The following is a 57,671-nucleotide window of genomic DNA, read 5'->3' as shown; positions in this document are numbered from 1 at the left end:
ATGGGGAAAACAATCCTTTGTGAGAAGGTAATTGGTTTTGAAAATATAGTAGAAATTTCGGGAGCGGATTTTGGAGAAGATACGGACTTCTGGAAGCTGGTTGCGGCTAAGGCCGGACTTGCTTATGAGGGGCAGTTTGCGTCAGAAAAGAAAATTGAGGAAACCAGTGACAGATATACGAAAAGAGAGACGTTTTCTTTGACAAAGGATAAAATTATTGAGTATTATAAAAAAGAAAATCTTGTACTGGTAATAGACGATTTCCACTATGCTCCGGAGGAAAAGCGGATGCAGATCGCGCAGCAGTTAAAGGATGCAATACGTAGAGGTTTTAAAGCGATTGTTGTATCGCTTCCGCACCGGGCAGATGAAGCGATCCGGCAGAATGCAGACTTATCCGGAAGGTTAAGTTTGATCAACATGGAACCATGGGAAGTGGCAGATTTAAAGGAAATTGCAATGCTGGGATTCTCCAGATTAGAGATAAAAATTGAAGATGAAATTGCAGAACAGATTGCAGTGGAAAGTTTGTCTTCTCCTCAGTTAATGCAGTATATTTGCCTTAACATTTGTACAATACTGGAAATGTCGGGGAATCAGCATGCTCAGATCGGCCAGGAAATTTTAGAAACAGCATATCGTTATACAACGGCAAATTTTGAATATGGCGACGTTGTATCATTGATGAAGAAAGGTCCGAATACACGAGGGAAAAGTAGGAACACTTTTCTGGTAAAAGGTGGACATCCTTGTGATCTTTATGAACTGATCGTAAAATCAATTGCGGAAAATCCTCCGATAATGAAATTAGAGTTTGAGGATGTAAAAAAACGAATATATGGTATGATCTCAGATGATTGTAAAAAACCAACCCCACAGGCGATTAAAGAAAGTCTTGCTAAGTTGCAGGAATTATTACATGGAAGAGAAGATATTTTCAAGGTACTTGACTGGAAGGAAGGCGTTTTATATATTTTAGATCCGCTGTTTTTATTCTATTTGCGGTGGGGAGGCGGTAGTAAATAGTATGTTTTACAGTACTAATAGTATAAGAAGTATAGGGCAAGCTATAGAATATATTCAAAATGCCAAAGATTATCAGCAGTTTCAAAGCGCGGTAGCATCTTTGCGGGGATATATGAAAGGAATTGGAATAGGGGCGCAGGAGATTCTTGCGCTGGAAAGAATCGCGTATTATCCTCAAAATATATATTCTGATAGAGAGACAAAAGAAAATATGGAAGCCGCAAAGCATAGGGTGATTTCGTACATTGAAGATATGTTATGCGATAATGAAAAAGACGGACAGATTCTTGAGATTCTAAACAATTTTTATCTGTTTCTGGAAAATTTAATAGAACGAAAGCCACATAAGCGTGGAGGAATTCAGCAGGAGCAACTGGATACTTTGAAAATAAAAAATGAATATGATGTACAGCATTTATTATATGCTTGTATCAAGCTGCTGTATCCTATGGCAAGAGCTGAGGTTAGTGAGGATACTGGATATGGTACGGTCAGGACAGATATTTTTCTTGATGCTGAACATGTGATAGAAATAAAGTGTACCAGAGAAAATATGAAATTAAAGAAACTGACTGAAGAAATAGAAGCAGATATAATACATTATAGTGCTAAAAATATTTATTTCTTTTTATATGATAAAGAGAAGATTATAGAAAATCCTATGGTTTTTAAGAAATGTTATGAGGAAAAAATAAAGGAAAAGAATGTACATATTATTATTCATCAGCCTAAAATTATGTAATTTGAATGGATAACGCTTCAAAAATTTAAAAGGAGGGACTCGCAAGCCCTTCTTTGCCTGTAGGCTTGACAAGTTTCTACAAAATTAGTTAATGCGGAGCTATATCAGACTTCATCACAAAATATTACACTTCATATTAAAAATATTTATAAAGACGGAGAATTGCAAGAGGAGTCAACTTGTAAGAATTACTTACAAGTTCAAAAAGAAGGAAAAAGAGAAGTACAACGCGAGGTAAAAATATATAATTTGCAAATGATACTGGCGATTGGCTATCGTGTCAAAAATAATATCGGTATGCATTTTCGGACCTCGTCTTTTGCCGTCAGCATAATGATGGGATAGGTGTATTTTTCCCGTATTTTCTGGCAAAGAGAAAAGCCATTAATATCTGGCAGCATTATATCGAGAATAGCCAGGTCTGTTTCTTTGTTTTCGATACAATCTAATGCTTCTCTGGCGGAATAAAATTTATAAACCGTATAATTTTCGTTCTGCAGATAAACCTCCAGCAAATCCGCTATGTCGCGTTCATCATCAACGACTAAAACCTTTTCAGCCATCTAATCCCTCCATCTTCTGTTGTGAACTTTTTTATAGTATATCAAATTTTCTTTTTAAATTTCCCAATGAATTACATTAGATTTTATTAAGATTTTCCTAAGCCCTTAAACGTAGCTGCCTGCGCTGTCGCTGACCCTGTGCTGATGGTTGAATAAACAGAATATTTTATGCAATTAATACAATTATAAATTAATTAAAAATAAATATAAAAATAGTGTTGACAAATACAGATTTAGGTGTTAATATATAATCAATCTAAAGGAAAGAAAAAAATCAAAAGAAATCCTGACGAGAAAGGGATTTCGAAAAAAAGATTTTATATGAGGAAAGATTAAAAAGGAAGGAGGCTTACACCGTTGGACAATACAGAATTTACAAATCAATATATGAGTGGTATGGCAGATGAAGGTTCTCACAGGATAAGCCTTAATCATAAAGAAGAAAGAGAAAACCGGTAAAATATAATGAAAGCGTACTCGGAGCAGAGAAGCCGGATAAAGAAGATTCACATCTGCAGAATATATTGAAAAGAAAGATACCACAATTATTCAAATATATAAGAAGATGCGTAAAGAAGCATTAGAAAGGCTATAGAACAGAATCAAAAAATATCCTCCGAGATTAAATATAAAGATGATAAAATTAAATAAAAAGCAGCCATTATAGTTAAAGGATAATTATAATGGCTGTTTTGTTATTATGACAGAAGAAAAAGACCTTTGGCATGTATAAAAATTGTAATCTTTGTAACACAGATTTAATATTTTATCGCATATATTTTGACATTGATTAGCCCATATGATAAACTTATAAGAGCTGGATTATGTTTAGAACAAAGTAATTTTGCGAAATATGTTATTCGAGGTGAGAATATTGGATAAGTATGAATATCGGGTAAAAACTGAGCAGATGCTTGAGCATATGGAAAAAAAGCAATACAGCAAAGCAATGGAGATCGCAGATACAATTGACTGGCGCCGTGTAAAGAGTATTTCTATGTTAAATAGTGTAAGTGAGATTTATGAAGCCTGTGGGGAGAATAAGAAGAGCAGGGATATTCTTTTTCTTGCTTTTGACAGGTCACCGTCGAGCAGAAAGATTGTATTTCGGTTGGGAACGCTGGCGCTTAAAATACAGGATGTAGAGGAAGCGTCTTCATGTTATGAGGAGTTTGTTAAACTTGCGCCAAAGGATCCAAATCAATACATTTTGAAATACAAGATACTTAAGGCACGCAATGCTCCGTTGGAAGAGCAAATTAAGGCGCTTGAAGATTTTAAAAAGGAAGAATATGAAGAGAAATGGGCATATGAGCTGGCGAAGCTTTATGACGAGGCCGGGAAGTCGGCGGAGTGTCTGGAGGAATGCGATGACCTGATTCTCTGGTTTAGCGAGGGAAAATATGTATATCAGGCAATGGAGCTTAAGATGAAGTATAAACCGCTTACTCCGCTTCAAAAAGAAAAATATGAGAACCGTATATTAGAGGAAGAAGAACCGGAGCCTGTGACAGACGAGACGCCGGAAGATACGGAAGAAAATACAGAGGAAAGTGCAAAAGAAAGCGCAGAAGAAGTAAAGGAAGAGCCGGAAGATTTGGGAAAAACAAGAGTATTTTCTGTGAAGCAGAGTGATAAAACCGGAGCTGAGACAGACGAGACACTACGTATCTCCGGTCAGATGAAGATAGAAGAGATTCTTCAGGAATGGGAAGAGAAGCAGAAGGCGAATGCAGAGGCTATTGCAGATCAGAAGAAGAAGGATGAAGAAGTTCTGCTGGAAAGGCGAAGGGCAGAGGAGAAGCGCAAAGAAGAAGAAGCAAGACGATTGGAAGAACAGCAGCGGGCTGCGGAAGAAGCGCGGAAAATCGCAGAGCAGAAAGCGGCAGAAGAAGCACGCAGGCTGGAGGAACAGAAGGCTGCGGAGGAAGCGCGGAAAATTGCGGAGCAGAAAGCCGCTGATGAAGCATACCGGCTTGCAGAGCAGGAAGCAAGAAGGCTTGTGGAGAAGAGGACAGAGAAAGAGATGACCCCGGATTTACAGGAATTGATGCGGGATTTGGAAGAAGGAGAGCTGGCGCAGAAGAAAGCGGAACCCGATGCGGAGGAAGTGAAGGAAGAAGTCACAGAGGCTTTGGATGAAGAAGGTTCTGTTCTCAAGGAATTTGATTATGCCGAGAAAAAGAAGGAAAAAGAAGAGGAAAGCATTTTTGGCAATAATCAGTACGATGAGCCGGAATATGTTGATGATTATGACGACGATGATATAGAGACAGATTATGATGAGCCGGAGTCTGATGAAGAAGAGGAATTTGAGAATCTTGATGTCTTTGATACGGGCGAGTTTGAAGATATTGAAGATGAAGATGAATTTGAAGATTTCGAGGAGGAAGAAGACGTGTCAATAGAACTTGACGAAGAAGAACTTAGGGCTAAGATCAAAGAAGTTGATATTGAGATTGAAGAACCCACGGAAGAAGAGATTCAGCGGAGAATTAAAAAAGGAAAGACAGGAGTTCCGTTTGATACAGGATTTGTAGTAACAGGACGTTACGATTTGAGCGCTACCAGTGAAATCGGTTTGAAGGCAGGGCTTACGGAAGAACAGAAGAAGCTGTTTAGTTATTTCGTTCCGGTAAGAGGAATGAGTGAACAGATTGTAGAAGTTCTTGATAATGACCGGCGCGAGCAGCGGGAAGGAACATCCAGAGTAGGAAATATTCTGGTAATCGGACAGAAGGGTTCGGGAAAGACGGTTCTTGCAGTTGACATTGTGAAGGCGATTCAGAAACAGAGAAATCTGAAACAAGGTAAAGTAGCAATTGTTACGGGAGAATCCTTGAATAAAAAAGATCTGTCTGACATTATTCAGAAATTGCGCGGTGGTGCGATTATCGTTGAAAAAGCCGGAAAGATGAATACTAAGACAGTGGAAGAACTGAATTATCTGATGGAGAAAAAGACAGGCGAGTTATTGTTTGTTCTGGAAGATCAGAGAAAACCATTGGAGAGATTGTTTACAGCAAATCCTGCTTTTAAGAGAAAATTCACGTCTACACTGGAACTTCCGGTATTTGTAAATGATGAGCTGGTAACATTTGGACAGACCTATGCGAAAGAGAATGGATATAAGCTGGATGAGATGGGAATTCTTGCATTATATAGCCGTATTGATGTGATGCAGAGAGAAGATCACAATGTAACAGTTGCAGAAGTAAAAGAAATTATGGATGCAGCAATTGAACATTCTCAGAAGGCAAATGTCAAACATCTGGCGAGACGTATGTTTGGAAAGGGAACAGATAAATCTGACCGTATTATTCTGAAAGAAGAAGATTTTAGAATTTAAAAAAAGGTTACCATTCACAGCCGATTTGAAATCTAATATGGATTCGTCGTGCTTGCACGTAAGAAGATATATTGGATTTCAAATCTGGCCTGTGGAGCAGTCACCCACCCGTATAAGCAGTCTTAGCTCCGTCAGGAGCGGGACTGGAGCATCGAAGATGCGACGAGTGCGCATGCTGGTGGGGTGCTGTGAATGGTAAAAAATAAAGAGTTTTGGCAAAGCAATTTTCTGTCAAAACTCTTTATTTTTATGTGTCCATAAAGTATAATTAGAGTATATATTTGGACACGAGAGGGTGGAATTATGGCTGAAGCGAAGAAAATTAAAGCATATGAAATCGGAGAACTGGATCATTATCTCTTCGGGCAGGGAAATCACTATGAGATATATAAAAAATTAGGTTCTCACAAGGTAAAAGACGGGGATACAGAAGGGGTGTATTTTGCAGTATGGGCGCCGAATGCAAAGGCTGTTTCTGTAATAGGAGAATTTAATAACTGGGATGAGACGGCGAACGAAATGGAGCGTGGGGAGCCGCTTGGAATTTATACCTGTTTTATTCCGGATGTGCCGGAAAATGCAATGTATAAGTATTCTATTGAAACGTATAGCGGAGCCCGGATTTCTAAAGCAGATCCATTTGCAAATTATGCGGAGATGCGTCCGGGAACGGCATCAAGGGTGACGGATCTTTCCAGAATTACATGGTCTGACAGTGCCTGGATGGCGCAGAGAAAGAATTGGGATCACAAAGAGCAGCCGATGTCTGTTTATGAAGCGCATATCGGTTCCTGGAAGAAGCATGATGACGGTACGCCGGATGGATTTTATAATTACAGAGAATTTGCCAGGGAAGCTGTAAAATATATAAAAGATATGGGTTATACGCATATTGAGCTAATGGGAATCGCGGAGCATCCCTTTGATGGTTCCTGGGGATACCAGGTTACAGGGTATTTCGCACCCACTTCCCGGTATGGGACGCCGGAAGATTTTGCCTGGATGATTAACTATTTTCATAAGAATAAGATTGGCGTTATTCTGGATTGGGTACCGGCACATTTCCCGAAAGATGCGCACGGACTGGCTGATTTTGACGGGACGCCTGTTTTTGAGTATGCGGACCCGAGAAAGGGAGAGCATCCGGACTGGGGAACAAAGGTCTTTGATTTTGGAAAAAATGAAGTACGAAACTTTCTGATTTCCAATGCATTGTTCTGGATTGAAGAATTCCATGTAGACGGTTTGCGTGTAGATGCGGTGGCATCTATTCTGTATCTGGACTATGGAAGAAAAGACGGGGAATGGGTTGCCAATGAATATGGCGGCAATAAGAACCTGGAGGCGATAGGATTCTTCAAGCATCTGAATTCTGTTGTACTTGGGCGGAATCCGGGGGCGCTTATGATTGCAGAGGAATCCACGGCGTGGCCGAAGGTGACCGGCGCTGTGGAAGATGACGGATTGGGATTCAGCCTGAAATGGAATATGGGATGGATGCACGATTTTACAGAATATATGAAGCTGGATCCATATTTCAGGAAAGGCGCTCATTATAATATGACCTTTGCCATGAGTTATGCGTACAGCGAACACTACATCCTTGTGCTTTCTCATGACGAGGTGGTGCATCTGAAGTGTTCTATGCTGAATAAGATGCCGGGACTTGGTTTTGATAAATATGCAAACCTGAAAGTCGGATATGCTTTTATGATGGGACATTCCGGTAAGAAGCTTCTTTTTATGGGACAGGAATTTGCACAGCTTCGGGAATGGAGCGAAGCGCGTGAGCTTGACTGGTTCCTTTTGGCAGAGGATGAGCATGTACAGATACAGAATTGGGTGAGAGATCTTCTGCATCTTTATAAACGCAACAAGGCGATGTATGAACAGGATAATTCTTGGGATGGCTTTGAATGGGTGAATGCAGACGATAAAGACAGAAGCATTTACAGCTTTATCCGGCATTCCAAGAATGGAAAGAAGAATCTGTTGTTTGTATGTAATTTTACGCCGATGGCGAGGGATGATTACCGTGTAGGCGTGCCGAGGAGAAAGCAATATAAGCTGGTTTTAAATAGTGATGACGTGAAATATGGCGGAAAAGGAGAAGAACGGCCGTTAGTATATAAGGCGGAGAAAAAGGAGTGTGACGGAAGACCCTATTCTTTTGCATATAAACTGCCGCCATACGGAGTTGCTATATTTGAATTTTAGGAGGAAGGTATGAAGAGTGGATATAAGAAATTCACAGCAGTACTGCTGTGTGTATTGTTAGCCGGTTTGCTTCCGGGTAACATCGGAGGGGGAATATCAGAAGTTAAGGCAGAAGACAGCATAAAAACAAGCGGGCAAATGTCCTGGACGGTAGAAGAAGCAGCCCGGATTGTGAAGGCACACTATAAAAATCAGCTGGAAAAGCCGTATTATGGAGATTATACGATAGCGCCCAGCGAGACGAAGATAACAAATAAAGAATACCGGTTTGTTCTGCGATTTGCCATATCCGACCAGAGAATGCAGGAGCTTTTGGCACAGGGAGTGCCGCCGACCTCCAGTATGTTTGCTGCAAATACATTGGCAGGCATGGTTACTGTTAATAGGAATACCGGAGAGGTTTCAGCAGAGGGAGGCGGATTTTCAACTATTGATTTGCAAACATGGAATATTGGAGACAAATTGTTTGCGGATGTATATACGAGAGACTGGTATTATTATTATGTAATGGATGTATACGATGAGGGAATCATGAAGGGACTCAATGATTATGAGTTCGGACCGACCCAGCCATTAGCCCGTGCTCAGTTTGCGGTCATCCTGCATCGGATGAGTGGTATGCCGGAAATCACATATGCAGAGAAATTCCCGGATGTTCCGGATGCAATGTGGTATACACAGGCAATTCTCTGGGCAAACAGCATTGATGTGGTAAAAGGTTATTCTAACAGCGGCTTGTTTGGTGTATCGGATAATATAAACCGGGAACAGATGGCAGTTATGCTGTACCGTTATGCAGAGTACATGGGATATGATACCAGTATGAAAGTGGATTTTAGCAGCTTCAGTGATGCAGCCAGTGTGAATGAATTTGCTTATGAAGCAATGCAGTGGGCAGTGGGCAATGGAATTATTACGGGAAAAGATAATGGAACAAGACTGGATCCGCAAGGAGGAGCAAGCCGTGCAGAATGTGCTGCCGTCATCATGCGTTTTACGGAGACATACAGGTAAATATTAATAGAAAAATCACGGCAGAAGAACGTCTTCGCTGCCGTGATTTTTTGTTATTATCCTTTTTTGGTTTTCATTCGTTTTATTACTTTTAGTCTGGTAAATTCTTCCCGCTCTTTTTCTTCCAGTTCATTCGTAATATTATAGACAAGAGCGCTGTAGGTTGGAATTGTGATATTTTTCAGTGCGTTAGCACGTTTTTGTGTTTTCTTGATGTTGGCTGCCAGACGGTAGGCAGCATTTTCTACCATGGACAATTTAATTGTCAGGTCTTTTACCTCGCGGAATGCGTCCCGGGCAATATCAATGGACTCATGAGTAGTTCCGAGGGCATAGGTAAGTTTGTTCTGAGCCGCATCGTATTTGACGTGGGGAATTTCTGTTCCCATGATGCTTCTTGTCTGAATGCGGATGGAGTCCTCAATCGGAACGGTATAGGCAAGTTCTTCTACTTTACTGATTCCGTGCTCGATATTTGCACGCTGCAGGCAGGCGTAAGCCTTGGTAAATGTGGTGTCTATCTGTTCCTGGATGCCTTTTGCCTCATCAATCAGATCCATAAGCTCGCGGATAAGAATGTTCCGTTTCTTATCCATAAGGTCATAGCCTTGTTTTGCAAGAGCGAGGGAGTTTTTCGCAAGTATTAAGTTTCCTTTTGTTGGAAATTCACGTGGATCCATAGTGTTCCCCCTTTACATTTTGAAACGGCCTTTCGGTTACGTTGCACCTGTGACCCGTGATGTTAATCCACGTGAAACGGCCGTGAACTTCAAGACCAGAGGTCTTGAAGTCACGTTACGCCTAGACATGAAAGTTATCCCTGATTGATGCGAGCATCATCTGGGATAACTTTCGCGTCTAGTCCGTTTCACGTGGATAGTATTTTTCTATTATCTTTGTGTCGATTCGGTCGAGTTCTTCTTTTGGCAGCAGGGCGAGTAGTTCCCAGCCTAGATCCAGGGTTTCTATCATGGATCGGTTTTCGGTGCGCCCCTGGCCGATGTAGCGTTCTTCAAATTCTTTGCCGAATTTTAAATATTGTTTGTCAACGGGGGACAGTTCGTCTTCTCCGATGACTGAGGCGAGGTTCCTTGCCTCTCCTACTTTAGCGTAGGCGGAAAAGAGCTGGTTGGCGAGATCCTGGTGATCTTCGCGTGTATAGCCTTTTCCGATTCCGTCTTTCATCAGACGGGACAGGGAAGGCAGAATGCTGATCGGCGGGTAGATAGCCTGGCCGTGCAGGTTCCTGTCCAGTACGACCTGGCCTTCGGTGATGTATCCGGTAAGGTCAGGAATCGGGTGAGTAATATCATCATTTGGCATGGTGAGGATCGGCAGTTGTGTTACGGAGCCATTCGATCCGGATACGATGCCGGCGCGCTCATAGATGGTTGCAAGTTCGCTGTATAAGTATCCGGGGTATCCTTTTCTGGATGGAATCTCGCCCTTGGAGGATGAGACTTCACGCATCGCCTCTGCAAAGGAGGTCATGTCGGTCAGGATAACCAGAATGTGCATATTCTGTTCAAAGGCCAGATATTCGGCAACGGTCAGGGCAACCTTTGGTGTAATCAGACGTTCCACTACCGGGTCATTTGCCAGATTGAGGAACATACACACATGGTCGGCAACACCGCTTTCATCAAAGGTTTTGCGGAAGAAGTCGGCAACGTCGTGCTTGACACCCATAGCGCCGAATACGACGGCGAATTTCTCATTGGAGCCGTCGCCTAAGGATGCCTGCTTGACGATCTGTGCGGCAAGCTGGTCGTGAGGCAGACCGTTTCCGGAAAAAATCGGAAGCTTCTGTCCGCGGATTAAGGTGGTAAGTCCGTCAATAGCAGAAATACCGGTGCGGATATAGTTACGTGGGTATTCCCGGCGGACTGGATTCAGTGGGAGACCGTTAATATCTCTGTGGTCAGTGGAAGAGATAGGTCCCAGATCGTCGATTGGTTCGCCGATACCGTTAAAGGTACGTCCCAGCATATCGGGAGCAACGGCGATTTCCATCGGATGTCCACTTAATTTGGTATGGGTATTGTTGAGAGACATATTTTCTGTCCCTTCAAATACCTGAATGATTGCTTTGTCTTCGTATAGCTCGATAATACGTCCCAGCTTCTTGGTATTGCCTTCTACGGTAAATTCTACGATTTCATCGTAAAAGGCATCCTGAATGCCCTCAAGGACAACGAGAGGGCCATTGATATTACTGAGTCCAAGATATTCAATTGCCATAAATGGTCTCTCCTTTATGCGTTTTTATCCATGACCCGCTGTGCGAAATCATCAATATATTTTTTATACATATCTAACATCTGCAGGTTATCGTTAGGTACATCGTATTTGATGGCAATAACCTTTTCAAAAATATTCTCTTCTTTTAGAACGGACATAGGCATTCCCATGGCCACCAGCTTCCGGCAGGTTTTATAAAGATAGAGAATGACGTCCATCATTTTAAACTGTTTCTCCATGGATACGCAGGTATCATCCTTGTGAAATGCATTCTGCTGCAGAAAGCCGAGACGGATGACTCTGGCAATTTCCAGTACCAGCTTCTGATCGTCGGGAAGCACGTCGCCGCCGATTAGTTTCACGATTTCCATCAGGCTGCTTTCCTGGTTCAGAAGCGCCATCAGGCGGTTCCGGTAATCTACGAATTTAGGAGATACATGATCGTTGTACCAGGCGCCTAAGTCATTCAGGTATTCACTGTAGCTGGTGAGCCAGTGAATAGCTGGGAAATGCCTGGAGTATGCCAGTGATTTATCCAGACCCCAGAAGCAGCGTACGAAACGCTTGGTGTTCTGGGTTACCGGTTCGGAGAAATCGCCGCCCTGTGGAGAGACTGCTCCGATGATGGATACGGAACCGTCGGTTCCGTTTAAGTTGTGCATCATTCCGGCGCGCTCATAGAAAGCAGAAAGCCTTGACGCCAGATAAGCAGGAAAGCCTTCTTCAGCAGGCATTTCTTCCAGACGGCCGGAGAGCTCACGCAGAGCTTCTGCCCAGCGGGAGGTGGAATCGGCCATGATTGCCACATCGTATCCCATGTCACGGTAATATTCCGCCAAAGTTAGTCCGGTGTAAATAGAAGCCTCACGGGCGGCTACCGGCATGTTAGAGGTGTTGGCAATCAGCGTTGTTCTGTCCATCAGGGGATTGCCGGAACGTGGGTCTATAAGCTGGGAAAATTCTTCCAGAACCTGTGTCATCTCATTTCCACGTTCACCACAGCCAATGTAAATAATGATATCAGCATCAGACCATTTTGCAATCTGGTGCTGTGTCATGGTTTTACCGGTTCCGAAACCGCCGGGGATGGCGGCGGTGCCACCCTTGGCGATTGGGAACATGGTGTCAAGGATACGCTGTCCGGTAATCAGTGGTACGCTTGCCGGGAAGCGGTGATGTGTGGGTCTTGCCACACGGATCGGCCAGCGCTGCGTCATGGTAAGTTCTTTTGTACTTCCGTCGGAAAGCTGCAGGGTAAGCAGAGGTTCATCGATGGTGTAGTCCCCGTCCGGAACGGCGGAAGTTACTGTGCCTTCCAAATCCGGCGGAACCATACATTTGTGCATAATAGCAGGAGTTTCAGGGACTTCTGCGAAAATATCGCCGCCGTGGAGCAGATCGCCTGCGTTGACAGTGAGATGGGTCTTCCATTTTTTCTCCCGGTTTAGGGAATCTACGCTGACACCCCGGGTAATAAATGCACCGCCGCTGTCTGCAATGCGTTCCAGCGGGCGCTCAATTCCGTCAAAAATGTTATTTAAAATTCCGGGAGCCAGGGTGACGGAGACGGCGGAGCCGGTTGCTTCCACAGTTTCGCCCGGGCGGAGTCCGGATGTCTCTTCATATACCTGAATGGTCGTTCTGTCTTTATCCAAAGAAATAACTTCGCCTACCAGCTTCTGTTCTCCGACATATACCATCTCGGACATTTTAAAACCGGGATTTCCTTTCAAATAGATTACAGGCCCGTTGATGCCGTAAATAATACCTGTTCTAGTATTTTCCATTGCCCGTACCTCCTTCAAATAAGAATTTTCTCCTTGCAGTTTCCAGTGAACCCTTGAAGGAATAATCAATCAGGATATTACGTCCACGGATGACGGCGCGGATACCGCCGGTAAAATCCTCTTTGCTTATGGTAAGAAGCAGACCGGTGTGTTCTTCGAGGTAGGCTTTTATACTCTCGTCCGTCGGGTTGATATAGATGGTGATAGGCTCGCTGCCGGCAAAGGCGGCGGCCTTTTCAATATAAGATACCAGGAGATTTTTGTAATCTTCGGTATGCATGTATTCATTTAACAATTGTTCGACTTCCTGAAACAGGCGCTGCTTTAAGTCGGTCTGTGTCTTACTAAGCTCACGTTTTAGTTCAATCTGTGCCTTGGATGCTGCCATGTTGATTTGCTGTTCTGCGTTAGTAGTTTCTGCTTTAATCCTCGTTTCAGACTGGCGGATGGCTTCTTCCCGGTGCTCCCGGAACAGTTCCTCCAGGGCATTTTGATGCTGCCGGATAATGGCGCTGCCTTCGGCTCTTGCTTCCTCCATGGCGGCGGTCTGCAGATGTGCAAGTTTTTCTTCTATCGTCAAGTCGGTCACCTTCTTTTCTTCAAATTGGGGCTGTGAATGGTAACAAATCATAAGGTCTTTGGCTTAGAGCTTCAGACCGATTGCCTCATTTACATAAGAAGTGATAAAGTCTTTCTTGCGTCCGGTTCCGTGTCTGTCAGGAATCTCAATTAAGAGGGGCATTTTGCGGGCAAGCTTGATTTCGTCAATCAAATCCGGAAATTCGCGTCCGAATTTTTCTGTCAGAAGTACAATTCCGATGGAGCTGTCATTCATGGCAGTTTCCAGTGCTTCCCGAAGCTCCGGACGTTCGTGGACGACAACGCCGTCCACGCCGGCAAGCCGCATTCCTGTCAGAGTATCGACATTATCACTGATTAAATACATTTTCATCTTATAATCTACCTATGATCATGAAGGAGATAATCAGACCATAAAGGCAGACACCTTCTGCAAGACCTACGAAAATAAGGGATTTACCGAGTGCACTGGAGTCTTCGCTGATCGCTCCGAGAGCAGCGCTTGCGGCACTCGCTACGGCAATACCGCCGCCTACACAAGATAAACCGGTTGAAAGTGCAGCGGCAAGATAACCGAACCCTGTTGCATTGGAAGCAGCGGAAGCAGCGGCGTCAGCAGCTTCTACATGTCCGCCGAACATCATGATGCCTGCGATAATGAAGCAGCCAAAATAGAAGAAAATGTTGACGCCAAGCGCTCTTTTGTAACGCTTAGTGTTCTTCTGCCCAATCAGATAGTAACCGAATGGAAGAATGATTCCAAGTACGATAGCTGCAATGAGTAATAATTTGATTGTTAATGTCATAGTAATTTACCTCCTTAAAAATGGGTGATTTATTTGTGACCTGCACTATGGTTGGTGAATGGTTTAAATTCCCGCCCTGTTCCTTTGTAGAACCGGCTGAACATTTCATAATATTCCAGACGGAGAACCTGAATACCTACAATCAGTCCTTCCAGACCACAGACAATCAGGTTGCCAAGCACGATTCCAAACCAGTTAATGGAACCACCGTCTGTTGCGCCTGAGAGCATCAGCACCACCTCCATGATGGCGGCGTGGCTGACTGCAAAAGCGCCGATACGCACATAGGAAAGGGTATTTGAAAAATAACTCAGCATGGTTTCAAATAATTCAAAAAATCCTTGTACCAGGAACATTACTTTTCCTGTTTCCAATTTCTTGTGGTTTTTCTCTACAAGGTTCGTAAGAGGTTCCTTGAAGAGGAAAGCAAGAATCGGAAGTCCCAGGAAGATAACCATGAAAATATTCCCCGGAACGGTGTGGCCGCTCATGTAGAGCACGATGGTCAGCACAAGGAAGCCGTAAAATACAAGTCCTGCAATTCCGTTATTGGAGAATAGAAGCTCGCCTGTGTTGTGGCTGCGTACGGCATTGATAATCTGGAAAATCATAACCAGAATATTTAATCCCATACCAAAGGCAATTGCGATGACAAATACGGTGTTGAGCTGTCCTACGAAAGGAAGTTTCGTCATTGCTTCCACGGGTCTTAGCCAGTGAGCTTCGATAACATTTTCAAATCCAAATACGCTGCCGAACATGAATCCGAAGAACATGGAGAAAATCCCCGCTACGGATATAATCCCTGCCAGGTTTATTTTTTTCAGCAGGTAGAGAATCCCACCTCCGGCAAACAGGCAGAATCCCTGGCCTACGTCGCCGAACATTGCGCCGAAGATAAAGGTATAGGTCAGCGCTACGAATATGGTCGGATCGATTTCGCTGTGGTCGGGCAGGCCGTACATCTGGATGAACATCTCAAAAGGTTTGAAAATCTTTGGGTTCTTAAGTTTGGTCGGAGGGTCTCCGAAAAATTTCTCCCGATCTTCCTCCACGACGACGAATACTTTGTCATCATTCTTGGTTTCTTCAATGAATGCATTCACATCATCTTCGCCCATCCAGCCGCAGAGAATATAGTAATCTTCCAGTTTGTCATTTTTGTCGTCAATCCTTGCGGCCATCTTGCGGACGTCAAAGTTATTTGTCAGCTCTTCCAGCCTTTTTCTGGCGCCCAGAAGATTGGAAGCATTGTCGGCAAGCATTTCTGTCGTTTCCTTTTCTAATTGTTCAATCTCTTTGGATTTTTCCGTAATAGCCTGCGACAGCTCCTGGTAGGCGGTTGCCGGTGTCCCACTGAATCCTTCGGGAAGCGATATCCTCTCAAAGTGCAGGGAATTAAACACAGAATCAACTTTGCCGGAGTCCGTGTTGGCGGTAAAATAACAACCATATACGTAATTAGCGTCTCGGGCGCCTTCCAGGAAAATTGCATTCAGGTCCTCGAACAGATATTTTTCAAGCTTGTGGAAATAATCTACGTCAATCCGCCCGAATTTGACACGCATGTATTTGTAATGGGTAACATCCTGGAGTTCAAAATCCAGTGGCTGGAAAGGTTCCAGCACGTTTAATTTTTCGTGAAGGGAAGTCTTTTCCTTTTCCAGCGCTTCAATCTGTTCCTGATAATTCAGGTAATTGTGATTGACTTCGCGGATCAGATCCATCATTTCCTCCGGAGTGTGCGATAGATCAGGTTTGGCATTTCCTTCGGGAAGCATGGAAACGAATTGCTCCGCTTTGGTAAGCGACTCCTTGTAAGGATTAAGCTCAACGAAAGGCAGCAGGTTTTCTGTGGTCTTAAGTTCAGAAATCGCGTGTTCCAGCTGCATCTCATATTTTGAGAGGTAGACATCACTGACTCGGTCTATATCATGGATGGGGCCGGTGATGCTTAAAAATTTCATTTTAACAATCAATTTGTTACACCTCCTAAGTATCCCAGCGTCTCTTGCCGCGTAAGACCATAGCGGACGCATTCAAGAGCTGTGGTTAATTTATAAATTTCTTCTTCTTTTAAGAAGAGGTAAGTTGTAATTGATGCGATGGACCAGGGATTGTTCCTGCGGTCGGCGATATAAAGCCGGTAGAGACATTCCTTGTACATCTGTTCAATGGTCTTCTTCTGTTCGAAATCATACTTTCTGGCATAGGCAGTGCTTTCCATCAGTTTTCGGAATTCATCAGCAGAAGGAGCCTCAACCAGAGCTTTAAATTCATCTACATGGATCCGGTAATGGATCGGAATCGTCAGAGTGTAGATATCCGGCGGAAGCATATGATAGTATTTTTTTGCCCGGTAAATCCACTGAAGGTTCAGAAGGTCGATTCTGGAACCGCAGTCTCTGGTAAACAGCTCAAGCTCTTTTTTCTTAAGGATCCGGCGTTTGGATTTCCACAGTGTTGTAAAATAGTAAAGATCCAGCGCCAGGTCGTAATCAAAAAGCGTTGCGGCGCCGGAATCACGGAGCCTTTTCAAGGGAGTATAGTATTCCGTATCTTTCAGATTATCTACCAGTTCGTCGATATTCTGGGAAGTAATCAGACGGTCTATGGAAATCTGAGAATAACGGTCAAAAAACTCTTTTTTATAATTCAAATCAAATGGTTTGTCATAGTGGTTGAAGACAATACGCAGGCAGTAGTTGATTACATCTACTTCGTAGCGCTTCAGATAGAGCTTTAAAAATTTTTTCTGCTCTATGCCGCCAAAACGGAAAAGCCTTGTATAGTCGTTGTAAAGAGACTGATACAGAATTTTTTCAATATTTCCTCTGTGATAGAGGGATTCGTCCATTTGATTAAGAAGCTCGGAGTAAGCGGGCTTTCCCTTTAAAAAGGAAATAATGTCAAGAACACTTTTCATTGCGGCAATATTGTCAAAATCCTCCTTCGTCAGGAGCTTTGCCTGCATGGCACGAACTTTTGTGACAATGCCGCTGTAAGCCATAACATTTCCCATAGTTTTATACCTCTGTAATTTGTTTCAAAATATTCTCTGCATATTTCGTATGGTTCTTTTCAAAGTCCTGAATCAGAGCCTCTATGGCGGAGCGGTTTTTCAGGCGCTGCTCTTCCAGAATCCTGTCCGTGTTTTTTTTCATTTCACTACGAATAGAATGAAGCTTTGCCTGTGTATCTGCCTCCAGCTTTGCATCAAATGCATCGCGCTTATCCTGGATCTCACGTTCAATCGAGGGCTTTTGCGCCTCAGCGTGGGCTACAATCGCTTCTGCGGTTGACTCAATATCTGCTAACCGGTTCACAATAGAATTCATAGAATGCCTCCTTTTCATGCCCGTTTCTACCTATTATTATAGTGTAGACATCCGGGTATTATTGTCATAATTATCATACTCTTATTTTTGAAAAAATCTAGTACAAAGTTTACTTTTTTTTTTCTGGGTATTATACTACTCTTTGATGAATGTGAATAATACATAGATTATATAGAAGGAATATAATTATTATATGGATGTGAATTTTGAATATTATAAAGTATTTTATTATGTAGCAAAATATGAAAATATTACAAAAGCAGCGGGCGTATTAAAAAGCAATCAGCCCAATGTAACCCGGATTATTAAGCTTTTGGAGTCACAGTTAAACTGCCGGCTTTTTATCCGTGAGCCAAGAGGGCTTCAGCTAACCAAAGAAGGGGAAATGTTATATTCTCATGTTGAAATTGCCTGCCAGCATTTATTGAGTGCGGAAGCGGAGATTAATGACCGGGAGACAGAATGCAAAGGTACCGTCGAGATAGGGGCGACGGAGACGGGACTGCACTTATTCTTACTTCGGACTTTGCATGGCTTTAAAATAAAGTATCCGGAAATAAAAATAAAAATCCGCAACAATTCCACACCGGAAATATTAAAGGCGCTTCACAATGGTAAAATAGATTTTGCGGTTGTCACAACGCCATTTGCAGTATCCGAGAACCTGTGCTGCGAGACAATGCTGGAATTTAAGGAAATACTGGTGGGCGGAGAAGATTATGCCGATGTTGCGGAAAAAAAGCTGAAACTAAGCGAGCTGCATGAATATTCATTGATAGGGCTGGGCAGTGAGACAGGCACCTATAGGTTCTATAAGAATCTATTTGAAGAGCATCAGGTGGATTATGAACTGGATATGGAGGTTGCTACATCGGATTTGATTCTTCCGCTGATTCAGAATAATCTGGGAATCGGTTTTGTTGCGGAAGAATTGACGGCTCCGCTGCTGGAAGAAGGCAAATTGGTTCAGATAAGCCCGGACGTTGAGGTTCCTGCAAGAAAAATACAGATGGTCTGGGATAAGGGTCGGGGGAGAAGCCATGCGGCAGATATCCTGTGCAAATATTTGGAAAATAATATAAAAGGGAGGACGTAGAGTATGCGGCTCAGGAATATTCCGCGTGCGGAGAGTGTATTGAGTGAACATGATAAGGTGGTAAAGGATGAGAAGACGTACCGGGGAAATTGGGGACAGGTCTTCGGAAATTCGAATCCGATTCATATAGAGATTGGCATGGGAAAAGGGCAGTTCTTACTGAAACTTGCCGGACGGAACCCACAGATTAATTATATTGGGATTGAGCGTTATTCCAGCGTGCTTCTGCGAGCGGTCGAGAAATATGAGGAAGAAGCGGAGGAAGAGGGAGCGCTTCAAAATATCCGGTTTGTCTGCATGGATGCGGCTGAGATTGGAGAAGTGTTCTCACCGGGTGAGGTGGACAGGATTTATCTGAATTTTTCCGACCCATGGCCGAAGAAACGCCATGCAAAGAGAAGGCTTACTTCAAAGGAATTCTTTGCACGGTATGAGGGAGTGCTTGCAGAAGACGGCAGGGTAGAATTCAAGACGGATAACGGAGATCTGTTCCGGTTTTCACTGGAGCAGGTGGAAGAAGCTGGATGGAAATTAACTGCGTGTACCTGGGATCTGCATCATGACAAGGAGATGAATGCGGGAAATGTTATGACGGAATATGAAGAGAAGTTTTCTGCCCAGGGGAATCCCATTCATAAGCTGGTTGCAAGCCGGAAGGATTCTGCATAGTCTAATATAGAAGGGAATGCTGATATTTCCTGATGGATATAACAGGAGAGAGGTTGCAATATGATTCATCTGACAGCAAGTAACTTTGAGATAGAAGCAAGGGATTCGGATTTGCCTGTGGTTGTTATGTTCTATGCAGTATGGTGTGGAAAGTGTGCAATGATGAAGCCGGTTGTAGAGCAAATGGAGAAAAAATATGCCGGACGGATTAAATTCTGTGAGACAGAGATTGGAGAATCAGAAGATCTGGCGGGAAAGTACGGCGCAGATATTGTTCCCACCTTTGTTATGTTCAAGGGACGGGAAATCGAGAGCATTATGCAGGGGGTTCTGGAAAAAAATGTGTTTGAAGAGCGGGTGAGAGAACTGCTGTAGCGGTTCCAGGCTATGTGCGGCATCCGGGCAAAGAGTCTTAGTCGGAATTACGATTGAGACTCTTATTTTTTACATGAAAAGTATAGAAAAATTCTCCGGCAGATAGTATAGTATACTTAAGAACATATCAGAAAGGGGATTTGGTAATGTTAAAAGGTAAGATAGCGGTTATAACCGGAGGAACCAGAGGCATCGGATATGCGACGGTAAAGAAGTTCTTGGAGAATGGGGCAAAGGTAGTATTATTTGGTTCCCGGCAGGAGACGGTGGACAAGGCACTGACTTCTTTGAAGGAGGAGAATCCGGAGTGGGAAGTATCAGGGGCATGGCCGAATCTGGGGGATGCTGATGCGGTGGCACAGGAGATTGAGAAGGTAAAAGAAAAATACGGAAGAATTGATATTCTGATTAATAACGCAGGTATCTCTGACAGCACACCGATTGATAATTATACCTCAGAGCAGTTTGCCAAAATTATGCAGCTTAATGTAAATGCAATAATGAACGGTATTATTCCAACGGTGAAAATTATGAAAGAGCAGGGCGGCGGTGTTATCTTGAATACAAGCTCTATGGTAAGTATCTGCGGACAGACCAGTGGAATTGGGTATCCTACCAGCAAATCTGCCGTGAATGGGCTTACCTGGTCACTGGCTAGAGAACTGGGGCCAAGCAATATCCGTGTAAATGCAGTAGCTCCCGGAATTACCAGGACAGATATGGTTGCGGCCCTTCCGGAACAGATGATTCAGCCGCTGATTAACGCAATTCCGATCCGCCGTATTGGCGAGGCAGAAGATATTGCGAATGCATTTTTGTTCCTTGCAAGCGATATGGCAAGCTATGTGACAGGCGAGATATTATCGGTAGACGGTGCGATGAGAACGTAAAGAACGGTCACGTAACAGTGGGGAGAGAAAGAGAGGAGTGTGTGCTGTCCGGTACACATTCCTTTTTTACGGAGGGAATATGGTGAAAGAAGAAAAAGTTTACTGGCAATTGTTTAAAAATATTTTTATCATCAGTGCGTGTACTTTTGGGGGAGGATTCGTCATTGTTGGGATGATAAAAGAGAAATTTGCAGAAAAACTGCACTGGATATCAGAAGAGGAGATTTTAGATATGGCGGCAATCGCACAGTCGGCGCCGGGACCGTTGGGAGTTAATATGGCTGTCATTACGGGCTACCGCATCCGGAAGGTTCCGGGGGCTTTCGTCTGTGCGCTGGGAGCAGTACTTCCGCCACTTATCATCATTTCGGTCATCTCTGTATTTTATCAGCAATTCCGGGACAATCCGGTGATTGCCCTTGCGCTTCAGGTAATGCGGGCAGGGGTGGCAGCAGTCATTTTTCACGTAGTAATAGACATGGCGGCAGGCATTTTTAAGACAAAAAATATCCTTTGGATTGGAATGATGGCTGCTGCGTTTATAATAACTGTATTTTTTAAGGTAAATGCTGTGACGCTGATTTTCATCTGTGCTGTCATTGGGTTTGGACATAGCATGATTACAGAAAAAAGGAGTGGAAAGAAATGATATATCTTCAGCTTTTTTGGGCGTTTTTTCAAGTTGGGCTGTTCAGCTTTGGCGGAGGTTACGCTGCGGTTCCCCTGATACAGAGCCGGATTGTGGAAGCAAATGGCTGGATGGAGATGGAGCAGTTTGCGGATTTGATTACGATTGCGGAGATGACGCCCGGACCCATAGCAGTAAACTGTGCAACCTTCGTAGGGCAGCAGATGGCGGGACTTCCGGGAGCGGTGGTATGTACGCTGGGATGCGTGGCACCGTCGCTGCTCATTGTGCTTCTATTGTCATGGCTGTACATGCGGTTTCGCAACCTGCGTACGGTGCAGGGAACGCTTGCGGGACTCCGCCCCGCAGTTGTGGCGTTGATTGCGTCTGCAGGGCTGTCACTGCTTGTACTGGCAGTCTTTAGGTCCCCCCTTTCTGAGATTGTGGTATCTGATTTTCGGGTGGTGGAGGCGGTGATTTTTGTCGTGTGCCTTGTGCTGCTTCGTAAATATAAGCTGAATCCGGTTGTGGTTATCTTTGGATCGGGTATTGTGGGAACAATTGTCTATCTGATAATATAAGAGGGGTGTCTAAAGTTCTTTCCGAATCCTCTCAAGGCATTCTGTTACGATTTTTCTCGGAGCTGCCACATTAATCCGCTGAAATCCCGCTCCTGTTGTTCCGAAAATCTTTCCGCTGTCTAACCACAGTTTTGCATTCTGTATAATTCTTCTGTCAAGTTCATCTGCCTCAATTCCGGTTTTTCGGAAATCAAGCCATACGAGATAGGTTCCCTCGCCCTCTACAACATCCACACCCGGCAGATTTTCATGGACATATTGTTTCACATAGGTAATATTTTCCTTAACATAGCCAAGCATTTTCTCATACCATTCATCGCCGTGCTCATATGCGGCCCTGGCTGCTGTCAATCCCAATACGCTTAACTGGCTGATTCCGGCGGCATTTACTTCGTGCCGGAATCTCTGCCTAAGATTTTTATTTGGGATAAAAATATTGGAGATCAGCATACTCGCAAGATTAAAAGTTTTGCTTGGAGAGGTACAAATAACGGATATCTCCTCATATCCTTTCTTTGCAGCAGCAAACACGGTATGCTTTCCTTTAAACACAAAATCATTGTGGATTTCATCGCTAACTACGATTACTCCATGTTTCAGGCAGATATCTCCCATTCTGGTTAGCTCTTCCTTCGTAAATACTCTGCCTGATGGGTTATGCGGATTGCACAGAAGAAACAGTTTGATATGATTATCCACAATTTTTTTCTCAAAATCATCAAAATCAATGTGATATCGATAATCTTCTCCAAGGTATAAATCATTACTGACAACTACCCTTTTGTTATCTTCAATAACCTCAGAAAATGGGTAATATACAGGCTGCTGAATCAAAACACTATCCCCAATATCCGTGAAAGCTCTCACAGCCATTGCAAGTGCAAATACTACCCCAGGTGTTTTAATAAGCCAGTCTGGTTTAACATCCCAGTTATGATGTCTCTTTAACCATCCTGCCACTGCGTTAAAATACGCTTCCTTCACTTCGCTATAGCCAAAGATGCCATGTTTCGTTCTTTCTATAACTGCATCTTCTACATAGGAAGACGTCTTAAAATCCATATCTGCCACCCAAAGAGGAAGCACGTCTTCCGGCATACCTCTTTTTTCTGCAAAATCGTATTTTAAACAATCGGTTCCTTTTCGATTTATAATTTCATCAAAATTCAGATTTCTTTCCGACATATCATAGTTCCTTCTTTCTTAGGTATTCATTTTATTCCGGTAAGTGAAACACATAGGATAACTCTGCAAGCAAGTCCTCAATATCTTCAATACCGATTGATAATCTAAGAGTACAAGGGGTAATTCCATTTTGTATACGTACCTCGTCCGGTACGTCAGCATGTGTCTGAGTTGTCGGATAAGTAATCAAAGTCTCTACGCCTCCAAGACTTTCTGCAAATTTAATCATTCTGACACTTTCAATAATTTTCCATGCATGCTCTTTTGTATCTACATCAAATGTAATCATAGAGCCAAAACCCCTTGCCTGTCTTTTTATAATCTCATATCCGGGATGTTCAGGCAATCCCGGATAGTATACTTTTTTTACAATATGTTGTTCCTTTAACCAATTTGCAATTCTGATGGCATTTTCCTGCGATTTTTCCATACGGATCCCAAGTGTTTTCATACCTCTTAGTATTAGCCAACTGTCAAATGGAGAAAGTCCTGCGCCTGTAGTCTTTATTAAAAATCGCAGTTTTTCTTTTATTTCATCACTATTTGTGACAATAAAACCTGCAAGGGTATCATTATGTCCGCCTAAAAACTTTGTCCCGCTGTGGATTACTATATCCGCTCCAAGTTTTAAAGGATTCTGAAAATAAGGAGACAAGAATGTATTATCAACAATTAAAAGCAGGTTATGTTTTTTGGCGATTCTTGAAATAGCCGCTATATCTGATACATTCATCATGGGATTCGTCGGGGTTTCTATATATATTGCTTTTGTATTTCCCTTAATCGCACCTTCAATATCATCCTTAGAACAATTCAGATATGTAAATTCATAATGATTTTTTTTCGAAACATTATCAAAGAATCTTATACTTCCGCCATACAGATCTGCCTCGGCAATCATATGGTCGCCCGGTTCAAAAATCTCCATAAGCAATGTAATCGCTGCCATTCCTGTAGAAAGGGCAAATGCATCAATTCCTCCCTCAAGACTTGCAACAGTCTTTTCCAAATGCTCCCTTGTAGGATTCTGTAATCTGCTATAGTCATAGCCCGTGCTTTTTCCGGCACCGGGATGTGCATATGTGGCGGTCTGGTATATTGGGTAGCTAAGTGCTCCATAATGCTCTGTTTTTCCCTCTGTTTCCTCTAAATGCAGACATCGGGTGTTCAGGCCTCTCTCCATAATCATCAACTCCTTTTTACTGAATCTTTCCAAACCATGTTTTAATAATTCCATATGGCGTCTTTGGTGTAACAAGGCTTACCAATGCCGCAATTACAGTTGATAGAAGAGTAGCCATTATGCATGCATTAAATCCAAGTGATATTGGAAGAATGCCCTGATCTATCAATATATACAATAGAATGCCACTGATCACTCCTGAAATTGCGCCATACTCATTGGCTCTCTTCCAGAACAAACCAAGTAATACGGTGTGAAAAAATACAACTGTAAGTCCGCCTGTTGAATAGGTAATAAGCTTTGCCAATAACTCCGGAGGGTTACTTGCCAATAAGAAAATTACGATTGAAACAACAAAAATTGCTGCTATATTTAATTTTTTGATTGTTTCAGGCTTTGCTTCTTTATTAAAAATATTCTTATATATATCACTTACAATTGTTCCGGCAAGAGATACAACCATTCCACCCATTGATGACTGAACAGCTCCGCTTACACCTGCGAGAACAAGTCCTGCTGCCCATGCCGGCATAACCTTAACGGCAAGTGATGGAATTGCGAGATCTGCTGTTGCGAGAGTACCCTCCGCAAATGTGTACTTTGTGATAAAGCAAAGCCCATTTAATCCCAATAACCATATTGCTACTACTACCGTTCCAATCTTTATGGCTCTGTGAAGAGTTTTTGTATCCTTATATGTAAGTGCTGTCATTGTTACATGTGGAAGTGTAAATGTTGTAATTCCCCAAAGGATTGCATATGAAATGGTTGTCTGAAGTGCATTTTCCCCTGGTAAAAACCAATCCGGATTTGTTTCCATAAGCGACTGTATTGTTTCTGTATAAGATAATCCGGTACTATTTATACCCGCAATAAATAGAACAAGTACGGAAATAGTCATTACGGCGCCCTGGATAACCATAGCGCTTGCCACGCCCTTAATACCGCCTGTAAGTGCCGCAAGAATGACTAACGCTGTAAATATTGCAAGACCTATTCTATAATCCTGTCCTGTAAGTATCTGGAATATTCTTCCGCCACCTGTAATTGTAGAAACGGCAAACCCTCCAAGGAAGAATAAGGTGGCTATTCCACATATAAGTCCAAAAATCTTGCTATTATTATATCTGTTCATAAATAATTCTATAAAAGTTTTTGCATTTGTTCTTCTGGCTACAATACCAACTCTTTTGCCAAGTAATCCAAGAACCATGAGATTTGAACCTATAGAGAAGAAGCAGCATACCATCCACGTAGCGCCAAATGTATATGTGAATCCGGGAACCCCCATAAATACACCTGCGCCTGCAACTCCGGCTGAAACCATCATCGCGGTAATGATGATTCCGCCGCTTCTGCCTCCCGTATAGAACTTTGAAAGATAATCACCTTTTCCATTTTTAAGAGACTTTCTTGTAACAATACTATATATCAATAAAGTTGCTGTATAGATTGCAAATACTGAAATAATTATGATTCTTTGTTTTGAACTGATATCCATTTATTTTCCCCCACTTTTCTTCTTTTTCGGTTTTTTATATATTTCACCGGACGGTGTGATGTCCATATCTTTATATACATATGTAGAAAGAATGATTACTGCTGCTACAAATCCGATTATTATTAGTATTTCCATAAAAATCCAAAGTGGAAATCCTAATACAAGACTTTTATTTCCATTTAAAATCAATAGATTTGCTATCATCAGTGCTGCAAATGCTACATAAACACCAAGTGTTATCCAAAATTCTTTTGTTGTCTGTGTAAACCGTGGATCTGTTTCTATATCTTTGATATTATAATCTCTGCTTTTGTCATCTATAATATGTATTTCTTCTGTTTTGCCCATGTGATAATCCACTCCTTTTAACATACTTTTATTTATAAATGTTTGTTGATAAATATTTAAATGCATTATCTGCACATATTGCCACTATAGTTTTTCCTTTTGCTTCCGCTCTCTTAGCAATTACCGCTGCTGCATGAATTGCTGCCGCCGCCGACTGTCCGAGAAATATTCCATCCGACTTTACCAGTTCCCTGCCTGTTTCATAAGCATCATCTGCGTTTACTTCCATACATTCATCATAAGTAACTCCAAATTCTTTGAAATAAAGAATCTCCTTTTCTTTCGGAACATTATGAAAAGCCAAAACGCCGTCAATGGTATTCTTTTCAGGATCTTTTGGATCTTTCAGCGATTCTTTTGCAGGTTGTACACCGATTATCTTTAAGTTCTTGTTTTTCTCTTTAAGATACTTTCCGATTCCTACCATTGAACCTCCTGTACCTGCAAGAAGAACGAGATAATCAACCTTTCCGCCTGTTGCTTCCCATATTTCCGGCCCTGTTGTTCGATAGTGCGCTAATGGATTTTCCGGATTCCTTCCTTGATTTATGTAATAATATCCATGCGCATCTGCATATTTCTGAATAAGTGCATAGAATTTTTCAAATACAAGACCTTCCTTCTGTATTAGTTCAGGCACTCCCGGGATATCCTTGAATTCAAGAAAAATAGTACCATAAGCTTTGAGAATCTGCGTCCTTTCTGCAGATACACCAGGCTGTAATACTGCTGCAAATTTATATCCCAGTACGTTTGCATATGCTGCAAGCGCAATTCCGGTATTTCCACTTGTGAAATCTATGATTGTATCACCTGGTTTTATTTTCCCGGACTTTTCTGCTTCAAGAATCATGGCAAGTGCTGCCCTGTCTTTCACAGAACCGGAAGGATTAAAATATTCAAGTTTTGCTAAAACCTTTGCTTCAAGATGATTGGTTTTACTGTAATTTCCGATTTCAACTAATGGTGTATTACCCACTAATTCTGCAATTGATTTATATACTTTATTTTCACTCATTGCTGCTGCCTCCTATGAATCAAAGTGTGCATATTCAAATAACTGTGTAAGCTTTATATTTTTATCTAATGCATATAAGCTAAGCAGTGCCGATGCACATCCTGCTGAACCAACATATAATCCTGAGTAACTTACAACTTTATCAGGAATTGTTCTCGTCCATGCCCCATACCATTTTCTCTGGTCTGGTTCCTCATCACTTACGGAAGAATCTGAAATAAGAATTCTTGCTGTTCTTTTTGCGTAGCCCAAAAATTCTTTTTCACCTGTAAATTCATAAATATGAACAAAATGTTCAAGAATCCCGGCTGTTCCACAGCATTGGCATTGTGCATTCCAAAATCCCCATGAAAATCTTTCAGGAGCACCGGCCCTTATGGTTCCTCTTGAAATTCTTATTAACCAATCCTTATACTCCTCTTCACCAGTAATTTCGTAAAGAATTCTGAAAAGTAAGGTGTGTCCTGCAGGTCCATGACATGTACCCAGATAAAACTTATCATTTGTAGGACCTGTCACAGGATGATCCTGATATGGAATTAATACGGCATCTTCATCTCCAACTGCAATGCCTTGGAGATATTTAGCGCCTTCTTTTGCAAGCTCAAGATATTTTTCATTCTTTGTTGCCTTGTATACGATTGCAAACATCCAGGCTGTACCTGCTGTTCCATGAGAAAATCCCGGAAAGGTTGTTTCTTTTTCAAATCCTATAAGAGAAAGATCAAGAAGCTTCCAATACTTTCCGCCATTCTTTGCAGGAAGTGCATCCTTAGCAATATAATCAGCGGCTTTCGCTGCGGCATCAAGATATTTACTGTCGCCAAAGTGTTCATATACCTGCACTAAGAAGAATACAAATCCGCCATCTGCTACAATATCCTCTTCATTACTCCAGTGAAGACCTTCCTCTGTATATTTTCCTGCCTCAAGCAAATCATCTGCAGTCTTTAATACATAATTCTTATATTTTTCTTCTCCTGTTACCTGATAAAGATCATCCAGGAAAAGTGCCTGCCCCATTGGACCATTTGAATATCCGATTGCCCATCCCGGAACAGGAATAACTCCGCCAATATCAGAATGAAGTGTTTGCTCATACCATCCTGCGTCTGTTTCAATTGAAATAATATGATTTGCTGCTTCCCTTGCCTCATTCAGATATTGTTCCTCTTTTGTTGCCTGATACAATCTCAGGAAGAAAATACCGATTCCTGCTGAACCACTATATATATTCGTTGGCCCAAATAACATAATGTCCTTTCCAAAACCATTCTGGCCATCTGGAAAGTTTTTCCAAATTTTTCCGTGTTCTGTTTTAATTTCAAGTGTCTTAAGCCAATTAGCCGTTTCAATTGCACTATTCAGATAATCCTCATCTGTAAGGCTTTTAAAAATCTTTGGTATATATGTCATAATCAATCTCCTTCCCTCCTTTCCTACCACTTTAGTAGGTTTTGAGATAAATGAATAGTAGCACAAGTATATACTTTTGCATAATTCTAAAATCTTATTAAGATATATAGTTAAAAACTATAACCTATTAGCTGGATTATTTATTAAGTTAAAAAAGGTGCCCAAAGGCACAGTTGAAGATGGTTTATTATTAAATCGAGATATTTTTATTGATTTTTTCTTGATAATTGCATATAATATAGATGAGCAAGAATACTTGCTTGATTTAAGTGTGTTGCTACTTTGAGTGCAAACCTTTAATTTAAGTGCTTCACTACTTTGAATGTGAACCTTTAATTTAAGTGCTTCGCAGCTTAAAATGCGAATCGTTAATTTTCAGGGAGATAAGAAGCTTATCTCCCTGTTTTGTGATACTATGGAGGATAAAATATGGATTTTTATCGCATAAATGAGGACTACAATAGATATCTCCAAAATTATGAAAAAGAAAATAGAGGCGTTACCAAAGTACCTGATATTAGGTATACTGATCGGAACAAATTCGCTTTTGGTGCGGTTTTACAAGTTAATGGCATGAACTATTATGTATCGGTATCTTCTTTTGATAAAAAGCAGGAAGCTAATATTCTAATCCGTGTACCAGGAGATGAAAAAGAAATTAAAGGATCTTTGCGATTCAACTATATGATTCCTGTGCCAGAGGAATGTATTGAAAGGCTGATTATTAAAAATGTGCAGGATGAAAAATATCGGCTTTTATTGAACAAAGAATATCAGTTTTGTATGAATAATGCCGAGCGTATTCAGAAAAAAGCAAATAAAATATACGAAATGGTTACAACAAATCGAAAACAGAAATTAACTGACAACAGTTGTGCATTTAGTATTTTGGAGCAGGGATATCGAGAATACGTTGAAAATGTTTTAAGAAAAAAGCCTTGATAGCCTTGGTTGCGTCATTGGATTAGTACATAATTAGATTTCCAAAGAATCTTCTGAATCTATCCACATTTGCATGTTTCCATCAAGACCTATTCTAATACTTTTTCCCTGTATTTACTTAATTCTGAAATGTATTTTTCTCCTATCTCACTTAATACGGATAACTTTCTTGAAATATATCCTATAGTCATCTTTTCATCTGTTTTCAGCTTAACAGCACAATAATCTGTTCCATTCAAATCCTCGCAAATAATACCTGAACACAATGTATATCCATTAATGCCAACCATAAGATTTAGTAAAGTTGCCCTGTCGTTTGCCCGCACCATTCTTTTATAGTGATAGGTACTTAATACTTCTTCTGCAAAGTAGAAGGAATTATAGTCTCCTTGTGCAAAGGTAAGACAAGGATAATCATCCAGATCTTCCATTGTTATTTCTTTTCTGTCAGATAAAGGATTCTTCTTACTCATATAAGCATAGATACCACAATCAAATAGTGGGGTAAATGATAACCCGGCCTCATTAAAAATTTTCTCAAGAACCGCTTGGTTATAATCATTCAGGTATAAAATTCCTACCTCACTCTTCTGGTTTTTAACATTTTCTATCACGTCATATGTCTTTGTCTCATGAATTTCAAACTCATATTCATCCATCCCATATTGATTAATTACCTTTATAAATGCATTTACGGCAAATGTATAGTGCTGCATTGACACATGAAATGTTTTCTTTATATTATTTTTAGAGATGTATTTTGCATCCAGAATCTCATATTGTTCGATAACTGATTTTGCATATCCCAGAAATTCTGCACCTTTCACGGTAAGTGATATTCCACTTTTTTTACGAAGAAATATATCAAATCCAATTTCCTGTTCAAGGGATTTCAGTGCTGCTGTGAGACTTGGTTGTGAAATAAAAAGTTTTTTGGCGGCTTCATTTATTGAATTTTCCTTTGATAATTCGATTATGTATTTTAATTGGTTTAATGTCATGCTATGTCATTTCCTTTCTTCTCCATTATAACATGGAATAGAGTTTTTCGGTTGACAAAATAATTTTTGTTTTGTACAATCGAGTTAGTTTTATCTAATTGGTTGCGTGTGGTTCACAGACAACAGACAGTGAGTGGCCGGCAGATGGGTAAAATAGCCGAAAGGGTTGTGCGATATGAGATTTGACGAGAAGACAAAGGAATTCAGAGGAACAATCGGCCAGAACATCCCTTGCTCCAGAGAAGAAATGGAGGAAGATCTGCTGGAGACGCTCTACCAGTGGTGGAGGGATGCGAGAGAGCTGGAACCTCGGGAAATTGCCCGGGAACTTGCTGTCAGCAGACGCGAGTTGAGGACTTTGACAAAGCGAATGGTGCAGCATGGATATCTGGAGGAGACGGAGAGGGAGGAGCCGCTCCGTCTGACGGAGTTTGGCAGGATACAGGGTGCGGAGTGTATTGCCAGGCATCAGTGCCTGACTCAGTTCCTGCAGATGGTTGCAGATATGGACGAAAGAGAGGCACAGGAAGACGCCTGTCGGATTGAGCACCTCATCAGTAAAAAGGGAATCGGCGGGATCAGCAATTTCCTGAAATATGGGGATACCTTTGAGCGTACGATTCACTACATGGATCCCCGGGCGCTGTATGAGCCGGGAAATTACGAGGTAAGCATGGGGATTTACTATATGGAAAGGAGGCGTCCGGCTATTCTTTCCAGAGAATATTATGATTTTATGCCGGAGGCAGTTTTGGAGGTAAAGAAAGAAGGGTGCTGCTTTTACCTGAGACCGAAGAGTGAAATGTATTCTGCAGAAATTACTCTTTGGTATAAAACCAGAGTAGAATGGAAGACGGCGGAGCGTACAAAAGAGGGATTCAGGATTTCTGCTGCCTGTTTTGATTATACGACCAGTCCGGCGATTCCGGTAATGAAAGGACTCGGAATCCTTGCATTTACAGAGGATGGAAGGATTCCGGAGGACATAGACTGTAGAGAATTTAATGTTAGAATATGATAGGATGAAGAGGGACAGTGAGATGAAGAAAAGCAGCGAAAAGGAAAAAAGACGCCCTACACTTCTTCAGCTTCAATATTTGATTGAATGGGAAAAGCTGGGAGGAAACTGGGGAGATAAGGCGGCGGTAGCGGAAATCTGCGGCGTGAAGCACAATGCGGTAAATTATTTTTTTAAACAGTGTCAGGAATGGGGATATATGACGGAGGATTCCCGGCTGACAGAGTCCGGGAAAGCGTGGCTTAACGGATACCGCGATCTGATAGAAGGCCTTGAGGAATATCTGTTGGAGGTTGGCATACCGGAGTACGAACTTCGGGAAAATATTGCTTCACTGATTGAAAATACGGATTCCTATACATTGTCGGCAATGGTGCGGGGATATCAGGAAAAACAAAAAGAATTTTCCGTGAAACAGTCGGAAGAAAACTCCTGGAGTTATCTGAATGAAATTATGCAGTACGGCGAGTGCGACGTCCAGTTTTCACTGCATCGGATTGACGGCGCAGAGGGCAGGCATACAACACTGTCCATGGCAAATCGGGGATTTGAAAAACCGGGGAAGCTTTTGCAGGAGGAAGGGAAAAGCTTTCTCGAACTGCGGCTTCGGAATATGAAAGCAAATTCCCGTATCAGCGGAAGAGCTATGAAAGGGCATCTGTCCTCCTTGCGGTATATTTACCATGGAAATCTCAAAGAGGTAGAGATTCAGGAAGGGAAGATCCGCATTCCTCTTGAAATCTGCCGCTTCCATCGAGAAAAAAACGGGCGGATCGAGGGAATGCTTGCAGTTACGGTTACCTGCAGTGTGGGAATGAGCCACATGCCGGAAAGTACGGCAATGCTTTATTTTACATTATAAAAATTAAAGTTATTCTTATGGGCTGAGAATCTAAAAAACAGGTTCCCAGTCCTGTTTTTTAGAAAAATCAAGTTGACTATTTTTCTCGATAAACCAGTTTGGTTTTCTTGGCATTCTCTGGAAATCCTTTGAAAATACGCGGTTTTATTGATTTTGCATAAATGACAATATGATTGTCATTTGAAAAAATAAAATTGACAATAAATATGGCAGATAGTATAAATTGATTATGAGTTAGTTGCGTAAAACTTTTGTTCTATAAAATTACAAAGATTAGATAAAAGAAATTAAAGTTTTGCAAAACTACCGCAAAAATAAGGTCATAGGATCAGAAGGAGAGTGGAGGAATATCAATGGGACGTATTATGAAAAAAGCGAAGTGTTTTCTGACATTACTGCTTGTAATCTGTATGTGTGCCGGAAGTTTTCAGGGCGTATTTGCCGCGGATCCGGCAAAATACAAGATTACAGTAAGTAAAGTGGAAAATGGAACAATTACCGCAGACAAGACGGATGCGGCAGAAGGTGAGCAGGTATCCTTAGAACTTGTGCCGGAGGACGGATACCGGTTGTATGCGTGGACTGTGACAGACGGAGATGAAAAAGAAGTGCCTGTAGAGGACGATGCATTTATCATGCCGTCGTCAGACGTGACAGTCAGCGCGCAGATCTATACCGAAGATATTGTAGACTTGATGAATCTGCTGGATATGATAGATGCAATGGATCCGGCACAGTATACAGAGGAAAGCTGGAGTGCATTGGAAGAGGCAAGGCGGTCGATTATAGAACCGACAGAAACAGGTCCATATGCTTCTATGGTGGCGTCGGGACTTCGGGATTTGATTGGCGAACTGATTCCGGCGGCATATCGGGTTATGGTAAATGAAGTGGAGAATGGAACGATCCGCGCAAATCAGGAAACTGCGGCAGTAGGAGATATCGTGTCCTTGAGCGCAGAGCTGACAGAAGGATATGCATTGTATGCGTGGACTGTGACAGACGGGGAAGGAAACAAAGTGTCAGTTGATGACAATACATTTACCATGCCAGCGTCAGATGTGACGGTCAGCGCACAGATCTATACTGAAGATATTGTAGAACTGATGAATCTGCTGGATGAGATAGACGCAATGGATGCTTCGCTGTATTCAGAAGCAAGCTGGAATGCGCTGATTTCGGAGAGAGAGCAGATCTATGATGCGACGCAGCTGGGGAAATATGCGTCGATGATGACGACAAGATTGCAGTCCCTGGTAGATGCGCTGGTTCCGGCGGAATATAAAGTCAACATAAATAAGACGGATAATGGAATCATCCGTGCAGATAAGACCACTGCGGCAGTAGGGGATAAGATTTCCTTAAGTGCAGAACCGGAAGAAGGATATGCATTGTATGCGTGGACTGTGACAGACGGAGACGGAAACGAAGTACCGATTGATGACCATGCATTTATCATGCCCGCGTCAGATGTGACGGTCAGTGCGCAGATCTATACCGAAGATATTGTAGAACTGATGAATCTGCTGGATAACATAGACGCGATGGATTCGTCTCTGTATACGGAAGCGAGCTGGAATGAGTTGATATCCGAGAGGGAACAGATTGTTGATGCAACGCAACTGGGAAAATATGCGTCGATGATGACATCAAGATTACAGTCCCTGGTAGACGGGCTGGTTCCGGTAGAAGGAGGAGACGATCCAGATTCGGATTTTGCGTTGGAAGACGGCTATTATATCTTGCCGTTTCAGACCTACAATAACGAAGAGAAAACGCTTACCGGCAGTTTTTGTTCGGGTAATTTTCTCGGAAGGGACCCAAGGGGCGGCAACAGAGCGCTGCTTCATGTCCAGGATGGAAAGTATGAAATTACAATGAGGATTCATTTTGCTGATCGGTTGTTAGGCTTCGGAGTGCTGAAGGAGGAATACTACGAGGGCACGAAGATGTTTGACAAGAATTATACATGGGCGAAGCATACGGGAATGAAAGACTGGATCGATCAGGAGGCGGCAGAAGAGCGAGGCGAATTGGAAGAGGAAGATAAATACTGGAAAGAGGTTTCCAAAACTCTGGTGGATGATCGCAACACGTATGACGTGACGTTTACGGTAGAGGATCTGTCCGCAGATTATCTGTTCTGGTATGGGTATTCTATTATAAATGCATACGCTCAATTAGAGTTTCTGGATTTTAACGAATGGGCGGCTCAAAAGATTGATCTGGCGGATTATAAGGAAGCAAAAGAGATATCCTGGTCACTTTTGGGGCGGACAGACAGGATGGATACAGACGACTATATCCCGGAAACACTTCCATGGAATGTGGAGGGAGATACAGCTCAGGCGGTTGTGTCGTTTGACGGGCTGCCGGACGGAAGATATACCATAGGGTACAGAGAAAATGACGAAGATGAGATTGTGGAGATTCAGAATAACAGTTTTTGCGTGAACTTTGACCTGAGCAGTCTGAAAGATGTTGTTTTTGGAAGGATGTTTTATCTGAAGGAGACAAATCACGAGGAAGATACTTCTCACGGGTATTGTTTCGTCTTATATCCCAAGGCAGCAGATATTGAAGGAATTGAACTGGTGGAAACGACAACGGGAAGTAAGATTGTAACGACGACAGAGACGGTTCCGAAAACTGCGAAATTAAGCGTGAGTGAGATTGTTGATGATCCGTCTACAGTAGAAGATCCGTATTCGGTGATCCACAATAATCTGGGAACTTCTTATAAGAATATCTATATGTACAAATGGAGCGTACAGTATCCGGATGGCTCAGAGAGCCTGAATATGTCCAAGCCGGTTCAGATGAAGTTCAAGATACCGGAATCATGGAACGAGAAGAAAGTGCAGTTATTTGGATATTTTCCGGGTTATGGATACGATCCGGTAGTGGATGGAACCTTAGAAACAGAAGAGGATGGCAGCCATTATTTTGTGATAGAGACACAGAACTTAGGGTGGTATGCGCTGTATGAGATAAAAGATATCAGCACAACAGGAGAAAATCTGGAAGATGGTACCTACTCGGTTCCGATTTCTGTATATCACTGGTCTATTGAAGGACAGTTGTCTATGGCAAGCCGGTGTCTGGGAGATGACGCGACCTTAGTTGTAAAAGACGGCGTAAAGACAATCTATCTGAATTTTACGGAGGTGGAACAACTGGAGCTCACCTCATATATGACGAAGATGTGGCTTTATGACTCGGATGAGACGAAGCCGAACGGAACGCTTAGTGGAAATATTATTCCGGTTGTATTTACTTCATATTACAGGAACAGCGACGATAGTTATCTGACAGACGATTTCAATAAAGATACTTTGAATTATTATCCGAAAACCGGATACATAGATCTGCCAAGTGACGCGGCACAGTGGCCGGCAAGATTCAAAGTTCCGATTATGGATGCTATTGGCGGAGGCAATTTTGAACAGGATGCATGGCTGACGATAGACTGGGCGGGAGCGACAAAAATCTCTGATACTACGCCGGATGTTCCGATACGGGATGCGCTCTCTGAGATGATCCAGATCGCAGAGACAGCAATTCAGGAGGATTATACGGCGGATTCCTGGGCAGAAGTAGAAAGCGCCTATGATGATGCAGTGGAAGTATATCAGGATGAAAAGGCCAAGCCGGACAGCATGACGAAGGCTTACCAGACGCTCAGAACGGCGGTAGATAATCTGGAGACTCCAGATACGCTGGTGTTAGATGCCGGAATCTATACGGCAAACGGTACAGTGGCAGACACGGACGTTGTAACAGGGACGAGAGTTCTTGTAAAAGAAGATGGCGGCGCGGACATTTATCTCAATGTACAGAATATAAAGGATTTTGCTTATTATGACCTTGAGAAGAAAGCGTATGTCGCGGCGGAACTGGAGATGGAAGAAGAGGATGGAAGTGAGGTCGTTACAAGGGCGGTACTTTCGATTCCAGCTATGTCAGATTCTGTTTCTGTAAAATATACAGATGCAGAGGGAAAAGAACAGTCCGGTCTGCTGACGCTTGCCGGATTCGAGAAGCAGACGGTGGATAAGACGGAACTGGAAGAGGCTGTTGCATCTGCTCAGGAAAAGCTAAAAGAAGCGGCAGAGAAGCCAGAACAATATAACAAGGCGGCAGTCGAAGCGCTTCAGAAAGCAGTGGCAGAGGCGGTGAAGGTTGTAAATGACCCTGTAGCATTGCAGACGGAAGCGGACACGCAGACAGACGTGCTGAACGCGGCAATCAGTAATCTGGTGATAGACATCAGCCTGAAAGCGCTTCAGACAGCAATTGCATCTGCGGAGCAGAAAGAGGAAAGCCTGTATACACCGAAGAGCTGGAGTACTCTTGCGGAGGAAGTGACAACGGCAAAAACTCTGCTTGAGAAAGAAGATGTGACCTCACAGGAAGTGGACGAACAGCTTCTGAAACTGAATGCAGCGATGGAAGGACTTGTAGAGAAAGCAGATAAGGGTGTGCTTCAGGAAGCGTATGATGAGGCGGTTAAGATAACGAATGATGCAAATTATCCGGGTTGGGATAACCTTCAGGCGGTAATCGCGGCAGCAGGCGGCGTGCTGGCTGATGAAAATGCTTCACAGAAGGATGCGGATGACGCGGCAAACGCACTGAATGCGGCAATCAGTAATCTGAACGGTTCCGTAGATAAGAGTGTATTAAACAGTCTTATTGAAGAAGCGAAGGCACTGGATACAGCCGGATATACGGAGGCAAGTATCGCTTCCTTTGAGGCGGCGATTGCATCCGCGCAGTCTGTGCTGACTGATGCAGGGGCATCCCAGAGTGATGTGGATAAACAGATCCTTCTCCTGCAGAAAGCGGCGGAGGCGCTGATCCAGAAGGCACAGGATAACGTGGTTTATGACGGGATTTACACCATCGACGGTCGTATCTGGCACGCATCTTCAGATCAGGCTTCTATGGGAAATGCAGCACTGAAAAAGCCAATGCAGGTTGTTGTGAAGACGGATGAAGAGACGGGAGAGACAAAAGCAACACTGCGTATGGAATTTGGTCCGCTGACGACAAGTCTCGGAGCGACGGATTTCACCGGATATCTGGCAGAACTCTATTACTTCCCTGGCTGGGAAGGCGGAGAGAGCGGTTACCAGATGCCGTCGGGAGAGACGCCAGTTGCGGCAAATATAGAGTCTTACTATGAAGACACCTACGATGTATATAATCACCCGGAAACCGGAACGGATGCGAATGTCAAAGGAAAGCTTTATCCGCATATTATGAACATTCCGGTAGAACTGGGCGACAATGAGATCTGGGTACAGGTGTATGTTCCGGTTATGGAGGCGATCAATCAGGGAAGCGGACGCCAGTATGCGAAATTGCAGCTTGACTGGGACAGCCGGGAACAGATTTCCGGCATTGAGACGGATAAAGAAGTGCTTGAGAAACTGATCGGGCAGGCGAAGGAATTGACCCAGGGCAATGCTTCGGATGCAGTCTATGACGCGCTCTTAAAGAGTATCGCCGCTGCGCAGGATGTTGTTGATAATATGAATGTAGATCAGAAAGCAGTGGACAATACGTTGGCGGCGCTTCAGGCAGCAGTAGATGCGATGACGAAGGAGCAGGTAAAAACGGATAAAAATGCTCTGAAAGAAGCGATTGAGGAAGCAGACAGCTACCTGAATGCAACAAATGTAACTTACACAGAGATTTCCAGAAATACCTTACAGCAGGCAAGAGAAACGGCACAGCGTGTATATGATGACGATACGGCAACACAGACGCAGATTAACCGTTGTGTTACGAACATTGAGTCGGCGATCCGTAATCTTGTGAGAATTGGAGCTGATAAGACGGAGCTTGAGCAGGCGCTTGCCAATGCCCGGACATATCTTGAGGATACCGGGAATTATACGGCGGCTTCCCTGGAGGCGTTAAAGTCTGCATATGATAAGGCTTTTGCGGTGTATGAGGATGAGGCTGCATCACAGGAGGATACCGATGCGCAGACAAGGATCCTGAATTATCTTACGGAAAATCTTGTGCAGGTAGAGGCTTCCCAGGTGCGCAAAGACGGCTTACACGATCTGTTGATTACGGCGGCAAATATGTCCGGGCGTGAGAGTATTTACACAGCAGAATCGATTCAGGCGTTGAAGTGGGCAATCTTTACTGCGGAGGCAGTATATGATAATGAAAACGCAACACAGGAACAGGTGGATGAGCAGGCTTCTAAGCTGGTAGAGGCAATGCTGAATCTGGAGCAGAAGACGACCGGAAATGGCACCAATGGAGGAAATGGAAGCAATAATGGAGGAAACGGTGATGGAAATAATAACGGAGGCGGAAGCACAGGGCTTGACATCCGCAATCTGGAAGACGGCGTATATTCTGTTACCGGTTCTATGGTGAAGATTGACAAGGTGACAGCGTCTATGTCAAACGAGGCGATTAATCATACCATGAAGCTGACTGTTAAGGACGGAAAATATTATATTACAATGGACTTTAAGGGGCTGACGGTAGGACAACAGCTTGGCTATCTGAGTCAGTTGAAATATTTTACCACCGGATATACGCTGGATGGCTATGGAAATCCTGTTGGTTCACTTGCGGATGTGACCGTAGATTCTTATCAGAAGAATACAGACGGTACGCTGGTAAGCGACAGCTTCGGCACCAATTACCCGGACGTTGTGACCTTTGAGTTGATCCCGGAGGCTCTGGAAGACGGATACGTACCGCTCCAGGTATTCGTGCCGATTATGGACAGTATTTCTGAGGGAACGGGAACCCAGCCGGTATTCTTAAAACTTGACTGGAGTACATTGAAGTCCGCAACAGAGGACGATCCGTCATTTATAGAGCCGGATCCGGATCCGACGCCAACTCCATCCGGTGGAAATGGTCTTAGCGGCGGAAGCTCTCTTAGCGGCGGCTCCAGTCTTGGAGGCGGAAGCTCTCTTGGAAATGGAAGTTCGCTTGGAAGTGGAAGCGGCTCTTCCTTAAAGAGCGGCGGTTCTCTTTCTTCTGCATCCAGTGTGAAGACCGGAGATACCAGTCCGATGTTCGGATGGGCAGCACTCCTTGTATGCAGTATGTTTGTATTGGGAGCGGTCATTTTGGAGAGAAAAAGACTCGTAAAGTAAATATCAGGAAGGAATAGGAAGAACATGAAGACAGCAAAGAGGAAACAGAAAGCCCTGGCTGGAGTTCTGGCATTCGCGCTTGCCCTCATTCTGGGGGCAGGCGTTCCTGCTTTTCCAGTCTATGCGGCGTCCGGCAATGTTTACACTTGCAGTGTGACGCCATGTTATCGACATCCGGTAACGGGAGAGATCGAGGATTCCGGCGGAGAGTCCAGCTATGCCACCGGGCAGGGAATGGTGGAAGGATGCATTTACACAACGGGAATTATGGAAGTAACGGACAGTGGAGAATTCTATCTGACGATTCGTATGAGTCTGATTGATTATACCTCGAACCAGAGTTTCTGGGTACAGAATGTGGGAGATTCCGGCTGGTCATCCCCGGCGATGGGTGTGACGGGAAACGGGACAGACGGAAATGGCACGACAGCGGATGTGTGTCTGCAGGTGCCCAGTGAGAATTGTGTCGTCCGGGTGTCTATGTATGTAAGCCCGATGGGGCGGGATGTGGTGTTTTATCTGTATCCGAGCAATTACAGTGCGGGAAATAATACGGATATGAATGCGACGATGGTGACGGCATCATCCGGCAGCAGCACAGCGTCGTCCGGCGGCTCTTCGCTGCAGGCGTCTGAAAGTGCAGGTGCCGCCAGCGGCGGATCAGGGGCCGGCAGTTCCGGTTCGCTCTCTTCTGGAAGTTCGCTAAGCTCCGGCAGTTCTTCGCTGGGAAACGGAAGCACAGATACGAAAGAAGAAAATGCAGAAGAAGAAAATACAGAAAGCGGAGATGTACAGGCGCCGGAATTAAAGAGCAGTATTACGGAGCCGGCGGATTCGGATACAACGCTTAGTGCAGAGGATTCTACGTTAAACGGTGCGCAGGGCTTAAGCCTTTCCACAGCGCAAAAAGCCGGAGAAGAAGCGGATGGCGGAGAGATAAAAGAAGCGTCGGCGGGTCTGTCTATGGGCGAGCGGATTTTCTCACAGGTGATTTCTATTTTAATTGCAGGATTGATTCTAATGGCCGTGGGGGCTGGTATCGTATATTATTTCCGTAAAAACTGGCGCAGATGGGGTGGAGGTGAAGACGATGATGAATATTAGAAGCAGAATCGTCAAGAGACTTTGCTTTACATCGATTCTGTGTCTGGTGAGCGCTTCTCTCTGGGGATGTGTCGACCAAAGCCAGGGAAAGAGCGAGGAGTCTGCCACGGAGACGTCTGCAGAAATTTCTGAGGATACGGACGAAGTAGAGACGCTGCTTGCCATCGACGACCCGGAGGAGAAAGCGGCTGTGGAAGCCGCGAAGAAGAAGGTATCTTCAATGGAGGAAGAACCGCGTATCATTGCAACGTCTCCTGCTACGGCGGATATTTGCGATAAGCTGGACCTGGAACTTGTGGGAATCTGCTCCAGCACGATCTCGACGCTGCCGGATCGCTATGATGAGGTGGAGACGGTGGGAACGGCAATGAGCCCGGATATGGAGATCGTGGCGTCTCTGGATCCGGACTGGATCTTAAGCCCGTCTTCTTTACAGGGCGACCTTCAGCCCAAGTACGAGGCAATCGATACCGATTGGGCGTTCCTGAATCTGAGGAGTGTGCCGGGAATGTACCGATCCATCCAGGAGCTGGGGGAAATCTTCGGGCGTGAAGAACAGGCGCAGGATCTGGTGGATGAATTTACGGAATTTTACAAGGAATATAAGGAGAAGAATGAAGGGAAGGTGTCCCCGAAGGTTCTGGTGCTGATGGGGCTTCCCGGTTCCTATATTATTGCGACGGAAAATTCTTATGTTGGGAGTCTTGTGGAACTGGCGGGCGGCGAGAATGTCTACGCCGGAACAGATCAGGAATTCCTGACTGTCAATACGGAGGACATGAAGACGAAGGAGCCGGACATTATCCTGTGTGCTTCCCATGCGCTTCCGGATCAGGTGATGGAGATGTTCAAAGAGGATTTTGAAACAAATGACATCTGGCAGCATTTTGACGCGGTACAGAATGATCAGGTCTATTACCTGAGTTACGAACTGTTTGGCATGAGCGCGACCTTCCGCTACCCGGAGGCGCTGGAAGAACTGCAGCCGATTCTCTACCCGGAGAGTGAAGAAGACGAGGAAAAGGCGAAGGAGAGCAGTGAGAAAGCACAGGGAGGCGGGAACTGATGAGTACGAAAAAGAAGACGGTGCGGGCGGCGCTTTCCTTCCTTATTATAGGGATTCTTCTTGTGGCGCTTTTCGTTGCGGCAGTGAATATTGGAAGCCTGAAAGTGAGCTTCCCGGAGCTGCTTCGGGGATTATTTGTGGAGTACAATGAGGATGTGGCAACCATCTATGACCTGCGTTTCCCACGTATCGTGATTTCCATTCTGGCAGGGGCGGCGGTGGCCGTATCCGGTGTTTTGTTTCAGGCGGTGCTTAAGAATCCATTGGCAGACCCGGGGATTATTGGCATCTCCAGCGGAGCCAGCTTTGCGGCGGTGCTGGTTACAGCATTTGCCCCGTCGCTTTACTTTTTTACGCCGCTCTTTGCATTTGGCGGCGGCGTATTGGCATTTTTCTTAGTGTATACGCTGTCGTGGAAGGGAGGCTTAAGCCCTCTTCGGATCATCCTTGTGGGTGTTGCGGTGCAGGCGATGTTCTCGGGACTCTCAAGCGCCCTTAATGCTATGAACGGCGGAAATATGTCGGGAGTGGCGTCTATCGTCAACGGCAATATTACCATGAAGACATGGGACGATGTCTATACGCTGCTTCCCTATGTGGTGGTTGGGCTTGTGCTGGCGCTTATATTTGTCAGAACCTGCAACCTTCTGGCGCTGGAGGATAAGACGGCCCGGAGTCTGGGCGTCAATGTAAATACCATGCGGATTGTAATTTCGCTGATTGCGGTGCTGCTTGCCAGTATATCTACCGCAGTGGTAGGAACGGTCAGTTTTCTGGGATTGATCGTGCCGCATATCGGAAGGCTTCTTGTGGGAAGCGACCATAAGAAGCTGGTGCCGTTTTCTATGCTGCTTGGCGCCTTTACCTTTTTGCTGGCAGATACTATCGGAAGGACGATTGCGTCTCCTTACGAGGTGTCGGCGTCCATTATTATGAGTGTGGTCGGAGGCCCGTTCTTTATCATTCTGCTGAGGAGGTCGAAGAAGTATGCAAACTAAAGACACACAGAAACCGGCGATGGAAGTCCGGGACTTATCCTTTGCTTATGGGAAGAACAGCGTGCTTCGGGGCGTGTCCGTTAAGATTGAGGAAGGTAAGATTACAACGATTATGGGTGCAAATGGCTGCGGTAAGTCTACGCTGTTTTCCCTGATGACGAAGAATCTTTACCCGAAAAAGGGAAATATTTTCCTGAGAGGCAAAAATATACAAAATTTGAATTTGAAGGAATTTGCCCGCCAGGTGTCGATTGTGCAGCAGTACAATACGGCAAGTGACGATATTACGGTGGAACGACTGGTATCCTTTGGGCGCACGCCTCATCGGAAAATGATGCAGAGCCGAACGGAGGAGGATGAGCGGCTGACAGAGTGGGCGATGGAGGTTACGGGAATCCTCGCTTACCGGGACAGGGAAGTGGCAAGGCTATCCGGCGGCCAGAGGCAGAGGGTGTGGATTGCTATGGCTCTGGCACAGAATACGAAAATACTGTTTCTTGATGAGCCGACGACGTATCTGGATATTCGCTATCAGATTGAGATTCTGGAGCTGGTGAAGAAATTGAACCGTGAATACGGCATTACGATTGTCATGGTACTGCATGACATCAATCAGGCAATTGCATTTTCTGACCGGGTGGTAGGACTGAAGGACGGTCATGTGACGGTGGACGGCGTTCCGGAGGAGGTCATCAACCCGGACAGCATTCAGGAGCTTTATGGCATCCGGCTGGAAGTAACGAAGGTGGAAGGACAGATCTTCGTGTTGACTGTTTAAAAATAGAAAGAGGTAAGGAATAATGAATACAAATCCATTTAAGATTTTTTGGGTCCTGCTGGTTTTTTTCTGTCTGGGGCTGGGAACGGTGGGGATCGTGCTTCCGGTCCTGCCGACGGTGCCGCTTTATATGGCGACTGTATTTTGCTTTGCGAAAAGCTCGAAGCGGCTTCATGATTGGTTTCTCAGTACAAATCTGTATAAGAAGCATCTGGACAGCTTTGTAAAGAACCGTTCTATGACGATGGCAACGAAGCTCAAGATTGTCGGCATGGTGACAGTAGTTATGGCGGTTGCATTTCTCTGTATGAAAAATGTGCCGATTGGGAGAGTGTGTATCACCATTGTGTGGGTGTGCCATCTGCTGTACTTCTTCTTCCGGGTGAAAACGATCCGGCGGTCAGAGGCAGCGGTGGAATAAAAAGAGAGGAAAGAGACGGATCATGATAAAAACAAGATTGGTAAAATTATTGTCTCATGCAAAAAAATATATCGTGCTGCAGGTCGCGTGGAAGTGGATGTCTCTGCTCTGCCAGGTGGTGATGATCTATGCGGCAGCGATGCTTCTTGAGGGGGCGCTGTTCGGGAAACTTACGGGGAACAGAATGGCGTCTTACGGCGCGCTGGTTCTTGCGGCAATCCTGCTTCGATTCTTCTGCGATCGGCAGGCTTCTTATGCCTCCCACGAAGCGAGCGTAGATGTGAAGCGGATCCTGCGGGAGAAGATTTACGGGAAACTATTAAGGCTTGGCGCTTCCTACCGGGAAAATGCCGCTACCTCTGAGGTAGTACAGATGGCGGCGGAAGGCGTCGAGCAGTTGGAGACGTATTTCGGAAGATATCTGGCACAGTTATTTTACAGTCTGCTGGCTCCGGTGACCCTCTTTGTCATCCTTGCTTTTGTGGATCTGAAGGCGAGCCTGGTGCTTCTTGTCTGTGTGCCGCTGATTCCCATATCCATTGTGGCAGTGCAGAAATTTGCCAAAAAGCTTTTGAATAAGTACTGGGGCATCTATACGGAGCTTGGGGATTCTTTCCTGGAAAATCTGCAGGGTCTGACAACGCTAAAAATCTATCAATCAGACGAAGGAAAGGCGGAGGAAATGGACGAGGAGTCTCAGCGTTTTCGCCGGATTACTATGAAGGTGTTGACGATGCAGCTTAATTCTACCAGTGTGATGGATATTATTGCTTACGGCGGTGCGGCGGTGGGGATGATTGTGACGCTCTCGGAATTTGCGAAGGGAAGTGTAAGCTTCGGAGGTGCACTTATGATTATCCTGCTGGCGTCAGAGTTCTTTATTCCTCTGCGGCTTCTGGGCTCGTTTTTCCACATTGCTATGAACGGGATGGCAGCCAGCGATAAGATTTTCGCACTTTTAGATCTGCCGGAGCCGGAGAGGGATGGCAGGGAGCTTGAAGAGAAGGCAGTCTGTATCAAGCTGGAAAATGTAAGTTTTGCTTACGAGAAAGGACGGGATATTCTGGATGGCGTGTCTATGGAATTTGAGGCGGGGAGTTTTACTTCCCTTGTGGGAACCTCCGGTTGTGGGAAGAGCACAATCGCAGGGCTTCTGATGGGGAGAAATAAAGGCTACCGGGGCAGCATTACCATTCAGGGAATGGAGCTTAAGGATGTGTCGGAAAAGAGTCTGATGGAGCACATTACATTGGTGTCCCATAACAGTTATTTATTTAAGGGGACAGTTCGGGAGAATCTAAAGATGGGTAAAGCGGACGCGTCGGAAGAGGAGATGCGGGCAGCTCTTGACAAGGTGAATCTGCTGGGATTTGTGGAGGAGCAGCAGGGGCTTGATACCATGCTTCTGGAAATGGGGAGCAATCTCTCCGGCGGCCAGCGGCAGCGTTTGGCGCTGGCGAGGGCTTTGCTCCACGATACGCCGGTCTATATCTTTGATGAGGCAACGTCTAATATTGATATGGAAAGCGAAGAGATGATTATGGATGTGATCCGAGAGCTGGCGAAGTCTAAGACCATCCTTCTGATTTCCCACAGATTGGCAAATGTAGTGGAGTCGGATCGGATTTATCTGTTAAAAGATGGGCGCGTAGAGCAGTCCGGCACTCATGCGGAGCTGATGCGTTCCGGCGGGGCGTACGCACAGTTGTATCGATATCAGCAGGAACTGGAGGCTTACGGAAAGGAGGCGGCTGAGTAATGGAAGAGAAGAAACGCAGAAAAGGAATTGTTATTATGGGACAGCTTGTCGGCCTGGTGAAGCCGCTGCTTCCGTTGATGTGCCTGGCTGTCCTTCTTGGGGTTCTGGGGTATCTGTGCGCAATTTTCCTTACAATTCTCGCGGGCTATGGATTGCTGCATGGACTCTTCACATTGATAGGGTTGAGCACGGACGCGGCGAATGTGGGATTTTTTCTGTCCCGGTCTCCGGGCAGTATGGCGGCGCTTTTGGTTGTGCTGGCGGTTCTGCGGGGCGTGCTTCATTACGGGGAGCAGTACTGTAATCACTTTATCGCGTTTAAATTGCTGGCGATTGTCCGGCATAAAGTATTTGCAGCGCTTCGGAAGCTCTGTCCGGCAAAGCTGGAGGGAAGGGATAAGGGAAATCTGATCTCAATCCTTACGTCGGATATCGAGCTTCTGGAGGTTTTTTATGCACATACAATTTCGCCAATCGCGATTGCAGTTGTGACGTCGTTTGTGATGGTATTCTTTATCGGCGCGCAGTATGCGCCTGCAGGTGTAATCGCGCTGCTTGGCTATCTGATCGTAGGTGCGGTGATCCCGCTTTGGAACGGGAGAAAAGGCGCGCAGGACGGCATGGAGTTCCGCAATTCATTCGGGGATTTGAACAGCTTTATCCTGGATTCTCTGCGGGGGCTGGATGAGACGATCCAGTACGGCAGAGGCAAGGAGCGGATGGAGCAGATGGATGAGCGTTCCAGAGATTTAGGGCAAATGCAGAAGAAGCTGAACCGTCGGGAAGCGGCGCAAGGGTCGCTTACCAATCTGGTGATCCTCTTGTTTTCCTTTGGGATGCTCTTCTTTATGCTTCTGCAGTTTGGAAATGGCGCTGTCAGTTTCGAAGAGGCGCTGATTGCGGTGATTGCCATGATGGGATCCTTCGGACCGGTGACGGCGCTCTCTAGTCTGTCCAATAATCTGAACCAGACGTTGGCGGCCGGGGAACGGGTGCTGTCCCTGCTGGAGGAAGAGCCGCAGGTCAGAGAAGTCAGCGGAGAAGAAGAGACGGCATTTGACGGCGCGGCAGCAGAGCACGTAGATTTTGCTTATGAGGAGGAGCAGATTCTGAAGGATTACTCCATTGAGATTCCAAAGGGAAAAGTTGTGGGAATCCATGGAGCCAGCGGCTCCGGCAAGTCTACCCTGTTAAAGCTTTTGATGCGTTTCTGGGATGTGGACGGCGGAAGTATCCGAATCTCCGGGAAAGACATCCGCGGAATTAATACGAAAAATCTGCGGGACGTGGAATCTTATGTGACGCAGGAGACGTATCTGTTCCATGATTCTATCGCTAATAATATTGCGGTCGGAAAGCCCGGGGCGACGCGGGAAGAGATTGTGGAGGCGGCGAAAAAGGCTTCTATCCATGAGTTTATCCTGACACTTCCGCATGGATACGACACGGAAGTCGGGGAGTTGGGCGATACCCTCTCCGGCGGTGAGAAACAGAGAATCGGGATTGCGCGTGCATTCCTGCACGACGCACCGTTGCTCCTTCTGGACGAACCGACCAGCAATCTGGATTCCCTGAACGAAGGAATTATTTTAAAATCATTGAAGGAATCCAGAGGTGATAAAACGGTGGTGCTGGTGTCTCACCGGAAATCCACAATGAACGCGGCGGACGTGGTTTATGCCATGAAGAGCGACCGAAAATTTTGGAAAATCATTAAATAAACTTAAGAAATCTTTCATGTACAATGCAGGAAGAGTATGCTATATTATGAAGGGTAAAGTATAATTTGCAAATAATTAAAAAGGGTGGATATTATGAAAAAAAGAAGGATTTTGCCGCTTTTGATGGCGGCAGTATTGATGACGGCGGGTATGCCGATGACTGCGGGAGCAGCCGAGACATCCGCAGATGCCGCTCAGGAGACAACAGAGCAGGAGGCAGAAGGAGGAGTCATCGGCGACTCGGCTTCTACCGATGGAGTATCCGAGCAGGCAGGAAGCGACAGCGCCGCTGCGGATGGTACAGAGAGTGGAGCGGCAGTTGGCGACAGTGTAAAAACGGAAGAACCGTCTTCTGCAGAATCTTCAGATACGGCAGATACGGAAGAAGCGACAACCAATCAGGATGAAGAAGGCGCAGATAAAGAAGATGCGGATGAAGAGAAAGATAATGAAGTCGCGAGTGATAATGTAGTAACACTTGGAGAGAATCTTTCAGCAGAACAGAGGGCCGCAATGTATTCTTACTTTGGTGTAGAAGCGGATGAAGTGAGAACCATTATTGTCACACATGCGGACGAAGTACAATATATGGAAGGCATTGCGACGGATGAGCAGATCGGAGCAACAACGAATAGCTGTGCTTATGTTGAACCAACGGAATCCGGAGGGATTAAAGTAAAGACGGCGAATTTGAATTTTGTTACGAGTGCGATGATTGCGAGTACATTAACGACCGCAGGAATGGAGAATTGTAATGTGGTTGCAGCGTGCCCGTTTGAAGTGTCCGGCACAGGCGCACTGACAGGTATTATGATGGCTTATGAGACAGCCAGTGGAGAAAGTCTGGATGAAGGAAAGAAAGAAGCTGCTGTGGAAGAGCTGATTACGACAGGGGCGCTTGCAGATGCATTTGGACAGGAGACCGCTTCTGAGATTATGAATGATGTTAAGACGGAGATTCTGGACAAGGGATATACGGATGCGGAAGAAATCGGCGACGCGGTGGATACGATTGCCGAAAAGTATGATGCTGAGTTGACGGAAGAGCAGAGGTCGCAGATTGTCGCATTGATGGAGAAGATTTCTCAGTATGATTATGATGTGAGTGCATTGAAAGATACCCTGGATAATCTGAGCGGAGAACTTAGCGGATTGTCAAGTGTATGGAATTCTATTAAAACATTTTTTGTAGGCTCCGGAGACGGAATCCTGAGTGAGACAAATGATGAAGCGCTGGGTGAGAATGTGATTACGGACAGCACCGTAAGTGAAAGTGGATTTAAAGATGGACTTCTGACAAGGATCATGAATTTCTTTAAAGGCGAGTAAGAAGAGAAGGTAAATGGAAGAACCGCAGATTCAATGAAAAGAGATGAATCTGCGGTTTTCTGTTTTTTATAGGAAAGTTCCAGAGGGAATCTACAAGCGTTTTGACTTTTCGGTTCCTGCATTGATACAGTCGATAACAGCGTATCGCATACCGCCGCGTTCCAACGCTTCGCAGCCCTCAATTGTAGTTCCGCCTGGAGAGGTTACCATATCTTTGAGCTGACCCGGGTGGATACCTTTTTCCAGAATCATTTTGGCGGTGCCAAGACAGGTCTGGGCAGCCAGGCGGTATGCCGTGGCACGTGGGAGTCCCTGCTTTACACCTCCGTCTGCCATTGCTTCAATGAACATTGCGGCATAAGCCGGACCGCCGCCACTTAATCCGCATACAGCGTCAATCAGATGTTCGGGAACCAATTCTACAATACCGATTGCTTCGCAGATTGACTTTGCCGCATCCAATTCTTCTTCCGTAAAATCATTGTCAGAACAGAGGGCAAAAGCGCCTTCAAATACCATTGCGGGGGTATTTGGCATAATACGAAGAATTCTTGGAAGCCCGTCTATCATATTTCGGAGGCGTTCTACGGTAACTCCGGCAACAATGGACATCATAGCCTTTCCGTCCAGTTCTTTTTGGCACTGGGAAAGTGCTTCCGCCGCATTTTGCGGTTTTACGGCAAGAAGGACAATATCGCTTTTTTGGCAGACGTCCGCATCGCTTTTGGCAAGATTCACGCCCCATTTTTCTGCCTTATCCATCATGGCGGGGTTGATGTCATAGACATATGCCTGCTCACAGGTGATAATTCCGCTTTCCAAGGCTCCGTAAAGGATAGCTCCTCCCATATTGCCGCAGCCGATAATACCAATTTTTTTCGTAATCATAGAAAACTCCTTTCTTTTGTTTCGAGTGTGTTTAAGTGATACTCCCAGACCTTTTGCAGATTCTCTGGTTTTGAAAGCAATAATTTTGTGCCTTCCGCCATACATCTTGCCGCGTACAGCATACCTTTTTGTCCGATGCTCATTCCGGCCTGTCTGGCGGCAGCCCAGTGGTGCAGCGGTGTGCCCTTGCACATGGTCGCGGCGCTTAATGTAATGGTGGGAATCACGTGACTGACTTCCGATACGTCAGTGCCGATAGCAATGGGCACCGGCTCCGGTTCCAAAGGCTCCAGTCCGCCAAAGTAATTTTCTCCATTGCTGAGTCCGGCTTCTTTGCTAATTTCAGCCGCCAGATTCAGCTCTTCGGGAGTGTATTCCGGTGTAGGGATTCTTGACATTGCTTTGTAATAAATCTCCGCCAGTATGCGGTTCACTTTCATCTCCTTGCAGCTTCCGAGAAGCTCTATTTCAACGGAAGTCCCTGTCATCAGAGCGGCGCCTCTGGCGCAGTTGTCGACTCGCTCGCTGGCGTCCTCCGTGCGGCAGCGCTTGCTGGAACGGATGAAGTAATTGGTTTTAGCATAATCCGGGACGACATTTGCGGGACGTCCGTTATCAGCATATGCATAGTGCATACGGACATCGCCGGGCACATGCTCGCGCAGGTAATTGACGCCGATATTCATAAGTTCGGCGGCATCCAGGGCGCTTCTACCCTCTTCCGGTGATTTGGAAGCATGGGCGCTGACACCGTGGAAAATGTAATTCTTAATGTCCTGTGCCTGCCAGATGTCATTGCTGACACGGTTTGTATCGAAAGGATGCCAGGTGACAGCCACGTCCAGACCGTCAAATGCACCATGACGGTTCATAATGATTTTCCCTGACATAATTTCTTCTGCCGGGCAGCCGTACACGCGGATTGTGCAGCCTGTACCGGAAGCATCCGGGGATTTTTCCATATCGGCTTTCAAAGCGCATGCGGCTGCAGCAGCGCCCGTGCCCAAAAGGTTATGTCCGCAGGCATGTCCCAGTTCTGCCAGAGCATCGTATTCGGCAAGAAACCCGATCACGGGCGTTCCATGTCCCCATTCTGCGGTAAATGCTGTTTCGATTCCAGCAATATTCCAGGTGATCTTAAATCCGTTTTTTTCCAGAAAAGCAGCCAGGCATCGGGAAGATTCCTTTTCCTGATAAGCAAGTTCCGGATGATGGAAAATATAGTCTGCCGTATGTATAATATCCTTTTCATGTGCGGCCAGCCAGTCGGTAATAGGGTTGGAAATACCGTCTGACAGGTTCAGATAACTATTAAAATTCATTGCTGTCAACCTCTTTCAATACATCCAGGTATTCCCGGCCAAATTTTTCAGTATACTCATTCAAAGCATTGTCCACCGCAATCTCTCCGGCATCTCCCAATTCTTCTTTTAACGTGTTGCCGACGGTATGTAAAAGGTGAGCGGTGTGAAAATTAAAATCTTTCATGCAAGAGGTGCCCAGCGATTTCTTCTTTTTTGCCAGTGAAATGACTTCTTCTCCTGTCAGCGGCTGGTTCCAGTCAAATTCACAGCGCTCTCCGCCCCAGCTCAGAGAAACAGAGATTGGGGTACAGACGAAATCCTGCCGGAATCCCTGGTAGACAGCGTTATCGACATTTACACAATAATATTTCCCATAATCTAACAGACCATGTTTCTTCCAGGCATCACACCAGGCACATCTGGCAATGTAGGTCTGCAAGGTGGGTTCGGTGCGGAGCGTGCCAAAATCCATTTGCCCGTCATAATCCGGGCGCCATTCTCCATATGCCTGATTCGTCATGACAGACAGCTCATCGCCGTGGGCAAGGGCATTTGCCGCCATACGTGCGCCACGCTCATTGCCGTATTTTGTCATGCCTTTTAAAATAGCCTCTCTTCCGGCTTCTCCGCTGCCGGTAATGGCATATTTTGCCAACAATGCAAAAAGAACGGCATGATGTTCGATTTTACACAGGATAGTTTCTTTTGCCATAAATAATCCTCCCTTCTTCGGTTACAAGAATAAGATAGCATTATTATACGCCAATTTTGAGAAATGTGGAAGAAAAGTTATTTCTGCGGCGGGTAAAAGAGGAGAAAATCAGGTGGAAAACAGGTGAAGCCCCAAAAAAGAAGGATGCTGCCCAGCCACCCGAACAGAATGAGTAATTCGCTTGTATTCCAAAAGGCCCGGTACAGGCGTGCAGAAAGGTAAAAAGAAAGAAAAACGCCGATAACAAAAAGCAGAAGATCCATCAGCAGAAGATCGGTTCCCAGCACGGCGGTATAAATATAGAAGAAAATAACAATAAATGCCATGCCGCCCCATGCCCCGGCAAGGCGGGAGCCGAAGAATGCGGTTTTCATTGGCCGGATCACATGGTATTGGATGATTGTAACGAAAAAAAGAGGGAAAAACAATAGTTTCAGATGTTCCCAGACGGATTCATTGATAGGAGTAAACAGTGCGGTAAATGGATTCTGTTCTGAAAAATCATATAGGAAATGAAAGACGCTTCCCAGCAGAATCGTGAGAATGATGTAAGGAATATCTTTGCGGCGGATGAATTTATGCATAAGCTTGTACCTCCTGAGCGTATATATGATGTTGGGGTCAAAAGCCCCGCTTATGAGCAAGCTCACGTGGGGAAAAGACCTTTTGACCCTGGCATTATATATATGCAGGAAGGGCGTAATATATACATAAGAAAAGGAATCACCGCCCCCAACGCTCTCATGTCGCCAAAAACAGTGATTCCTAACTGCGCGATCAGGGGTTCGAACCCTGGACACCCTGATTAAGAGTCAGGTGCTCTGCCAGCTGAGCTAATCGCGCATGTCGAATATTTTATTAATTTGTTATCTGCTCAACGCAAAAGCTATTATATAATAGGTTTTTGATAAATGCAAGTGTTAAAAAAGAAAAAATTACTTTTTGATATATTTTAATAATTATTAAGAAAAGATATAGATTTTTTTGTTTAAATTGTTTATAATTTTTTATATCTGTTAGAGAATATGAGGCGAAGGAGGGTAGGGTTTTTGTATTGGCAAAAATAAAAAGGAGGACAAGTAATGAAAAAGAATTTTTTGCGGAAAGCGTTGTCGATTACGCTGGCAGCAGCATTTGTGGCAACGTCAATTCCGGGAACAGCTTTGATTTCCAATGCGGCAGTGAATAAAATTACGCCGCCGACGCCTGTTTATCAGTATGATTTTGAAGACAAGCTAACTGAATCACAGGGAAGTATTGAAGCTGAGCCAAAAGCACTTGCAATGGGCGAGTATAACGGAGAGATTAGTTATGATACTGGAAGAGATGGCGAAGGCAAATCTGTGAACTTAGGCGGACAGTATGGCTTGGATTTGAATCTGAATAATGTGGGAACTGAATATACGATAAGTTTATGGATGAAACCAGTAGCGAATGTCGCAAATAACGGTGCAGTTCTTTTTATGGGATATAATAACCCTGAGAACTGGATCGGCTTGGCAGGAACTGGAAGTGCACTTAAGTTATGGTCAAAGTATGACAATGGTTATCATACGCCGATTAGTGGTGTTGCATATACACAGAATGAATGGCAGCAGTATATCTTGTCAGTAGACAATGGAACGGCAACCCTATATAAAGACGGCGCAGCCGTTGGAACGGGAGAGGTAAGTCCGACAGCGTGTGCAGAGACGAATACGAATAATGATATTTATCTGGGTGTTACGTTCTGGGGTGATGCGCTATTTAACGGCTCTATCGACGAGGTGAAGGTTTACAACCAGGCAGTTAGCGCAGCAGAAGCGAAGTACTTATATGATAATGCGGCTAGCATTGCAATCTCAGGTGATGTTTCTTCGGCTGTTGTTGGTGATACTGCCGAGTTGAATGCTGATTTTATAAGCACAAATGAAGTGGCAGTGAAATGGTCTTCGTCTAATGAGGAGGTTGCAACTGTAGCTGATAATGGAACGGTTACATATGTTGGAGAAGGTACGGCAAGTATTAAAGCTGCACTTATGGATGGTGAGACGGAAATTGCCAGTGATTCTGTAGATGTGAGAGTAGATGCAGCAGCGTCAGAATTAGGCAATTTTTATCCAAATGCAATTGCGAATTTCACATTTGACGATGTGGATACAGGATTCTCAAGTGAAGGCGCGAAAGCAGTATCTGGAAGTGCAGATATAGCGCTTGCGGATCTGCTTGCTCAGGATGATGAAAAAGGTTCAGTGTTGCAGCTTGAAAAAGCAAATAAAAACGAATTCTTGAATGTTGTTGCGAAAGATGATTCCAGTCTGCTGACAGGCGTAACAGATATGAAAATATCCTTTGACTATAAGACAGACGGAACGGGTTCGAACTGGCCGTTCTTTGCAGCTCCAAATACAAATGAACAGAAGTATGCTTCTGAACACTATGTTGGTCTGGTTGTAGATGCTAATATTACGGCTCAAAGATATAATGGTACATTAAATGGTGTTCCAAGACAGCCCAGTGTTGGAGGCACTATAGCAGCAAATGTATGGACGCATGTTGATCTGGTATTAAGTGAAACATCTATTATTCTTTATCTGGATGGTGTGAAAGTAGGAGCGGAAAGCAACCCATTTGCACTTACAGACATCCTTGGTGAGGAAAGTGTTATTCAGATTGGAAAAGCGAACTGGGGAAGTGGAGAATATACAAATGGATATATGGATAACTTCTCTATTAGTGTAAGGACAGACCTGACGGCTCTTAAGGCGGCAGTGGCTGACGCTGAAACGAAAGTTCAGGATGATTATACGGCTGAAAGCTGGGCAACCTTTGCAGAGAAATTAACAGCGGCAAAGGAGGTAATTGCGAAAGCAGGCGCTACACAGGCAGAGGCTAATACTGCAGAGGCAGAGTTGACAGAAGCTCAGGGAAACCTTAAAGAGAAACCAGTTCTTGAGTCTATCAAGGTTACACCACCAGCAAAAACGGTTTATGAGTTTGGTGAAGACCTTGCTACAGAAGGAATGGTTGTAACAGCGGTGTACAGTGACAAATCAGAAATTGAAGTTGCAATTGGTGATTATAGCATTGCAGGTTATGATTCAAATACTCCTGGAGTACAGACCATTACTGTTGCTTACGAAGGAAAAGAAGCAACATTTACGGTTACTGTAAATAAGAAATCTGCAGAAGTGGAAACAAAAGAATTTGTTGGAAAATACTTTGTTGAAACGGGAGCAGGAGACTCTCTGAAGAGATTGTGCATTGATGATAATAGTAAAGAGGTTGATATGCAGACTCTCGCATGGCCGGGTGAAACGACAGATAATTATCGTTGGACATTGATACGGACAGATGAAAAAGGACTTTATCAATTGCAAAATAAGAACAGCGGTCTGTTCCTGGCTATTTCCGAAGAAGGTAAAGCAGTTCAGAAGGCAGAAGCTGATGCACAGAACTTTATTCTGGAAAAAGAAGAAACTGCTGATTCTTACAAAATTAAGAATGCAGACGGAAAGTATCTTGCACTGGGTGATGTTGCATATGGAAGCGGCGCTTTTGTAGTAGCTGCTGACAATGCAGAGAGTGCGGATGTATGGACATTAGTCTTTGCAGAAGCTGACAAATCTGCACTTCAGGCGGTTGTCAACAATGCTAAGACAGAGGAACATAAATATACGGAAGATTCCTGGGCAGAATATCAGGTAGCTCTTACAGCAGCACAGAGGATTCTTGACAAGACAGATGCTACACAGCAAGAAGTAGATGAAGCAAAAGATGCTCTTGAAGCAGCAGAAGCAGCGTTGAAAGAGAAGGCAGAATCGGAGATTCCGGAAGTTCTGGCAGACTTTAACTTTGATGCAGAACCGGCAGAAGGCGAAGCCTTCGATGGCGGCAATGCGAAGGCATCCGGTACTTATACACTGGTCGACCATGGCACAGGAAAGGCATTGAAACTGGACGGAACCAGCCAGTTCCTGAATGTAACAGCAAAAGATGACACAAGCCTGTTGACAGGCGTAAAGGAAATGACCGTATCCTTCCAGATTAATCCGGGACAAAGTAGAACCAACTGGGGATTCTTTGCAGCTCCGAATGCAAATCAGCAGCTGTACAGGAGTGAAAAATATTTGGGAATCTTTGACGATAATGGCAAGATAGCGGCACAGCGTTTCAACAGTAATGCACAGGATAGACCTGATTCACCGGATTATGCGGCAGGCGAGAATAAGTGGTCTTATATCACTGTTGTTTATGCAGAGGATGAGACGATTCTCTATGTAAATGGTGTGGAAGCAGGACGGGAAGCAAGTAGCGTATCAATTCCTGAATTATTGGGAGACAACAGTATTCTCTACATTGGTAAATCCACTTGGACGAGCGGAGAATATATGACCGGTCTGATTGACAATTATAAGATTGTAAGCCGTGTTATGACGGCGGAAGAGATTGCGGCAGAAGCACTGAAATATGTAGAAAAAGATGCATTGAAAGCAGCAATTGATAAGGAAGTCGGGAAAGAAGCTGATTATACACCAAGCAGCTGGAAGGCCTATGAAGATGCCCTCGCAGATGCGAAGGAGGTATATGATAATAAGGAGGTAACCCAGGCAGAAGCAGATGCAGCAGAAGCAGCGCTTACGAAAGCACAGAATGCATTAACAAAGAAAGCAGATAAGACAGCGCTGAATGCTGCAATCGAAGCAGCAGTATCCTTAGATGATAAGGATAAGTATGAAGCAGAAAGCTGGGCGGCTTATGAGAAGGCCTTTACAGAGGCGAAAGCGGTTTCTGCAGACGAGGAAGCAACCCAGCAGGAAGTTGAAGATGTTGTAACTGCGTTGACAGAAGCACAGAGCAAATTAAAAGTAACTGTTGACAAAACTGCCCTCCAGGAAGCAATTAACAATGCTAAGACGGATGCAGGTAAGTATACGGAAGATTCTTGGACACCATATCAGGCAGCTCTTACAAAAGCACAGGATATTCTTGACAGGGCAGACGCTACACAGCAAGAAGTAGATGAAGCAAAAGATGCTCTTGAAGCAGCAGAAGCAGCTCTGGAACCGATAGATATCCGTGAGTATGCAACGGCATCTGCAAATATTGCTCATTCTGAGTGGGGACAGCCTGCTTCTAATTTGAAAGATAATGATTTGAACACAATGTGGAATGGTTATGTTTCCGATGGAATTACAGAAGGTCAGTGGATTATGTATGATTTTGGAGACAGAACAGTAGAAATTTCAACTTGTGCGATTAATTGGTATGATGATACTACTGGAGTTCTGGCCCCTAAGGCAGTGAAAATCGAGTATATGAATGCAGAAAATGAATGGACAGAAGTTACTCCGGCAGGAAACGAATGGACTTATAATTCGAAAACTGCAACGGATGCTGCAGATATTTACGGCTTTGAAACAATACAGACTTCCAAGATCCGTGTAACAACGACTCCGGGAAAACTGGAAGATGGTACAATGATGGGAGCGGCAGCATTTGAATGGTATCTATATAAAGAATTAGTAGTACAAACTAATAAAGATGAACTTAAGGCAGCGATTGATGGAGCGATTGATGCTTCGGAAGCAGACAAGTATGAACCTACTAGCTGGACAGCATATGAGACAGCTCTTACAGCGGCAAGATTAGTTTATGCGAACGAGAATGCAACACAGGCAGATGTAGATGCGGCTCTGACTAATCTTACGGAAGCAGCCGGAAGCTTAGTTTTGAAACCGGTTGAGACCAGAAAGTTAGTTGCTTCTTATGATATGACTGCAACAGACGGTAAACTGGTAGATAAGTCAGGTAATAGTAATGATGCAGAATATGTAGGATTTACAGAGGCAGACTTCCAGACAGAAGGCGAGGGAGACGATGCAGATGCTGTATTAGTATTTGACGGAGGCACAAAATACGTTGAACTTCCTGCAGGCCTGATTGAGACAGAATCTTTTGCTATTGAGGCAACATTCAAGACTTCTACAGTAGCAAACAGCTGGCTGTGGTGTCTGGGAACGGTTGATAATGCAAATTATGTATTTGTAAGCCCAAGATTTGATGGCGATGTTATCCGTGCAGGAATTAAGACTACA

General features: G+C 44.4%; 45 protein-coding genes, 1 tRNA gene and 1 pseudogene (1 of these 47 cut by a window edge). 25 read left to right on the top strand and 22 right to left on the bottom strand.

The features are described from left to right. The 3 genes from OCV99_RS12475 to OCV99_RS18255 all read left to right on the top strand — a co-directional run. Window positions 1-1,026, top strand: partial view of an ATP-binding protein gene (locus OCV99_RS12475; protein WP_158370980.1) — the 3' portion only. It extends 159 nt beyond the left edge of the window; only the last 1,026 of its 1,185 coding nucleotides appear in the window; its start codon lies off the left edge, out of view; its stop codon occupies window positions 1,024-1,026. A 1-nt stretch (window position 1,027) separates the two neighbouring features. Further along, window positions 1,028-1,768: a PD-(D/E)XK nuclease domain-containing protein gene (locus OCV99_RS12470; protein ID WP_158370979.1), complete on the top strand. Its 741-nt coding sequence runs from the start codon at window positions 1,028-1,030 to the stop codon at window positions 1,766-1,768. A gap of 162 nt (window positions 1,769-1,930) precedes the next feature. Continuing rightward, entirely contained in the window at window positions 1,931-2,113 is a 183-nt protein-coding gene (locus OCV99_RS18255; RefSeq protein ID WP_262575579.1) for a virulence RhuM family protein, read from the top strand. On the opposite strand, the pseudogene OCV99_RS12460 reads toward OCV99_RS18255, so the two are convergent. After that, window positions 2,080-2,331 (bottom strand): annotated as a pseudogene (locus tag OCV99_RS12460) (response regulator); the annotation flags it as partial. The gene OCV99_RS18255 and the pseudogene OCV99_RS12460 overlap by 34 nt on opposite strands. Window positions 2,332-3,241: 910 nt before the next feature. Between OCV99_RS12460 and OCV99_RS12455 the strand changes: the two are divergent. The 3 genes from OCV99_RS12455 to OCV99_RS12445 all read left to right on the top strand — a co-directional run bounded on the left by OCV99_RS12455 (window position 3,242) and on the right by OCV99_RS12445 (window position 8,911). Further along, complete coding sequence (locus tag OCV99_RS12455) at window positions 3,242-5,680, top strand: hypothetical protein (RefSeq protein WP_465245503.1); 2,439 nt, start codon at window positions 3,242-3,244, stop codon at window positions 5,678-5,680. A 303-nt stretch (window positions 5,681-5,983) separates the two neighbouring features. After that, window positions 5,984-7,897, top strand: a complete 1,914-nt coding sequence (gene glgB, locus OCV99_RS12450; protein WP_158370976.1) for a 1,4-alpha-glucan branching protein GlgB — start codon at window positions 5,984-5,986, stop codon at window positions 7,895-7,897. Window positions 7,898-7,906: 9 nt separating this feature from the next. Next, complete coding sequence (locus OCV99_RS12445; RefSeq protein WP_158370974.1) at window positions 7,907-8,911, top strand: S-layer homology domain-containing protein; 1,005 nt, start codon at window positions 7,907-7,909, stop codon at window positions 8,909-8,911. Between the two features lie 56 nt (window positions 8,912-8,967). Here the strand turns inward: OCV99_RS12445 and OCV99_RS12440 are convergent, their stop codons facing one another. From OCV99_RS12440 to OCV99_RS12400, 9 genes are all read right to left on the bottom strand, one after another. Continuing rightward, complete coding sequence (locus OCV99_RS12440; RefSeq protein ID WP_158370973.1) at window positions 8,968-9,591, bottom strand: V-type ATP synthase subunit D; 624 nt, start codon at window positions 9,589-9,591, stop codon at window positions 8,968-8,970. A 178-nt stretch (window positions 9,592-9,769) separates the two neighbouring features. Beyond that, on the bottom strand, window positions 9,770-11,152 hold the full coding sequence (locus OCV99_RS12435) for a V-type ATP synthase subunit B (RefSeq protein ID WP_158370971.1): 1,383 nt from the start codon (window positions 11,150-11,152) through the stop codon (window positions 9,770-9,772). A 14-nt stretch (window positions 11,153-11,166) separates the two neighbouring features. Continuing rightward, window positions 11,167-12,939, bottom strand: coding sequence for a V-type ATP synthase subunit A (locus tag OCV99_RS12430; protein WP_158370969.1), 1,773 nt, complete (start codon window positions 12,937-12,939; stop codon window positions 11,167-11,169). Then, a complete protein-coding gene (locus OCV99_RS12425; RefSeq protein WP_158370991.1) occupies window positions 12,926-13,519 on the bottom strand; it encodes a V-type ATP synthase subunit E in 594 nt (197 codons plus the stop codon). Before OCV99_RS12425 ends, OCV99_RS12430 begins: the two co-directional genes overlap by 14 nt. Window positions 13,520-13,582: 63 nt before the next feature. Continuing rightward, on the bottom strand, window positions 13,583-13,891 hold the full coding sequence (locus OCV99_RS12420; protein ID WP_158370968.1) for a V-type ATP synthase subunit F: 309 nt from the start codon (window positions 13,889-13,891) through the stop codon (window positions 13,583-13,585). A gap of 1 nt (window position 13,892) precedes the next feature. Next, window positions 13,893-14,324, bottom strand: a complete 432-nt coding sequence (locus tag OCV99_RS12415; RefSeq protein ID WP_158370966.1) for an ATP synthase subunit C — start codon at window positions 14,322-14,324, stop codon at window positions 13,893-13,895. 29 nt (window positions 14,325-14,353) lie between these two features. Next, complete coding sequence (locus tag OCV99_RS12410; protein ID WP_158370964.1) at window positions 14,354-16,303, bottom strand: V-type ATP synthase subunit I; 1,950 nt, start codon at window positions 16,301-16,303, stop codon at window positions 14,354-14,356. Further along, the gene (locus OCV99_RS12405; RefSeq protein WP_158370963.1) at window positions 16,300-17,346 is read right to left on the bottom strand and encodes a V0D/AC39 family V-type ATPase subunit; all 1,047 of its coding nucleotides are present in this window, start codon (window positions 17,344-17,346) and stop codon (window positions 16,300-16,302) included. The genes OCV99_RS12410 and OCV99_RS12405 overlap by 4 nt, the downstream gene beginning before the upstream one ends. A gap of 4 nt (window positions 17,347-17,350) precedes the next feature. Next, window positions 17,351-17,662: a hypothetical protein gene (locus tag OCV99_RS12400; RefSeq protein WP_158370961.1), complete on the bottom strand. Its 312-nt coding sequence runs from the start codon at window positions 17,660-17,662 to the stop codon at window positions 17,351-17,353. A gap of 193 nt (window positions 17,663-17,855) precedes the next feature. Between OCV99_RS12400 and OCV99_RS12395 the strand changes: the two genes are divergently transcribed. From OCV99_RS12395 to OCV99_RS12370, 6 genes are all read left to right on the top strand, one after another. Beyond that, entirely contained in the window at window positions 17,856-18,758 is a 903-nt protein-coding gene (locus OCV99_RS12395; RefSeq protein ID WP_158370959.1) for a LysR family transcriptional regulator, read from the top strand. Window positions 18,759-18,761: 3 nt separating this feature from the next. Continuing rightward, entirely contained in the window at window positions 18,762-19,427 is a 666-nt protein-coding gene (trmB, locus tag OCV99_RS12390; RefSeq protein WP_158370958.1) for a tRNA (guanosine(46)-N7)-methyltransferase TrmB, read from the top strand. 60 nt (window positions 19,428-19,487) lie between these two features. Then, on the top strand, window positions 19,488-19,802 hold the full coding sequence (locus tag OCV99_RS12385) for a thioredoxin family protein (RefSeq protein WP_158370956.1): 315 nt from the start codon (window positions 19,488-19,490) through the stop codon (window positions 19,800-19,802). A 146-nt stretch (window positions 19,803-19,948) separates the two neighbouring features. After that, window positions 19,949-20,692: an SDR family NAD(P)-dependent oxidoreductase gene (locus OCV99_RS12380; RefSeq protein ID WP_158370955.1), complete on the top strand. Its 744-nt coding sequence runs from the start codon at window positions 19,949-19,951 to the stop codon at window positions 20,690-20,692. Between the two features lie 79 nt (window positions 20,693-20,771). Further along, window positions 20,772-21,341, top strand: a complete 570-nt coding sequence (locus OCV99_RS12375; protein ID WP_158370953.1) for a chromate transporter — start codon at window positions 20,772-20,774, stop codon at window positions 21,339-21,341. After that, the gene (locus tag OCV99_RS12370; protein ID WP_158370952.1) at window positions 21,338-21,901 is read left to right on the top strand and encodes a chromate transporter; all 564 of its coding nucleotides are present in this window, start codon (window positions 21,338-21,340) and stop codon (window positions 21,899-21,901) included. Before OCV99_RS12375 ends, OCV99_RS12370 begins: the two co-directional genes overlap by 4 nt. Before the next feature lie 9 nt (window positions 21,902-21,910). Here OCV99_RS12370 and OCV99_RS12365 read toward each other — a convergent pair whose 3' ends face one another. Genes OCV99_RS12365 through OCV99_RS12340 form a run of 6 tightly spaced genes read right to left on the bottom strand, consistent with a single transcriptional unit; the run spans window position 21,911 to window position 28,552 of the window. After that, the gene (locus OCV99_RS12365; RefSeq protein ID WP_158370950.1) at window positions 21,911-23,086 is read right to left on the bottom strand and encodes a MalY/PatB family protein; all 1,176 of its coding nucleotides are present in this window, start codon (window positions 23,084-23,086) and stop codon (window positions 21,911-21,913) included. A gap of 31 nt (window positions 23,087-23,117) precedes the next feature. Further along, complete coding sequence (locus tag OCV99_RS12360; protein WP_158370990.1) at window positions 23,118-24,269, bottom strand: trans-sulfuration enzyme family protein; 1,152 nt, start codon at window positions 24,267-24,269, stop codon at window positions 23,118-23,120. A 16-nt stretch (window positions 24,270-24,285) separates the two neighbouring features. Further along, window positions 24,286-25,770, bottom strand: coding sequence for a sodium:solute symporter family transporter (locus OCV99_RS12355; RefSeq protein WP_158370948.1), 1,485 nt, complete (start codon window positions 25,768-25,770; stop codon window positions 24,286-24,288). After that, window positions 25,771-26,118, bottom strand: coding sequence for a YhdT family protein (locus OCV99_RS12350; RefSeq protein WP_227193076.1), 348 nt, complete (start codon window positions 26,116-26,118; stop codon window positions 25,771-25,773). A gap of 28 nt (window positions 26,119-26,146) precedes the next feature. Next, a complete protein-coding gene (locus tag OCV99_RS12345) occupies window positions 26,147-27,136 on the bottom strand; it encodes a PLP-dependent cysteine synthase family protein (protein ID WP_158370943.1) in 990 nt (329 codons plus the stop codon). A gap of 12 nt (window positions 27,137-27,148) precedes the next feature. Further along, window positions 27,149-28,552: a lanthionine synthetase LanC family protein gene (locus OCV99_RS12340; RefSeq protein WP_158370941.1), complete on the bottom strand. Its 1,404-nt coding sequence runs from the start codon at window positions 28,550-28,552 to the stop codon at window positions 27,149-27,151. Window positions 28,553-28,981: 429 nt separating this feature from the next. Here OCV99_RS12340 and OCV99_RS12335 point away from each other — a divergent pair, with 429 nt between their 5' ends. Beyond that, window positions 28,982-29,494, top strand: a complete 513-nt coding sequence (locus tag OCV99_RS12335; RefSeq protein WP_158370939.1) for a type III toxin-antitoxin system ToxN/AbiQ family toxin — start codon at window positions 28,982-28,984, stop codon at window positions 29,492-29,494. A gap of 89 nt (window positions 29,495-29,583) precedes the next feature. Here the strand turns inward: OCV99_RS12335 and OCV99_RS12330 are convergent, their stop codons facing one another. Beyond that, window positions 29,584-30,495 carry a LysR family transcriptional regulator gene (locus tag OCV99_RS12330; protein WP_158370937.1) on the bottom strand — a complete coding sequence of 304 codons (912 nt, stop codon included), beginning with the start codon at window positions 30,493-30,495 and terminating at the stop codon, window positions 29,584-29,586. A 175-nt stretch (window positions 30,496-30,670) separates the two neighbouring features. Between OCV99_RS12330 and OCV99_RS12325 the strand changes: the two genes are divergently transcribed. From OCV99_RS12325 to OCV99_RS12275, 11 genes are all read left to right on the top strand, one after another. After that, entirely contained in the window at window positions 30,671-31,513 is an 843-nt protein-coding gene (locus OCV99_RS12325; RefSeq protein WP_158370935.1) for a metal-dependent transcriptional regulator, read from the top strand. Between the two features lie 22 nt (window positions 31,514-31,535). Further along, window positions 31,536-32,375 carry a hypothetical protein gene (locus OCV99_RS12320; protein ID WP_262575573.1) on the top strand — a complete coding sequence of 280 codons (840 nt, stop codon included), beginning with the start codon at window positions 31,536-31,538 and terminating at the stop codon, window positions 32,373-32,375. Window positions 32,376-32,728: 353 nt separating this feature from the next. Next, window positions 32,729-39,514: an InlB B-repeat-containing protein gene (locus OCV99_RS12315; protein ID WP_158370931.1), complete on the top strand. Its 6,786-nt coding sequence runs from the start codon at window positions 32,729-32,731 to the stop codon at window positions 39,512-39,514. A 24-nt stretch (window positions 39,515-39,538) separates the two neighbouring features. Next, a complete protein-coding gene (locus OCV99_RS12310; RefSeq protein WP_158370929.1) occupies window positions 39,539-40,618 on the top strand; it encodes a heme-binding Shp domain-containing protein in 1,080 nt (359 codons plus the stop codon). Next, complete coding sequence (gene isdE, locus OCV99_RS12305; RefSeq protein ID WP_158370927.1) at window positions 40,605-41,684, top strand: heme ABC transporter substrate-binding protein IsdE; 1,080 nt, start codon at window positions 40,605-40,607, stop codon at window positions 41,682-41,684. The genes OCV99_RS12310 and isdE overlap by 14 nt, the downstream gene beginning before the upstream one ends. After that, window positions 41,684-42,682 carry a FecCD family ABC transporter permease gene (locus OCV99_RS12300; RefSeq protein WP_158370925.1) on the top strand — a complete coding sequence of 333 codons (999 nt, stop codon included), beginning with the start codon at window positions 41,684-41,686 and terminating at the stop codon, window positions 42,680-42,682. Before isdE ends, OCV99_RS12300 begins: the two co-directional genes overlap by 1 nt. Further along, window positions 42,672-43,460 (top strand): ABC transporter ATP-binding protein, encoded by a 789-nt coding sequence (locus tag OCV99_RS12295; RefSeq protein WP_158370923.1) that lies wholly within the window; start codon window positions 42,672-42,674, stop codon window positions 43,458-43,460. The genes OCV99_RS12300 and OCV99_RS12295 overlap by 11 nt, the downstream gene beginning before the upstream one ends. Window positions 43,461-43,482: 22 nt before the next feature. Continuing rightward, window positions 43,483-43,881 carry a YbaN family protein gene (locus OCV99_RS12290; protein WP_158370921.1) on the top strand — a complete coding sequence of 133 codons (399 nt, stop codon included), beginning with the start codon at window positions 43,483-43,485 and terminating at the stop codon, window positions 43,879-43,881. Between the two features lie 22 nt (window positions 43,882-43,903). Next, window positions 43,904-45,640, top strand: coding sequence for an ABC transporter ATP-binding protein/permease (locus OCV99_RS12285; protein WP_158370919.1), 1,737 nt, complete (start codon window positions 43,904-43,906; stop codon window positions 45,638-45,640). Further along, window positions 45,640-47,361, top strand: coding sequence for an amino acid ABC transporter ATP-binding/permease protein (locus OCV99_RS12280; RefSeq protein WP_158370917.1), 1,722 nt, complete (start codon window positions 45,640-45,642; stop codon window positions 47,359-47,361). Before OCV99_RS12285 ends, OCV99_RS12280 begins: the two co-directional genes overlap by 1 nt. Before the next feature lie 93 nt (window positions 47,362-47,454). Next, on the top strand, window positions 47,455-48,690 hold the full coding sequence (locus OCV99_RS12275) for a DUF1002 domain-containing protein (RefSeq protein ID WP_262575572.1): 1,236 nt from the start codon (window positions 47,455-47,457) through the stop codon (window positions 48,688-48,690). Window positions 48,691-48,780: 90 nt separating this feature from the next. Here OCV99_RS12275 and proC read toward each other — a convergent pair whose 3' ends face one another. From proC to OCV99_RS12250, 5 genes are all read right to left on the bottom strand, one after another. Next, on the bottom strand, window positions 48,781-49,578 hold the full coding sequence (proC, locus tag OCV99_RS12270) for a pyrroline-5-carboxylate reductase (RefSeq protein ID WP_158370915.1): 798 nt from the start codon (window positions 49,576-49,578) through the stop codon (window positions 48,781-48,783). Further along, the gene (locus OCV99_RS12265; RefSeq protein ID WP_158370913.1) at window positions 49,575-50,900 is read right to left on the bottom strand and encodes an amidohydrolase; all 1,326 of its coding nucleotides are present in this window, start codon (window positions 50,898-50,900) and stop codon (window positions 49,575-49,577) included. Before OCV99_RS12265 ends, proC begins: the two co-directional genes overlap by 4 nt. Further along, window positions 50,890-51,594 (bottom strand): L-2-amino-thiazoline-4-carboxylic acid hydrolase, encoded by a 705-nt coding sequence (locus tag OCV99_RS12260; RefSeq protein ID WP_158370911.1) that lies wholly within the window; start codon window positions 51,592-51,594, stop codon window positions 50,890-50,892. The genes OCV99_RS12265 and OCV99_RS12260 overlap by 11 nt, the downstream gene beginning before the upstream one ends. 77 nt (window positions 51,595-51,671) lie before the next feature. Next, window positions 51,672-52,178 carry a DUF6512 family protein gene (locus OCV99_RS12255; protein ID WP_158370909.1) on the bottom strand — a complete coding sequence of 169 codons (507 nt, stop codon included), beginning with the start codon at window positions 52,176-52,178 and terminating at the stop codon, window positions 51,672-51,674. Between the two features lie 186 nt (window positions 52,179-52,364). Next, window positions 52,365-52,437: transfer RNA gene (locus OCV99_RS12250), tRNA-Lys, on the bottom strand. A 239-nt stretch (window positions 52,438-52,676) separates the two neighbouring features. Here OCV99_RS12250 and OCV99_RS12245 point away from each other — a divergent pair. After that, on the top strand, window positions 52,677-57,671 hold a 4,995-nt coding region (locus OCV99_RS12245; RefSeq protein WP_262575571.1), incomplete at its 3' end, for a LamG-like jellyroll fold domain-containing protein.

The sequence above is a fragment of the Dorea acetigenes genome (genome assembly GCF_025567385.1).
Classification (GTDB): Bacteria; Bacillota; Clostridia; order Lachnospirales; family Lachnospiraceae; genus Claveliimonas; species Claveliimonas acetigenes.
The sequence above is the reverse complement of the archived record's forward strand: the minus strand, read 5'-3'. Positions and strand labels throughout refer to the sequence as shown.

Excerpts from the sequence above, each read along its gene's own strand:
- OCV99_RS12380 (WP_158370955.1), top strand. The coding sequence starts at position 19,949 with ATGTTAAAAGGTAAGATAGCGGTTATAACCGGAGGAACCAGAGGCATC.
- OCV99_RS12330 (WP_158370937.1), bottom strand. The coding sequence starts at position 30,495 with ATGACATTAAACCAATTAAAATACATAATCGAATTATCAAAGGAAAAT.
- OCV99_RS12350 (WP_227193076.1), bottom strand. The coding sequence starts at position 26,118 with ATGGGCAAAACAGAAGAAATACATATTATAGATGACAAAAGCAGAGAT.
- OCV99_RS12455 (WP_465245503.1), top strand. The coding sequence starts at position 3,242 with ATGCTTGAGCATATGGAAAAAAAGCAATACAGCAAAGCAATGGAGATC.
- OCV99_RS12340 (WP_158370941.1), bottom strand. The coding sequence starts at position 28,552 with ATGACATATATACCAAAGATTTTTAAAAGCCTTACAGATGAGGATTAT.
- OCV99_RS12355 (WP_158370948.1), bottom strand. The coding sequence starts at position 25,770 with ATGGATATCAGTTCAAAACAAAGAATCATAATTATTTCAGTATTTGCA.
- OCV99_RS12290 (WP_158370921.1), top strand. The coding sequence starts at position 43,483 with ATGAATACAAATCCATTTAAGATTTTTTGGGTCCTGCTGGTTTTTTTC.
- OCV99_RS12420 (WP_158370968.1), bottom strand. The coding sequence starts at position 13,891 with ATGAAAATGTATTTAATCAGTGATAATGTCGATACTCTGACAGGAATG.
- glgB (WP_158370976.1), top strand. The coding sequence starts at position 5,984 with ATGGCTGAAGCGAAGAAAATTAAAGCATATGAAATCGGAGAACTGGAT.
- OCV99_RS12295 (WP_158370923.1), top strand. The coding sequence starts at position 42,672 with ATGCAAACTAAAGACACACAGAAACCGGCGATGGAAGTCCGGGACTTA.
- OCV99_RS12285 (WP_158370919.1), top strand. The coding sequence starts at position 43,904 with ATGATAAAAACAAGATTGGTAAAATTATTGTCTCATGCAAAAAAATAT.
- OCV99_RS12445 (WP_158370974.1), top strand. The coding sequence starts at position 7,907 with ATGAAGAGTGGATATAAGAAATTCACAGCAGTACTGCTGTGTGTATTG.
- OCV99_RS12310 (WP_158370929.1), top strand. The coding sequence starts at position 39,539 with ATGAAGACAGCAAAGAGGAAACAGAAAGCCCTGGCTGGAGTTCTGGCA.
- OCV99_RS12260 (WP_158370911.1), bottom strand. The coding sequence starts at position 51,594 with ATGGCAAAAGAAACTATCCTGTGTAAAATCGAACATCATGCCGTTCTT.
- OCV99_RS12335 (WP_158370939.1), top strand. The coding sequence starts at position 28,982 with ATGGATTTTTATCGCATAAATGAGGACTACAATAGATATCTCCAAAAT.
- OCV99_RS12345 (WP_158370943.1), bottom strand. The coding sequence starts at position 27,136 with ATGAGTGAAAATAAAGTATATAAATCAATTGCAGAATTAGTGGGTAAT.
- OCV99_RS12365 (WP_158370950.1), bottom strand. The coding sequence starts at position 23,086 with ATGTCGGAAAGAAATCTGAATTTTGATGAAATTATAAATCGAAAAGGA.
- OCV99_RS12385 (WP_158370956.1), top strand. The coding sequence starts at position 19,488 with ATGATTCATCTGACAGCAAGTAACTTTGAGATAGAAGCAAGGGATTCG.
- OCV99_RS12400 (WP_158370961.1), bottom strand. The coding sequence starts at position 17,662 with ATGAATTCTATTGTGAACCGGTTAGCAGATATTGAGTCAACCGCAGAA.
- OCV99_RS12315 (WP_158370931.1), top strand. The coding sequence starts at position 32,729 with ATGGGACGTATTATGAAAAAAGCGAAGTGTTTTCTGACATTACTGCTT.
- OCV99_RS12395 (WP_158370959.1), top strand. The coding sequence starts at position 17,856 with ATGGATGTGAATTTTGAATATTATAAAGTATTTTATTATGTAGCAAAA.
- OCV99_RS12275 (WP_262575572.1), top strand. The coding sequence starts at position 47,455 with ATGAAAAAAAGAAGGATTTTGCCGCTTTTGATGGCGGCAGTATTGATG.
- OCV99_RS12435 (WP_158370971.1), bottom strand. The coding sequence starts at position 11,152 with ATGGCAATTGAATATCTTGGACTCAGTAATATCAATGGCCCTCTCGTT.
- OCV99_RS12470 (WP_158370979.1), top strand. The coding sequence starts at position 1,028 with ATGTTTTACAGTACTAATAGTATAAGAAGTATAGGGCAAGCTATAGAA.
- OCV99_RS12430 (WP_158370969.1), bottom strand. The coding sequence starts at position 12,939 with ATGGAAAATACTAGAACAGGTATTATTTACGGCATCAACGGGCCTGTA.
- OCV99_RS12360 (WP_158370990.1), bottom strand. The coding sequence starts at position 24,269 with ATGGAGAGAGGCCTGAACACCCGATGTCTGCATTTAGAGGAAACAGAG.
- OCV99_RS12320 (WP_262575573.1), top strand. The coding sequence starts at position 31,536 with ATGAAGAAAAGCAGCGAAAAGGAAAAAAGACGCCCTACACTTCTTCAG.
- OCV99_RS12300 (WP_158370925.1), top strand. The coding sequence starts at position 41,684 with ATGAGTACGAAAAAGAAGACGGTGCGGGCGGCGCTTTCCTTCCTTATT.
- OCV99_RS12255 (WP_158370909.1), bottom strand. The coding sequence starts at position 52,178 with ATGCATAAATTCATCCGCCGCAAAGATATTCCTTACATCATTCTCACG.
- proC (WP_158370915.1), bottom strand. The coding sequence starts at position 49,578 with ATGATTACGAAAAAAATTGGTATTATCGGCTGCGGCAATATGGGAGGA.
- trmB (WP_158370958.1), top strand. The coding sequence starts at position 18,762 with ATGCGGCTCAGGAATATTCCGCGTGCGGAGAGTGTATTGAGTGAACAT.
- OCV99_RS12280 (WP_158370917.1), top strand. The coding sequence starts at position 45,640 with ATGGAAGAGAAGAAACGCAGAAAAGGAATTGTTATTATGGGACAGCTT.
- OCV99_RS12375 (WP_158370953.1), top strand. The coding sequence starts at position 20,772 with ATGGTGAAAGAAGAAAAAGTTTACTGGCAATTGTTTAAAAATATTTTT.
- OCV99_RS12405 (WP_158370963.1), bottom strand. The coding sequence starts at position 17,346 with ATGGGAAATGTTATGGCTTACAGCGGCATTGTCACAAAAGTTCGTGCC.
- OCV99_RS12325 (WP_158370935.1), top strand. The coding sequence starts at position 30,671 with ATGAGATTTGACGAGAAGACAAAGGAATTCAGAGGAACAATCGGCCAG.
- OCV99_RS12415 (WP_158370966.1), bottom strand. The coding sequence starts at position 14,324 with ATGACATTAACAATCAAATTATTACTCATTGCAGCTATCGTACTTGGA.
- OCV99_RS12265 (WP_158370913.1), bottom strand. The coding sequence starts at position 50,900 with ATGAATTTTAATAGTTATCTGAACCTGTCAGACGGTATTTCCAACCCT.
- OCV99_RS12440 (WP_158370973.1), bottom strand. The coding sequence starts at position 9,591 with ATGGATCCACGTGAATTTCCAACAAAAGGAAACTTAATACTTGCGAAA.
- OCV99_RS12370 (WP_158370952.1), top strand. The coding sequence starts at position 21,338 with ATGATATATCTTCAGCTTTTTTGGGCGTTTTTTCAAGTTGGGCTGTTC.
- isdE (WP_158370927.1), top strand. The coding sequence starts at position 40,605 with ATGATGAATATTAGAAGCAGAATCGTCAAGAGACTTTGCTTTACATCG.